Annotated in this window: 33 protein-coding genes and 1 pseudogene; 16 read left to right on the forward strand and 18 right to left on the reverse strand. The window is 73.7% G+C overall.

Annotated elements, in window-relative coordinates; all coding sequences use genetic code 11:
• Window positions 1-158: 158 nt before the first annotated feature.
• Entirely contained in the window at window positions 159-1,571 is a 1,413-nt protein-coding gene (locus HCN08_RS00005) for a hypothetical protein (RefSeq protein ID WP_167980702.1), read from the reverse strand.
• 108 nt (window positions 1,572-1,679) lie between these two features.
• Between HCN08_RS00005 and mtnA the strand changes: the two genes are divergently transcribed.
• The 7 genes from mtnA to HCN08_RS00040 all read left to right on the forward strand — a co-directional run bounded on the left by mtnA (window position 1,680) and on the right by HCN08_RS00040 (window position 10,057).
• Window positions 1,680-2,744, forward strand: coding sequence for an S-methyl-5-thioribose-1-phosphate isomerase (gene mtnA / locus HCN08_RS00010; RefSeq protein ID WP_167980703.1), 1,065 nt, complete (start codon window positions 1,680-1,682; stop codon window positions 2,742-2,744).
• Window positions 2,745-2,891: 147 nt separating this feature from the next.
• Entirely contained in the window at window positions 2,892-3,581 is a 690-nt protein-coding gene (mtrA, locus tag HCN08_RS00015) for an MtrAB system response regulator MtrA (protein ID WP_106966605.1), read from the forward strand.
• A 1-nt stretch (window position 3,582) separates the two neighbouring features.
• On the forward strand, window positions 3,583-5,529 hold the full coding sequence (mtrB, locus tag HCN08_RS00020) for an MtrAB system histidine kinase MtrB (protein ID WP_167980704.1): 1,947 nt from the start codon (window positions 3,583-3,585) through the stop codon (window positions 5,527-5,529).
• A complete protein-coding gene (locus HCN08_RS00025; protein WP_240969649.1) occupies window positions 5,529-7,373 on the forward strand; it encodes an LpqB family beta-propeller domain-containing protein in 1,845 nt (614 codons plus the stop codon). The genes mtrB and HCN08_RS00025 overlap by 1 nt, the downstream gene beginning before the upstream one ends.
• Window positions 7,374-7,503: 130 nt before the next feature.
• A complete protein-coding gene (locus tag HCN08_RS00030; RefSeq protein ID WP_167980705.1) occupies window positions 7,504-8,181 on the forward strand; it encodes a ComF family protein in 678 nt (225 codons plus the stop codon).
• Between the two features lie 305 nt (window positions 8,182-8,486).
• On the forward strand, window positions 8,487-9,173 hold the full coding sequence (gene hpf / locus HCN08_RS00035) for a ribosome hibernation-promoting factor, HPF/YfiA family (RefSeq protein ID WP_322974142.1): 687 nt from the start codon (window positions 8,487-8,489) through the stop codon (window positions 9,171-9,173).
• Between the two features lie 155 nt (window positions 9,174-9,328).
• The gene (locus HCN08_RS00040; RefSeq protein ID WP_167980706.1) at window positions 9,329-10,057 is read left to right on the forward strand and encodes a response regulator; all 729 of its coding nucleotides are present in this window, start codon (window positions 9,329-9,331) and stop codon (window positions 10,055-10,057) included.
• Between the two features lie 55 nt (window positions 10,058-10,112).
• On the opposite strand, the gene HCN08_RS00045 is transcribed toward HCN08_RS00040, so the two are convergent.
• Entirely contained in the window at window positions 10,113-11,300 is a 1,188-nt protein-coding gene (locus tag HCN08_RS00045; RefSeq protein ID WP_206318172.1) for a winged helix-turn-helix domain-containing protein, read from the reverse strand.
• Window positions 11,301-11,380: 80 nt separating this feature from the next.
• Window positions 11,381-11,983: a GNAT family N-acetyltransferase gene (locus tag HCN08_RS00050; protein WP_167980708.1), complete on the reverse strand. Its 603-nt coding sequence runs from the start codon at window positions 11,981-11,983 to the stop codon at window positions 11,381-11,383.
• A gap of 223 nt (window positions 11,984-12,206) precedes the next feature.
• Between HCN08_RS00050 and secA the strand changes: the two genes are divergently transcribed.
• The gene (secA, locus tag HCN08_RS00055; protein ID WP_167980709.1) at window positions 12,207-15,011 is read left to right on the forward strand and encodes a preprotein translocase subunit SecA; all 2,805 of its coding nucleotides are present in this window, start codon (window positions 12,207-12,209) and stop codon (window positions 15,009-15,011) included.
• Window positions 15,012-15,094: 83 nt separating this feature from the next.
• Here secA and HCN08_RS00060 read toward each other — a convergent pair whose 3' ends face one another.
• The gene (locus tag HCN08_RS00060; RefSeq protein ID WP_167980710.1) at window positions 15,095-15,661 is read right to left on the reverse strand and encodes an Rv3235 family protein; all 567 of its coding nucleotides are present in this window, start codon (window positions 15,659-15,661) and stop codon (window positions 15,095-15,097) included.
• Window positions 15,662-15,801: 140 nt separating this feature from the next.
• Here HCN08_RS00060 and HCN08_RS00065 point away from each other — a divergent pair, with 140 nt between their 5' ends.
• From HCN08_RS00065 to HCN08_RS00075, 3 genes are all read left to right on the forward strand, one after another.
• Window positions 15,802-16,308 (forward strand): DUF6912 family protein, encoded by a 507-nt coding sequence (locus HCN08_RS00065; RefSeq protein ID WP_167980711.1) that lies wholly within the window; start codon window positions 15,802-15,804, stop codon window positions 16,306-16,308.
• 123 nt (window positions 16,309-16,431) lie between these two features.
• Complete coding sequence (locus HCN08_RS00070) at window positions 16,432-17,085, forward strand: HAD family hydrolase (protein WP_167980712.1); 654 nt, start codon at window positions 16,432-16,434, stop codon at window positions 17,083-17,085.
• A 297-nt stretch (window positions 17,086-17,382) separates the two neighbouring features.
• A complete protein-coding gene (locus tag HCN08_RS00075; protein WP_167980713.1) occupies window positions 17,383-22,347 on the forward strand; it encodes an NAD-glutamate dehydrogenase in 4,965 nt (1,654 codons plus the stop codon).
• A 70-nt stretch (window positions 22,348-22,417) separates the two neighbouring features.
• On the opposite strand, the gene HCN08_RS00080 is transcribed toward HCN08_RS00075, so the two are convergent.
• From HCN08_RS00080 to HCN08_RS00110, 7 genes are all read right to left on the reverse strand, one after another.
• Window positions 22,418-24,013, reverse strand: a complete 1,596-nt coding sequence (locus tag HCN08_RS00080) for a hypothetical protein (protein WP_206318173.1) — start codon at window positions 24,011-24,013, stop codon at window positions 22,418-22,420.
• 20 nt (window positions 24,014-24,033) lie between these two features.
• Window positions 24,034-25,575: a DUF6020 family protein gene (locus tag HCN08_RS00085; protein WP_167980714.1), complete on the reverse strand. Its 1,542-nt coding sequence runs from the start codon at window positions 25,573-25,575 to the stop codon at window positions 24,034-24,036.
• Between the two features lie 52 nt (window positions 25,576-25,627).
• Entirely contained in the window at window positions 25,628-26,326 is a 699-nt protein-coding gene (locus HCN08_RS00090; RefSeq protein ID WP_167980715.1) for a class I SAM-dependent methyltransferase, read from the reverse strand.
• On the reverse strand, window positions 26,307-27,296 hold the full coding sequence (locus HCN08_RS00095; protein WP_167980716.1) for a glycosyltransferase family 2 protein: 990 nt from the start codon (window positions 27,294-27,296) through the stop codon (window positions 26,307-26,309). Before HCN08_RS00095 ends, HCN08_RS00090 begins: the two co-directional genes overlap by 20 nt.
• Complete coding sequence (locus tag HCN08_RS00100) at window positions 27,293-28,093, reverse strand: glycosyltransferase family 2 protein (RefSeq protein ID WP_167980717.1); 801 nt, start codon at window positions 28,091-28,093, stop codon at window positions 27,293-27,295. The genes HCN08_RS00095 and HCN08_RS00100 overlap by 4 nt, the downstream gene beginning before the upstream one ends.
• Window positions 28,090-28,593, reverse strand: a complete 504-nt coding sequence (locus HCN08_RS00105) for a DUF2304 family protein (RefSeq protein ID WP_167980718.1) — start codon at window positions 28,591-28,593, stop codon at window positions 28,090-28,092. The genes HCN08_RS00100 and HCN08_RS00105 overlap by 4 nt, the downstream gene beginning before the upstream one ends.
• Window positions 28,594-28,675: 82 nt before the next feature.
• Window positions 28,676-32,308 (reverse strand): bifunctional glycosyltransferase/CDP-glycerol:glycerophosphate glycerophosphotransferase, encoded by a 3,633-nt coding sequence (locus tag HCN08_RS00110; protein ID WP_167980719.1) that lies wholly within the window; start codon window positions 32,306-32,308, stop codon window positions 28,676-28,678.
• Window positions 32,309-32,496: 188 nt separating this feature from the next.
• On the opposite strand from HCN08_RS00110, the gene HCN08_RS00115 reads away from it, so the two are divergent.
• Window positions 32,497-34,731, forward strand: coding sequence for a bifunctional glycosyltransferase/CDP-glycerol:glycerophosphate glycerophosphotransferase (locus HCN08_RS00115; protein ID WP_167980720.1), 2,235 nt, complete (start codon window positions 32,497-32,499; stop codon window positions 34,729-34,731).
• Between the two features lie 155 nt (window positions 34,732-34,886).
• Here the strand turns inward: HCN08_RS00115 and HCN08_RS00120 are convergent, their stop codons facing one another.
• From HCN08_RS00120 to HCN08_RS00145, 6 genes are all read right to left on the reverse strand, one after another.
• The gene (locus HCN08_RS00120) at window positions 34,887-37,100 is read right to left on the reverse strand and encodes a bifunctional glycosyltransferase/CDP-glycerol:glycerophosphate glycerophosphotransferase (protein WP_167980721.1); all 2,214 of its coding nucleotides are present in this window, start codon (window positions 37,098-37,100) and stop codon (window positions 34,887-34,889) included.
• A 110-nt stretch (window positions 37,101-37,210) separates the two neighbouring features.
• Window positions 37,211-38,173: a class I SAM-dependent methyltransferase gene (locus HCN08_RS00125; protein WP_167980722.1), complete on the reverse strand. Its 963-nt coding sequence runs from the start codon at window positions 38,171-38,173 to the stop codon at window positions 37,211-37,213.
• Between the two features lie 144 nt (window positions 38,174-38,317).
• Window positions 38,318-39,244 (reverse strand): carbohydrate ABC transporter permease, encoded by a 927-nt coding sequence (locus tag HCN08_RS00130; RefSeq protein ID WP_167980723.1) that lies wholly within the window; start codon window positions 39,242-39,244, stop codon window positions 38,318-38,320.
• Window positions 39,241-40,629 carry a carbohydrate ABC transporter permease gene (locus HCN08_RS00135; protein WP_407648609.1) on the reverse strand — a complete coding sequence of 463 codons (1,389 nt, stop codon included), beginning with the start codon at window positions 40,627-40,629 and terminating at the stop codon, window positions 39,241-39,243. Before HCN08_RS00135 ends, HCN08_RS00130 begins: the two co-directional genes overlap by 4 nt.
• A 2-nt stretch (window positions 40,630-40,631) precedes the next feature.
• Window positions 40,632-42,071, reverse strand: coding sequence for an ABC transporter substrate-binding protein (locus tag HCN08_RS00140; protein WP_167980724.1), 1,440 nt, complete (start codon window positions 42,069-42,071; stop codon window positions 40,632-40,634).
• 203 nt (window positions 42,072-42,274) lie between these two features.
• Window positions 42,275-45,544 (reverse strand): FtsK/SpoIIIE domain-containing protein, encoded by a 3,270-nt coding sequence (locus HCN08_RS00145; RefSeq protein ID WP_167980725.1) that lies wholly within the window; start codon window positions 45,542-45,544, stop codon window positions 42,275-42,277.
• 962 nt (window positions 45,545-46,506) lie between these two features.
• Here HCN08_RS00145 and HCN08_RS00150 point away from each other — a divergent pair.
• The 4 genes and pseudogenes from HCN08_RS00150 (at window position 46,507) to HCN08_RS00165 (ending at window position 53,054) form a co-directional block, all read left to right on the forward strand.
• Window positions 46,507-48,441, forward strand: coding sequence for a serine/threonine-protein kinase (locus tag HCN08_RS00150; RefSeq protein WP_167980726.1), 1,935 nt, complete (start codon window positions 46,507-46,509; stop codon window positions 48,439-48,441).
• A gap of 221 nt (window positions 48,442-48,662) precedes the next feature.
• Window positions 48,663-49,997 (forward strand): annotated as a pseudogene (locus HCN08_RS34930) (serine/threonine-protein kinase); the annotation flags it as partial.
• Window positions 49,998-51,013: 1,016 nt separating this feature from the next.
• Window positions 51,014-52,132 (forward strand): peptide chain release factor 2, encoded by a 1,119-nt coding sequence (gene prfB, locus HCN08_RS00160; protein ID WP_167980728.1) that lies wholly within the window; start codon window positions 51,014-51,016, stop codon window positions 52,130-52,132.
• A gap of 253 nt (window positions 52,133-52,385) precedes the next feature.
• Window positions 52,386-53,054, forward strand: coding sequence for a hypothetical protein (locus tag HCN08_RS00165; protein WP_167980730.1), 669 nt, complete (start codon window positions 52,386-52,388; stop codon window positions 53,052-53,054).
• Window positions 53,055-53,146: 92 nt separating this feature from the next.
• On the opposite strand, the gene HCN08_RS00170 is transcribed toward HCN08_RS00165, so the two are convergent.
• Window positions 53,147-57,226: a hypothetical protein gene (locus tag HCN08_RS00170; protein WP_322974144.1), complete on the reverse strand. Its 4,080-nt coding sequence runs from the start codon at window positions 57,224-57,226 to the stop codon at window positions 53,147-53,149.
• Window positions 57,227-57,671 lie beyond the last annotated feature (445 nt).

The following is a 57,671-nucleotide window of genomic DNA, read 5'->3' on the forward strand; positions in this document are numbered from 1 at the left end:
AAATATTGGGAGCCCTGGCTCCGGGAGAAATCTCGGAGCCAGGGCTCTTTTGCGTTGCCCGGCTCACCTTCTCCCGCACGCTTCCCCGTCTCCTGCACATCCCACCCGGGCGTACAGGAGACGGGGAAAGGGGAAAAGGGAGCGGGAGAAGGCCGCCCTCAGCGGATGTCGGCCGGGGTGGCCGTCGTGTATCCGGGGACCTTCGCCGCGCGGGCGAGGTCCAGGTCGAGGGCTTCGCGGCGGATACGCTGGTCGATGTACAGCAGGGAGACGGCGCCCGCGCTGACCGGCAGGGTCAGGGTGGAGGCGATGACGGCGCCGATGCCCGAAATGATGACCGTGGGCCAGTCGGCATGGGTTCCGGAGAAGAGCCCGCCGCCTCCGTTGCCGACGCCGTCGGCGATCGCCGAGAACGGCAGCTCGATGACGACGGACGCGAAAGCAGTGACGAGCAGGGCGAGCAGCTGCACGCCGAGGACGCGCCACCACGAGCCCATGACGAGCTTCGTCGAGCGCTTCACCGCCTCCTTGACGCCCTGCTTCTCGAGCATCAGGGCCGGCGCCGCCAGGCTCCAGAGGTTCCACTGCCATACGGCCACGACCGTCCCCACCAGCACGCCGAGGGAGGCGAGCGAGGCGCCGGCGGACTCGCCGCCGGCCAGGGCGATCAGCACACCGGGGAGCGCGGGGACCGCGACGATCGCGAGCAGCCCGAACGGGAGCAGCACCGCGAGTCCGCCGAGGCGGGCCAGCCGGGGGCGGACGTCGCGCCAGGCGTCCCGCAGCGGGGCGGGGCGGCCGAGGACGGCGCGGCTGATGAGCACGGTCAGCAGGCCGGAGGCGAGGACGATGCCGATCAGGCTGGTGACGAGCACGAGCAGGGACGCCGCGGCGCTGCTGCCGAGCGCGTGGAGGATGTCGCTCACGCTCGGGTCGGACTCGCGGTTGAGGTCGTCGATGCCGGAGTCGTCGATGAGGAATCCGCTGACGATCGCGTTGACGGTCTCGGTGACCAGCGCGACGCCGAACGACAGCGCCACAGCGGTGCGCCAGTGCAGCCGCAGGGTGGCGAAGGCGCCGCTGAGGATCTGCCCGACGTCCAGGGGACGCAGCGGGACGACGCCGGGCTGCGGTGCGGACGGACCGGGGCCGTAACCGGGCGCCGGCGCGCCGTACGGGGCGCTCGGGCCCCAGCGCGGGCCGCCGCCCTGCTGCGGGGGCGGCGGCGGGGCCCACTGCCGGCCCCAGCCGCCGGCGGGCGGGTGCGGGGCCTGGGGGGCCTGGTCCGGTTCCGCCGTCGTCGGCGCGGTCGGCGCGGCCGGCTGCTCCGGGGTGGGCGCGGCGGGCGGGGACGCCTGGTGCCATGGCCCGGGCGGGGGCTGCCGCTGCGACCACGCACCGCCGGGCGGCGGCGTGGGGCTGCTGCCCGCGTCGCTGCCCGCGTTGTCGCCGGAGGCGGTGGCGGAGGCGTCGGTGTCCGCCGCGGGGGGCGTGCTGTCGGGGCTGTCGCCGCTGCCCGGTTCCGGGGAGCCGGAGGATCCGGGCGTTGCCCAGCCCGGAGTGTTGGTCATCGGAGGCTGCCCTTTCGTATGTCCTGTGTGCTGCGTGTGCTCTGCTGCTACTCGCGCCATCGTGTCACGGGCTGCCGCTGGTCGGGCGGGGCAGGGCAGACTGGACGGATGGATGATCACCTCGTGCAAACCGGTCAGGCCGCCGTTCCCGCGCTGCGGTGGGAGGAGCCGCCGGACGGCCCGGTCCTGGTGCTCCTCGACCAGACGCGGCTGCCGCGGGAGGAGGTCGAGCTGGCCTGTACGGACGTTCCGGCGCTGGTCGCGGCGATACGCTCGCTCGCCGTGCGCGGGGCTCCGCTGCTGGGGCTGGCGGGCGCGTACGGCGTCGCCCTGGCGGCTGCGCGGGGCTACGACGTGGAGGACGCGGCGGATCTGCTGGCACACGCGCGCCCCACGGCGGTGAATCTGGGCTACGGGGTGCGGCGGGCGCTGGCCGCCTACCGTGCCGCGGAGCCGGGCGGTGCCGCGGCTGCGGCGCTTGCCGAGGCACGGGCCCTGCACGCCGAGGACGCGGCGGCGAGCGCGGCCATGGCGCGGCACGGCGTGCAGCTGCTCGCGGAGCTGGCGCCCGGCGGCAGCTACCGTCTCCTGACGCACTGCAACACCGGCGCCCTGGTGTCCGGCGGCAACGGGACGGCGCTGGGCGTGGCGTTCGCGCTGCATGGCTCCGGGCAGCTGCGGCGGCTGTGGGTGGACGAGACGCGTCCGCTGCTCCAGGGCTCGCGCCTGACGGCGTACGAGGCGGCGCGCGCGGGGATGCCGTACACGCTGCTCGCGGACAACGCGGCGGGGTCGCTCTTCGCGGCGGGGAAGGTGGACGCGGTGCTGGTCGGGGCGGACCGGATCGCCGCGGACGGTTCGACGGCGAACAAGGTGGGGAGTTACCCGCTGGCGGTGCTCGCCCGCTATCACCATGTGCCGTTCGTGGTGGTGGCGCCGTCGACGACGGTCGATCCGGCGACGCCGGACGGGGCCGGGATCGAGGTGGAGCAGCGCCCGGGGAGCGAGGTGACGGATCTGGCGCCGTCACCACTGGGCGCTCGGGCCTATAATCCGGCTTTCGATGTCACACCGCCCGAACTGATCACCGCGATCGTCACCGAGTACGGCGTGGCGTCACCCGTGACGGCCGACAGTCTCGCGTCGGTGTGTGTACAGCAGTCCACTCGGTGACGCTCCGCGCATCGTTGATCGCGGAGCGGGCCGTTCGTTATCCACAGGCTGCAATGGGGGGCAGCGCAACCAGGTACGAACCGGGGACAATGGTCGCATACCGTGACCTTGGTCACCAAAGGTCACCAATATCGATATGCAAATGGGATGATGGTCGGTATGAAGGGACGTGTCCTGGTCGTCGACGACGACACCGCGCTGTCAGAGATGCTCGGCATCGTGCTGCGTGGAGAGGGTTTCGAGCCGTCGTTCTGTGCTGACGGCGACAAGGCGCTGGCTGCTTTCCGGGAGGCCAAGCCGGATCTCGTGCTGCTCGACCTGATGCTGCCGGGTCGGGACGGCATCGACGTGTGCCGGCAGATCCGGGCGGAGTCCGGTGTCCCGATCGTGATGCTCACGGCCAAGAGCGACACCGTGGACGTGGTGGTCGGGCTGGAGTCCGGTGCCGATGACTACGTCATCAAGCCGTTCAAGCCCAAGGAGCTGGTGGCGCGGGTCAGGGCCCGGCTGCGCAGGGCCGAGGAGCCGACGCCGGAGCAGCTGACGATCGGCGATCTGGTGATCGACGTGGCGGGCCACTCCGTCAAGCGCGACGGGCAGCCGATCGCGCTCACGCCGCTGGAGTTCGACCTGCTGGTCGCGCTCGCCCGCAAGCCCTGGCAGGTCTTCACCCGTGAGGTGCTGCTGGAGCAGGTGTGGGGTTACCGCCACGCGGCGGACACCCGCCTGGTGAACGTGCATGTGCAGCGGCTGCGCTCCAAGGTCGAGCAGGACCCGGAGCGCCCGGAGATCGTCGTGACCGTCCGCGGTGTCGGTTACAAGGCGGGGCCGGGCTGAGATGTTCGCGTCGTACGAGCGCGGGCGGCTGGAGAGCCGGCTCGGGGACCCGTTGCGGGGCCTCGTGCCGGTCATCCGGTCGTGCGTGCGCTGGGCACGGCGGCCCCTGCAGCCGGCGTCCCGGCTGTGGCGGCGCAATCTCCAGCTCCGGGTGGTCGCCTTCACGCTGCTGATGTCGGTCGGCGTGGTCCTGCTGCTCGGCTTCGTCGTGATCGGCCAGGTGCGCAACGGGCTGCTGGACGCCAAGGAGAAGGCGTCGGAGAAGCAGGCCGGCAGCGGGTTCTCCATCGCCCAGCAGATGGCGGTCCAGTCCGGGCAGGCGCAGGGGAGCCAGGACGGGCCGGACGCCACGCAGCCGACCCAGTCGGGCGGCTGGCTGACCGATCTGGTCAACCAGCTCAGCAGCGGCGGCAAGGACGTCTTCTGGGTCTTCACGCTCAGCCCCGGAGCCGAGTCGTCGAGCACGCTCGGCAGCGGCGACGACAATCCGCACGGGCCCCGCACGTCGGCCCACGGGGAGCCCGCGACGACCATCTCCAAGGCGCTCAGCGACGCCCTGGAGACGCATGTCGGCGCCCTCAAGCAGTACACCAAGCTCCACACCGACAACGCCCCGCCGCGTGACGCGCTCGCGGTCGGCAAGCGGCTGACGGACCCGAACGGCAATGCGTACCAGCTCTACTACGTCTTCCCCTTCGACCAGGAGGAGAAGACTCTCGGACTGGTCAAGGGCACTTTGGCGACGGCCGGGATATTCGTGGTGGTGCTGCTCGGCGCCATCGCGTGGCTGGTGACGCGCCAGGTGGTCACGCCGGTGCGGATGGCGGCCGGGATCGCCGAGCGGCTCGCGTCGGGCCGGCTCCAGGAGCGTATGCAGGTCACCGGCGAGGACGACATCGCGCGGCTCGGTGAGTCGTTCAACAAGATGGCGCAGAGTCTGCAGGTCAAGATCCAGCAGTTGGAGGACCTGTCGCGGATGCAGCGGCGTTTCGTCTCCGACGTGTCGCACGAGCTGCGCACGCCGCTGACGACGGTGCGGATGGCGGCGGACGTCATCCATGACGCGCGCGAGGACTTCGACCCGGTGACGGCCCGGTCGGCCGAGCTGCTGCAGAACCAGCTGGACCGCTTCGAGTCGCTGCTGTCGGACCTGCTGGAGATCAGCAGGTTCGACGCGGGCGCGGCGGAGCTGGCGGCCGAGCCGATAGACCTGCGCGACGTCGTACGGCGGGTGGTGGACGCCGCGGAGCCGCTGGCCGAGCGCAAGGGCAGCAATGTGCTGATCCGCGGCGACGCCCAGCCGGTGATCGCCGAGGCCGATCCGCGCCGGGTCGAGCGGGTGCTGCGCAATCTGGTGGTCAACGCGATCGAGCACGGCGACGGCCGTGACGTGGTGGTGCACCTGGCGACGGCGGACGGCGCGGTCGCGGTCGCGGTGCGCGACTACGGCGTCGGGCTCAAGCCCGGCGAGGCGACCCGGGTGTTCAACCGGTTCTGGCGCGCCGACCCGGCGCGGGCGCGCACCACGGGCGGCACCGGCCTCGGCCTGTCGATCGCGGTGGAGGACGCCCGGCTGCACGGCGGCTGGCTCCAGGCATGGGGTGAGCCGGGTGGCGGCTCGCAGTTCCGTATGACGCTGCCGCGGACCGCCGGCGAGAGCCTGCGCGGGTCACCGATCCCGCTGGAGCCGGAGGACTCGCGCCGCAACCGCGCCCGCGCCGCGTCCGGGGCCAAGGGGGCGCGCGGGTCGGGGACCGTGCCCGTACCGCGGGCAGGGGCTGCCGGTGACGGGCACAGCAGGGACGCGGGGCCGCGCCGGCCGCCGCTGATACCGCCGATGCCCAGTGCCGCGCCGGCCCGGCCGCCGACGGCCGATCCGGCCGCGCTGCCGGGCAGCGGGTCGCGGGTGGTCGAGCGCAAGGAAGCCGTGCGGGAGGAAGACGTCTGATGGCAGGCATGGGGGGCCGGACGGGCCGGAAGGGCCGGATGGTCAGGGGCGGGACGCTGGGCGCGTGCGCCGTGCTGCTGCTGGCCGGCTGCGCCTCGATGCCCAGCTCCGGGGAGGTCCGCAAGGTCGACAACGGCCAGCAGGCGGACGGCGACACGCAGGTGCAGGTCTTCGGCATCCCCCCGCACCCGGGCGACAGCCCCTCGGAGATCGTCAACGGCTTCCTGGAGGCCACCACCAGCGGTGAGGCCAACTTCGCCACCGCCAAGAAGTACCTGGCGACCGGCCTGCAGAAGAGCTGGGACCCGCTGGCCGGCATCACCGTGCTCTCCGGCGGCCCGACGAGCAAGGCGGATCTCGACCTCGATCCCAAGGCGGTCCGCACCCAGGTCGCGCTGTCGGGAGCCAAGGCGGCGTCGGTGGACGCCCGGCATGCCTACACTCCCGCGCCCGGCAGTTTCGACATCAACATCGGCCTGGTCAAGCAGGGCACCGAGTGGCGGATCTCCGACCTGCCGCCCGGACTGATCCTGACCGCGGCGGACTTCCGGCGCATATACCACTCGGTGAACATGTACTACTTCGCCCGGGCCGGTGCGGACGAGCGCCGCTCGGGCGCCCGGCAGGAGGCACTGGTCGCCGACCCGGTGTACCTGCGCCAGCAGCAGCCGGACGCGCTGGCCAGCGCGTTGCAGGCGCTGTTGGAGGGGCCGTCGGCATGGCTGGCGCCGGTGGTCACGTCGGCCGCGCCTCCCGGAATCGGTCTTGCCGGGAGTGCCGCGTCGGCCGTGACCATGGAGGACTCGCAGCATGTGCGGGTGCAGCTGAACAAGAGCGCGGACGCGCTCACCGGCGACCGCTGCCGGCGGCTGGCGGCGCAGGTCTTCGCCACCGCCCAGAGCCAGGCGTCGGCCAAGCTACTGGCGGTGAACCTGGTGCGGGCCGACGGGTCGCCTGCCTGCGCGCTGAACGCCGACGACGCGCAGGAGTACACGAGCGGCGGCCTTTCCGGCTCCTCAGCCGGGGAGTACTACATCGGCTCCGACCAGCACCAGCTGATGCAGCTCACGCCGGGCGGCACCACGGCCCATCCGGTGCCCGGGCCGTTCGGCGCGGCCAAGGCCGACCTGAGGTCGGTGGCCGTGCGGCGCGACGGAGGGATGGCCGCCGGCGTGAAGACCGACGGGCGGCAGCTGGTCGTGGCCCCGTTGTCCGGTGCCGGGACGGCGGAGGCGGCGCCGCTCACCAGCGCTGCGCAGGACCCCAAGAATGGCCTGAGCGCGCCGAGTTGGGACGGCTTCGGCGATCTGTGGGTCGCCGACCGCAATCCGGCGGTCTCCCGGCTGTACGTGCTGCCGGACGGCACCGGGCAGCCCGCCCAGGTGACCGTGCCCGAGCTGGACGGGCGGATCGAGTCGCTGCGGGTGTCCTCCGACGGGGTGCGGATCGCGCTGGTGGTGGCCGAGGGCGGCATCGACCGGCTCAAGCTGGGCTTGATCGACCGGGCCGGAACCGCCGCGCGGCCGGAGTTCGCCGTGCACGGCCTGCGCGACCTGACGCCGGCGGGCGAGAGCGTCGGCTCGGTGTCGTGGGCGGGCGCGAGCCGGCTGGTGGTGCTCGGCAGCGACCAGGGCGGCGGCGGGCAGCAGATCCAGTACGTCAACACCGACGGCTCCGCGGCCCCCGCGCTGGAGAGCATCGGCGAGGCGGTGTCGGTGGCGGCCTCCGAGGACCCGACGAACCCGCTGCTGGCCTCCTACAACGGCAGCGTCTACTGGCTGCCGGACGACTCGAACTGGAAGAAGGTCACTCCGAAGGGCGACAGCCCCGTCTACCCCGGCTGACCGCCCCCGCCAGGGCCCCGGGCCGACCGCGGGCCGCCCCGGACCTGCGGCCTCGCCACCGCTGCGGGGTTATCCACAGCCTCGAACGAGTGACTGGCAGCGCCCCGCCCGCGACCGCCACAGTGGAGGCATGCGGGGTTGGTGGCAGGAGATCACCGGGCTGGTGCTGCCGGTGGACTGCGCGGGCTGCGGCCTGCCCCGGACGGAGCTGTGCGCGCGGTGCCGGGGGCTGCTGGGCGGGCCGGCCTCGGCGCGGCGGGTGCGCCCGGCGACCGAGCCGCCCGGACTGCCACCGGTCTACGCCGCCGGGCGGTATGGGGACGAGGTGCGGGCCGTGCTCCTGGCGCACAAGGAGCGGGGCGCGCTGGGGCTGGCCCGGCCGCTGGGAATGGCCCTTGCCGGGGCTGTGACGGCGCTGGGCGGCGCCGGGAGCCTGCTGCTGGTGCCAGTGCCCTCGGCGCGGCGGGCAGTGGCCCGGCGGGGCCATGACGCGACCGCGCGGATGGCCCGTGCCGCGGCGGCGGCGCTGCGCGGGCAGGGCGTCGCGGCCCGGTCGGCGGCCGTGCTGCGGCACCGGCGGCTGGTCGCCGACCAGTCGCGGCTCGACGCGCCGGGCAGGCTCGCGAACCTGTCGGGCGCGGTGGAGGCGGTGGGCGGCGCGGCGGCGCTGCTCGCGGCGGCGCCGGTGGTGCTGGTGGACGACCTGATGACCACCGGGACGTCACTGAGCGTGGCCGCACATGCGGTCAGGGCGGCGGGAGGGAGGGTGAAAGGGGCGGCGGTGGTGGCGGGACCCGAGGCCCGCTGAATCCACCCCGACGAGTGTCCTCGCAGGTGACAGCGGTGGGCATTCACCCGAATGGAGGTATCAAGTCGCTGAGGATGCCGACTTCTGCACTCCGGGACTATGTTCGGGGTAGAGGGAAGACAGCGCCACGGGTGATGATCTTCCTCGTGGGGCAGGAGGAGGTGAAAGCCGCAGCTTCGCGGTCCCCGGTCGGCCGGGGAGGCGGAGCGGCAGCCTACGCAGTGCCGGACGGGACTGGTCCCGGGCCGGTTTGGCGAAAGGGACCGCGGCCGAGGTGTCGGCGCGGTCCGGGAACGGAGTTCTGCGTGGACATCGTCGTCAAGGGCCGCAAGACCGAGGTGCCCGAGCGGTTCCGGAAGCACGTGGCCGAGAAGCTTGACAAGATCCAGAAGCTCGACGGCAAGGTGATCAGCCTCGACGTCGAGGTGTCCAAGGAGCTCAACCCGCGGCAGGCGGATCGTTCCGACCGAGTGGAGATCACGCTCAACTCCCGGGGGCCGGTGGTGCGCGCGGAAGCCGCCGCGGCCGACCCGTATGCCGCGCTGGACGTGGCGGTGACGAAGCTGGAGGCGCGGCTGCGCAAGGCCGCGAGCAAGCGCCACACGCGCCGCGGAGCGGGCCGGATCCCCGCCGCGGAGGTGCCCGACGTGGTGTCGGGAGCAGCGCACCTCAACGGGGACGGTGAGCTGGTGGGCGGTCCGTCCGAGCCGGAGGGGGTGCCGACCAAGCGGGTGGGCACGCTCGAAGTGCGCGGCGACGGGCCCCTGGTGGTCCGGGAGAAGACCCACGCCGCGGCCCCGATGGCGCTGGACCAGGCGCTGTACGAGATGGAGCTCGTCGGGCACGACTTCTACCTGTTCGTCGACATCGACACCAAGCAGCCGAGCGTGGTCTACCGCAGGCACGGCTACGACTACGGCGTCATCCATCTCAACTCCGACGCGGCGGTGGCGCAGGCCCCGGCGGGCGCCGGCGGCGGACTGCACCGCTGACGCGGCTGCCTGACGCGCCGTGACGCCGTGACGCGGCGGCAAGACGGTAAGGCCGGCGCGGCGGTGCCCCCGGGTTCGTCCCGGGGGCACCGCCGCGCCGGGACGTGCAATGCTGGACCAGCAGTGGCGAACTGCGGTCTGAGGGGGAGGATCAGATGCCGGACTTCGCGCACCGGGCCGCCGGCGAGGGCGACCGCGACCCCGGTGACGGACCGGAGCCCGACGAGCCGATCCGGGTGCTGGTGGTCGACGACCACGCGTTGTTCCGCCGCGGGCTGGAGATCGTGCTCGCGCAGGAGGAGGACATCCAGGTCGTCGGCGAGGCCGGGGACGGCGCGGAGGCGGTGGAGAAGGCCGCCGACCTGCTGCCCGACATCGTGCTGATGGATGTGCGGATGCCGCGCCGCGGCGGCATCGAGGCATGCACCTCGATCAAGGAGGTGGCCCCCAGCGCCAAGATCATCATGCTGACGATAAGCGACGAGGAAGCCGACCTCTACGAGGCGATCAAGGCCGGCGCGACCGGCTACCTGCTCAAGGAGATCTCCACCGACGAGGTCGCCACCGCGATCCGCGCGGTCGCCGACGGGCAGTCGCAGATCAGCCCGTCGATGGCGTCCAAGCTGCTCACCGAGTTCAAGTCGATGATCCAGCGCACCGACGAGCGGCGGCTGCTGCCGGCCCCCAGGCTCACCGACCGGGAGCTGGAGGTGCTCAAGCTGGTGGCGACCGGGCTGAACAACCGCGACATCGCCAAGGAGCTCTTCATCAGCGAGAACACCGTGAAGAACCATGTGCGCAACATCCTGGAGAAGCTGCAGCTGCACTCCCGGATGGAGGCCGTGGTCTACGCGATGCGGGAGAAGATCCTGGAGATCCGCTGACCCGTGCGCGCAGGGCCCGCCCCGGACCGGGCGGGCCCGTACGGCGGCCGGCCGGTCAGCGGCGGTCGTGGGTGAGCTTGACGGCGCCGACCAGCGCCTCGCGCAGCGTCTCCGGCACCACCCGCTCCACCCGGGCCTCGACGCAGCCCACCCAGCCCGCCGCCTCGGCGAGGGCGTCGGCCGCGGGCTGCACCGCCTTCGGCCCGTCCAGCGTCACCTGCCGGGCGATCAGCGTCCTGCCCTCCCGCGCCGGGTCGACCCGGCCCACCAACCGCCCGCCGGCCAGCAGCGGCATCGCGAAGTAGCCGTGCACCCGCTTGGCCTTGGGGGTGTACGCCTCCAGCCGGTGGGTGAAGCCGAAGATCCGCTCGGTGCGCGGCCGGTCCCACACCAGCGAGTCGAACGGCGACAGCAGGGTCGTACGGTGCCGGCCGCGCACCGGGGCGGCCAGCGCCGCCGGATCGGCCCACGCGGGCTTGCCCCAGCCCTCGACCTCGACCGGCACCAGGCCCGTGTCGTCGATGACCGCGGCGACCTCCTCGCCCTTGAGTCGGTGGTAGTCCGCGAGGTCCGCCCGGGTCGCCACCCCCATCGCGGCCCCGGCCTGCGCGACGAGCCGCCGGATGCACTCGGTGTCGTCGAGGTCGTCGTGCAGCAGCTCGCCGGGGACGGCGCGCTCGGCCAGGTTGTAGACCCGCTTCCAGCCGCGCCGGGTGGTGCACACGACCTCGCCGGTGTCCAGCAGCCACTCCACGGCGATCTTCGTCTCCGACCAGTCCCACCACGGGCCGCCGTTCTTCGCGCCGCCCAGCTCCGTGGACGTCAGCGGCCCGTCCGCCTTCAGCCGGTCCAGGACCGCGGCGCACGACCGCTCGGCGTCGGCCAGCACGTGCCAGCGGTGGCCGCGCGCCCGCCGCGCCCGGCGGCGGAAGGCGAAGTGCGGCCACTCCTCGACGGGCAGGATGCACGCGGCGTGCGACCAGTACTCGAAGGAGTGGCCGTCCGACCAGTACGCCTGCTCCACCGCCTGCCGGCCGACCGCGCCGAGCCGCGCGTAAGGGATCAGCTCGTGCGAGCGGGCGAGCACCGAGATGGTGTCCAGCTGCACCGCGCCCAGCGCGCGCAGCACTCCGCGGACGCCGGCCCGCCGGTCGGGGGCGCCGACGAACCCCTGGGCGCGCAGCGCGATCCTGCGGGCCTCGTCGGCGGAGAGGGAGAGCTGGGGCGGTGGCAGCACTGTCATGGCGGCAAGGCTAGAACCCGCCACTGACAATCACCCCTGACCTGCGCGGACTCCACCGTCCACCGGGCCGTACGACCCGCTCAGGCCGCCGCCCGCGCGGGGTCGTACGGCAGATAGGGGGCGGCCTGCCCGAGGCCGAGGTCGCCGGGCAGCAGCGAGCCGGACCAGGCGTCGCGGCGCGTGCCGTTGTGCACGACCTTGGCGCGTACCGTCCCCTCCATCACGAAGCCGATCTTCCGCGCGACCGCCCGCGACCCCTCGTTGCCGGCCTCGGCGTACCACTCCAGCCGCTCCACGCCGAGCTGCTCGAAGGCCCAGCGGCACACCGCGAGGCCCGCCTCGGCGGTGTAGCCCCTGCCGCGCTGCTCCTTGACCGTCCAGTAGCCCAGCTCCGCCTGCCGCGTCGGCGCGGCCAGCTGCCCGAGCCGGACCAGTCCCATGGAGCTGACGAGCGCGCCGCCGTCGCGGGTGAAGACGCCGAAGTTGTACAGGCTGTCCTCGCGCCACCCCTGCGGGGAGATCCGCTCCACGAACTCCACTGCGTGCTCGCGTGTGTACGGAGCGGGTACGCTGGTCCAGCGCGGGATCTCCGGGTCCTGGCACGCGGCATGGACGGCGTCCACGTCGCGGGGTGCCAGCGGGCGCAGCAGCAGTCGCTCGGTCGTCAGCGTCACGGGCTCCATGGAGTGGCGCACCTTTCCACGAGGGGAAATTCCGGGGTCGAAGGACCTCCGGCCGAGTATCGCGGGCCTCAGGAGCCCCGGAAAACCGTTTTGCCGCCGCCGGGCCTCCCGGCCCGCTGGTCTCCTCGCTTACGATGGCCGTTGCAGCAGGGCCCGGCAGACAAACCCCGCTGTGCCGCGCGCGGCAACCGCGCCAGGCCCGACCGGCAAGGAGCCAGCCTACGTGTCCGTCATCACCAAGATCATGCGTGCAGGCGAAGGCAAGATCCTGCGCAAGCTGCACCGCATCGCGGACCAGGTCAATTCCATCGAAGAGGACTTCGAGAACCTTTCCGATGCCGAGCTGCGGGCGCTCACCGACGAGTACAAAGAGCGGTACGAGAACGGCGAGAGCCTGGACGACCTGCTTCCCGAGGCGTTCGCGACCGTACGCGAAGCGGCCCGGCGCGTTCTGGGCCAGCGGCACTACGACGTGCAGTTGATGGGTGGCGCCGCCCTGCACCTGGGGTACGTCGCCGAGATGCGCACCGGCGAGGGCAAGACGCTGGTCGGCACCCTGCCCGCGTACCTGAACGCGCTGTCCGGCAAGGGCGTGCACCTGATCACCGTCAACGACTACCTCGCCGAGCGCGACTCGGAGTGGATGGGCCGGGTGCACCGCTTCCTCGGCCTGGAGGTCGGCTGCATCCTGGCCAACCAGTCGCCCGCCGAGCGCCGGGTGCAGTACGCCTGCGACATCACCTACGGCACCAACAACGAGTTCGGCTTCGACTACCTCCGGGACAACATGGCCTGGTCGAAGGACGAACTGGTCCAGCGCGGCCACAACTTCGCCATCGTCGACGAGGTCGACTCGATCCTGGTGGACGAGGCCCGTACCCCGCTGATCATCTCCGGCCCCGCCGACCAGGCCACCAAGTGGTACAGCGACTTCGCGCGCCTGGTGCGCCGGCTGGACCGCGGCGAGGCCGGCGGCATCGGCAAGGAGGAGACCGGCGACTACGACGTCGACGAGAAGAAGCGCACCGTCGCCATCCACGAGTCGGGTGTCGCCAAGGTCGAGGACTGGCTGGGCATCGACAACCTCTACGAGTCGGTCAACACCCCGCTCGTCGGTTATCTGAACAACGCCATCAAGGCCAAGGAGCTCTACAAGAACGACAAGGACTACGTCGTCATCGACGGCGAGGTCATGATCGTCGACGAGCACACCGGCCGTATCCTCGCCGGCCGCCGCTACAACGAGGGCATGCACCAGGCCATCGAGGCGAAGGAGGGCGTCGACATCAAGGACGAGAACCAGACGCTCGCCACGATCACCCTGCAGAACTTCTTCCGGCTGTACGACAAGCTGTCCGGCATGACCGGTACGGCCATGACCGAGGCCGCCGAGTTCCACCAGATCTACAAGCTCGGCGTGGTGCCGATCCCGACGCACCGCGCGGTGGCCCGGCTGGACCGCCCGGACCTGATCTACCGCACCGAGGAAGCGAAGTTCGCGGCCGTCGTCGAGGACATCGTGGAGAAGCACGAGAAGGGCCAGCCGGTGCTGGTCGGCACCGTGTCGGTGGAGAAGTCGGAGTACCTGTCGGCGCAGCTGTCCAAGCGCGGTGTGCCGCACGAGGTGCTCAACGCCAAGCAGCACGACCGTGAGGCGTCGATCGTCGCGCAGGCCGGCCGCAAGGGCGCGGTCACCGTCGCCACCAACATGGCCGGCCGCGGCACCGACATCAAGCTCGGCGGCAACCCCGACGACCTCGCCGAGGCCGAGCTGCGGCAGCGCGGCCTGGACCCGGTCGAGCACGTCGAGGAGTGGGCCGCGGCCCTCCCGGCGGCCCTGGAGCGCGCCGAGGAGGCCGTCAAGGCCGAGCACGAAGAGGTCAAGGACCTCGGCGGGCTGTACGTGCTGGGCACCGAGCGGCACGAGTCGCGGCGGATCGACAACCAGCTGCGCGGCCGTTCCGGCCGGCAGGGCGACCCGGGCGAGTCCCGGTTCTACCTCTCGCTCGGCGACGACCTGATGCGGCTGTTCAAGGCGCAGATGGTCGAGCGCGTGATGTCCATGGCCAATGTGCCCGACGACGTGCCGATCGAGAACAAGATGGTCACCCGCGCGATCGCGTCGGCCCAGTCGCAGGTCGAGCAGCAGAACTTCGAGATCCGCAAGAACGTCCTGAAGTACGACGAGGTCCTCAACCGGCAGCGCGAGGTCATCTACGGCGAGCGCCGCCGCGTCCTGGAGGGCGAGGACCTGCACGAGCAGGTGCAGCACTTCATGGACGACACGATCGACGCCTACATCGACGCCGAGACGCGCGAGGGCTTCGCCGAGGACTGGGACCTGGACCGGCTCTGGGGCGCGTTCAAGCAGCTCTACCCGGTGAAGGTCACCGTCGACGAGCTGGAGGAGGAGGCCGGCGACCGCGCCGGGCTCACCGCCGAGTTCATCGCGGAGGCCGTCAAGGAGGACATCCACGAGCAGTACGCCGAGCGGGAGAAGCAGCTCGGCGAGGAGATCATGCGCGAGCTGGAGCGGCGCGTGGTCCTGTCGGTGCTGGACCGCAAGTGGCGCGAGCACCTGTACGAGATGGACTACCTCCAGGAGGGCATCGGCCTGCGGGCCATGGCGCAGCGCGACCCGCTGGTGGAGTACCAGCGCGAGGGCTTCGACATGTTCACCGCCATGATGGACGGCATCAAGGAGGAGTCCGTCGGCTACCTGTTCAACCTGGAGGTCCAGGTCGAGCAGCAGGTCGAGGAGGTCCCGGTGGCCGCCGAGGCCGAGGTCGAGGACGCGGTGCCGTCGCTGGTCAAGGAGCGCCCGGAGATCCGCGCCAAGGGCCTGGACGCCCCCAAGCGGGCCGACCGGCTGCACTTCTCCGCGCCGTCGGTGGACGGCGAGGGCGGGGTCGTCGAGGGCGAGTTCGCGGGCGCCCCGGCCGACGCCGCGCCGGCCGCGGCCGAGGACGGCTCGACGCGCGCCGAGCGGCGCAAGGCCGCCAAGGGCGGGCGGCGCCGCAAGAAGTAGGCAGCGCCGCCGCCGGTGCGCGGCGGCAGGGCACACCGGCCGGGGGCCGGACCGCGCGGCAGCGGTCCGGCCCCCCGGCCGCGTCATGCGGCCTCCACGGCCGTGCAGTGCCAGCGCTCGGGCCCGTAGCCGGAGGTGGCGTGCGGCCCGCCGGCCTCCAGCCGGAAGGCCAGCGCCCGGAAGACGTCGTGGTCCAGGCACACCACCGCGCACACCTCCAGCGCCCCGGCGGACGCCCGGAAGGGGTAGACGCGGTAGACGAAAGGGGTACGGCCCCGGTTGCCGCGCGGGCGCCAGTCCGACCGCCGGGTGTGCAGCTCCCACAGCTGCTGGTACGCCTCGTCCCTGACCTTGCCCGCGAGCGTCGTCAGCGGCTGCCGCCCGGTCAGGACGTCCAGCAGGCGGCCGGCGAACCAGGCGTGCGCCGACTGCGGTCGCGGCGCCCCTGACGGTACGCGCCCGGCCGGTGGGCGGCCCGCGGGCCTGCGGCCGTCCCGGCGGGTGGGCGGTGCGGCTCCGGCGCCTCCGGCGGGGCGGCGCTGCGGTACGGCGGCGGGCTTCCTGGTCGGGGTGGGCCTACGTGCGGGTGCGGGTGTGGGCCCGGGCGCGGGGTCGGGGGTGGACGCGGCGGGCTGGTGCGGTGGCTGCACGGCGGTGGCTCCCAAGATCGTTACCGGCTGGTAGTCCGGTTCTAGGGGCCGCCAGTGTGGCGAGGCAAACCCGGCAGGGGCTGTTCGAATACGCCGCGGAATTCACCTGTGAGGATGGTTGCGCACGTATGCTTCACGCCATGCGCGTCTATATTCCGACGACTCTCACTGGACTGGCCGAGGCGTACAAGGCGGGTGACGTGGGGCCGGCGCCGATCGACGCCTACGCCGTGACGCCGAGCCTGCGCGAGTGGTACGTCTCGGACGACATAGAGGAACTGGAGTACGCGGCGCTGACCAGGGCCGCCCAGGCGTCCTTGCGGCTGTTGGCCGTGCACCCGGACGTGCCGCGCCGGCGGGCCGTCATCGCGGTGGACGTGCCCGACAACGCCGTGCGCTTTGACCCCGACCGCGGGCTGGACCCGGCGGCGCTCGGCGAGGTGCGGCTCTCCCGGCCGGTGCCGCTGTCGGACGCCGCGGCCGTCCACCTCGACGCGGACGACGCCGAGCCCGACGTGGCCGCGGCGGCGGACGCCCTGGGGGCGGCGGACGCCGGGGACGACGACGCGCAGTTCACCGTGGACGGCGCCGAGGACCATGAACTGCTCTGGTACGCCACCCAGGAGATCCCCAACCTGATCGGGTGACAGGTCGGTCCTTCGTTCGGCCTCTCATTCGTATGTGCGTATCCGTCCGATCATCCGACCGCGGTCAAAGTTATCCACAGGTCGCGAGACGGGGTCGCGGTTCACGCGAGTACGGTTTTTCCCATGAGCACGCATCTCGTGTGGGACTGGAACGGAACCCTCTTCCACGACATCGACGCGGTGATCGAGGCCACCAACGCCTCCTTCGCCGAACTCGGACTGCCCCCGATCACCCTCGACCGCTACCGCGAGCTGTACTGCGTGCCCGTGCCCAGGTTCTACGAGCGGCTCATCGGCCGGCTGCCCTCGGACGCGGAGTGGGAGGTCATGGATGCCTCCTTCCACCGCCACTACTGGACGCTGGCCGAGACCTGCGGGCTCGCCGAGGGCGCCGCCGAGCTGCTGGCCGCCCGGCGCGCGGCCGGGCTCACCCAGTCGCTGTGCTCGCTCGCGCCGCACGCGCAGCTGCTGCCGATCGTCGCCTCGCACGGCATCAGCGACCACTTCCTGCGGGTCGACGGCCGCACCGGCTCCTCCACCGCGGGCAAGTCCGAGCAGATGCTGCACCACCTGCGCGCGCTCGGCGCCCTCGACCCCCGCCGGGTCGTGGTGATCGGCGACGCGCTGGACGACGCGGCAGCCGCCGCCCACGTCGGCGCCCACGCCGTGCTCTACACCGGGGGATCGCACAGCAAGGCGGCCCTGGAGACCGCGGGGGTGCCGGTGGTCGACAGCCTCGCCGAAGCGGTCGAGCAAGCTGAGCGAATAGCGGCCTGACGGCAGGGCAGGCGGATCACCGCTGGTCGCGGCGGTGTCCGGGCCGGTTTCTGTCCACAGGGGCCAAAGACCGAGGGCGCATTTGTACGAAGGCGTCGCCTGACAGGGGCCCCGGACAGGGCGATAGCCTGGACGGCGTGATCTTTGATGATCCGTTTCCCCGGGGCCGGTCCGTGCCGATCGGCACACCGGACCCGGCATCCGGCATAGCGTCGTCCCGTAGCGGAAACCCCGCGTCGCGGTACGTCGTGCCATCCACCGACGTCACGCAATGGCGCGCGACAGGAGTCAGAAGAGATGCAGACCAAGCTGGACGAAACCAAGGCTGAGCGGCTGGAACAGGCGGCGCGGGTCGGTGAGCACAGCCAGAAGGGGAGACTGCCGGGTCAGGGTCTCGACGCTGAGGCCACGACCGCGTTCCTCCAGCGCTACTACCTGCACAGTGCACCCGAGGACGTGGTCGACCGCGATCCGGACGACATCTTCGGTGCGGCGCTGTCCCACTACCGCCTCGCCGAGGTACGCCCGCAGGGCACCGCGAACGTGCGGGTGCACACCCCGACGGTCGAGGAGAGCGGCTGGCAGTGCAGCCACACCGTCGTGGAGGTCGTCACCGACGACATGCCCTTCCTCGTCGACTCGGTGACCAACGCCCTGACGCAGGCCAACCGGGCGATCCACGTCGTGGTCCACCCGCAGTTCACCGTCCGCCGGGACCTGACGGGCAAGCTGCTGGAGGTCCTGACCGGCGACCCGCAGGCCGACGGCAAGGACCTGCCGCACGACGCGCTGGTGGAGTCCTGGATCCATGTCGAGATCGACCGGGAGACCGACCGGGCCGATCTGAAGGAGATCACCGCCGATCTGCGCCGGGTGCTGTCCGACGTACGGGAGTCCGTCGAGGACTGGGCCAAGATGCGGCAGGCCGCGCAGTCCATCGCCGACGAGCTGGCCGCGAGCCCGCCGCCGCTGCCCGAGCAGGAGATCGGCGAGGCGCTGGAGCTGCTGCGCTGGCTCGACGGCGACCACTTCACCTACCTCGGCTACCGCGAGTACGAGCTCATCACCGAGACCACCGAGGACGGCGGGACCGAGGACGTGCTGGCCGCCGTCCCCGGCACGGGCCTGGGCATCCTGCGCTCCGACCCGCAGCACCCGCAGGCCGACAGCACCCACCCCGGTCACCCCGGCCACCCCAACTCCCCGGCGTTCAGCCGGCTGCCGGCCGACGCGCGGGCCAAGGCCAGGGAGCACAAGCTGCTCATCCTGACCAAGGCCAACAGCCGCTCCACGGTGCACCGGCCGTCGTATCTGGACTACGTCGGGGTGAAGAAGTTCGACGCGGACGGCAATGTGACCGGTGAGCGGCGCTTCCTCGGGCTGTTCTCGTCGGCCGCCTACACCGAGTCGGTACGCCGGGTCCCGGTGGTGCGCCGCAAGGTCGAGGAGGTGCTGGCCGGCGCCGGCTTCTCCGCCGAGTCCCACGACGGGCGCGACCTGCTGCAGATCCTGGAGACCTACCCGCGCGACGAGCTGTTCCAGACCCCCGCCGACGAGCTGCGGTCCATCGCCACCAGCGTGCTCTACCTCCAAGAGCGCCGCAAACTGCGGCTGTTCCTGCGGCAGGACGAGTACGGACGCTACTTCTCCGCGCTGGTCTACCTGCCGCGGGACCGCTACACCACCGCCGTGCGGCTGCGGCTGACCAACATCCTCCAGGAGGAACTGGGCGGGCGCAGCGTCGACTTCACCGCCTGGAACACCGAGTCGGTGCTCTCCCGGCTGCACTTCGTGATCCGGATCGACCCCGGCGACTCGCTGCGGGAGCTGACCGACGCCGATGTCGAGCGCATCGAGAGCCGGCTGTCGGAGGCCACCCGGTCCTGGGCCGACGGGTTCGCCGAGGCGCTGACCGCCGAGTGCGGCGAGGAGCGCGCCGCCGAGCTGCTGCGCCGCTACGGGCACGCCTTCCCCGACGGCTACCGCGCCGACTTCCCGCCCCGGGTCGCCGTCGCCGACCTCCAGCACTTCGAGCACCTGGGGGAGGACGACTTCACCCTCAGCCTCTACGAGCCGGTGGGCGCCGCGCCCGAGGAGCGGCGGTTCAAGATCTACCGCACGGGCGCGCCGGTGTCGCTGTCGGCGGTGCTGCCGGTGCTCCAGCGGCTCGGCGTCGAGGTGGTCGACGAGCGCCCCTACGAGCTGCGCCGCTCCGACGACGCGCGGGTGTGGGTCTACGACTTCGGGCTGCGCCTGGACCCGGCGCTGGGAGACCTGGGCGACGACGCGCGGGAGCGTTTCCAGGAGGCGTTCGCCGCGACGTGGACCGACCGCGCGGAGAACGACGGCTTCAACTCCCTGGTGCTGCGGGCCGGCCTGGACTGGCGGCAGGCGATGGTGCTGCGCGCCTACGCCAAGTACCTGCGGCAGGCCGGCTCGACCTTCAGCCAGGACTACATGGAGGACACCCTCCGCACCAACGTCCACACCACCCGGCTGCTGGTCAACCTCTTCCAGGCCCGGCTCTCGCCCGACCACCAGCGGGCCGGCAGCGAGCTGACCGACGGCATCCTGGAGGAGCTGGACGGCGCGCTGGACCAGGTCGCCAGCCTCGACGAGGACCGCATCCTGCGGTCCTTCCTCAGCCTGATCAAGGCGACGCTGCGCACCAACTACTTCCAGCGCTCCGACGACGGGCAGCCGCACCGCTACCTGTCGATGAAGTTCGACCCGCAGGCGATCCCCGAACTGCCGGCGCCGCGGCCGGCGTACGAGATCTGGGTGTACTCCCCGCGGGTGGAGGGCGTGCACCTGCGGTTCGGCAAGGTCGCCCGCGGCGGCCTGCGCTGGTCCGACCGCCGGGAGGACTTCCGCACCGAGGTGCTGGGCCTGGTCAAGGCGCAGATGGTGAAGAACACGGTGATCGTGCCGGTCGGCGCCAAGGGCGGCTTCGTCGGCAAGCGGCTGCCCGACCCGGCCGCGGACCGGGACGCATGGCTCGCCGAGGGCATCGCCTGCTACAAGACCTTCATCTCCGGGCTGCTGGACATCACCGACAACCTGGTGGGCGGGGACGTCGTGCCGCCGGCCGACGTGGTGCGGCACGACGGTGACGACACCTACCTGGTGGTCGCCGCGGACAAGGGCACCGCGTCGTTCTCCGACATCGCCAACGAGGTCGCCGTCTCCTACGGCTTCTGGCTCGGTGACGCCTTTGCCTCCGGCGGCTCGGTCGGCTACGACCACAAGAAGATGGCCATCACGTCCTCCGGGGCGTGGGAGTCGGTCAAGCGGCACTTCCGCGATATGGGCCACAACACCCAGGAAGAGGACTTCACGGTCGTCGGCATCGGCGACATGTCCGGTGACGTGTTCGGCAACGGCATGCTGCTGTCCGAGCACATCCGGCTGGTCGCCGCCTTCGACCACCGGCACATCTTCCTGGACCCCGCGCCGGACGCCGCGACCTCCTACGCCGAGCGGCGCCGGCTGTTCGAGCTGCCGCGCAGCAGCTGGGCCGACTACAACAGCTCGCTGATCTCGCACGGCGGCGGGATCTACCCGCGCTCGGCGAAGTCGATCCCGGTCAGCGCGCAGGTGCGGGCGGCCCTGGGCATCGGCCCGGGCCCGGCGAAGGTCACCCCCGCCGAGATGATGAAGGCGATCCTCCAGGCCCCGGTGGACCTGCTGTGGAACGGCGGCATCGGCACCTACGTCAAGGCGTCCACGGAGTCGCAGTCGGACGTCGGGGACAAGGCCAACGACGCGATCCGCATCGACGGCGCGCAGTTGCGGGTCAAGGTCGTCGGCGAGGGCGGCAACCTGGGCTTCACGCAGCTGGGCCGGATCGAGTTCGCCCGCTCCGGCGGACCGGAGGGCACCGGCGGCCGGATCAACACCGACGCGATCGACAACAGCGCCGGCGTGGACGCCTCCGACCACGAGGTCAACATCAAGATCCTGCTCAACAGCGTGGTGGCCGACGGCGACCTGACGGTCAAGCAGCGCAACGCGCTGCTCGCCGAGATGACCCACGAGGTCGGCGACCTGGTGCTGCGCAACAACTACGCGCAGAATGTGGCGCTCGGCAACAGCATGGCGCAGGCCGCCAGCCTGCTGCCGGCCCACCAGCGGTTCATCCGCCGGCTGGTGCGGGACGGCCACCTGGACCGGGCGCTGGAGTTCCTGCCCACCGACCGGCAGATCCGCGAGCGGCTGAGCGCCGGGCAGGGCCTGAGCCAGCCGGAGATGGCGGTGATCCTCGCCTACGCCAAGATCACCACCGCCGAGGAGCTGATCAGGACCGGGCTGCCCGACGACCCCTATCTGCGCGGGCTGCTGCACGCGTACTTCCCCGTGCCGCTGCGCGAGCGGTTCGCGGCGCAGATCGACGCCCACGCGCTGCACCGCGAGATCATCACCACGCTGCTGGTCAACGACACGATCAACACCGCCGGCACGACGTTCCTGCACCGCTTCCGGGAGGAGATCGGCGCGACGACCGAGGAGATCGTGCGGGCGCACACCGCGGCACGGTCGATCTTCGGGCTCAGCGCGATCTGGGACGATGTCGAGGCGCTGGACAACACGGTGGCCGCCGACCTGCAGACCAGGATCCGGCTGCACTCGCGGCGGCTGGTCGAGCGCGCGACCCGCTGGCTGCTCAACAACCGGCTGCAGCCGCTGCAGATCGCCGAGACCATCGACGACTTCAGCGACGGGGTCGCCGCGGTGTGGTCGCAGCTGCCGAAACTGCTGCGCGGGGCGGACCTGGAGTGGTTCGAGTCGCTGCACGACGAGCTGACGGCGGGCGGGGTGCCGCAGGAGCTGGCCACCCGGGTCGCCGGCTTCTCGTCGGCCTTCCCGACGCTGGACATCGTGGAGGTCGCCCACCGCAGCGGCAAGGAGCCGCTGGACGTCGCGGAGGTCTACTTCGACCTCGCCGACCGGCTGGGCATCACCCGGCTGCTGGACCGGATCATCCTGCTGCCGCGGTCCGACCGCTGGCAGTCGATGGCCCGGGCGGCGATCCGCGAGGACCTGTTCGCGGCGCACGCGGCACTGACCGCCGACGTGCTCGCCGCCGGCGGCGACCTGGCGACACCCGAGCAGCGCTACCACGCCTGGGAGGAGCAGAATTCCGGCCTGGTCGGCCGGGCCCGCACGACGCTGGAGGAGATCCAGGGCGCCGAGGAGTTCGACCTGGCGAGCCTGTCGGTGGCGATGCGGACCTTCCGCACGCTGCTGCGCACGCACCGCTAGTCCGCTCGGCCGGCAAGGGGCGGCGGCGGTGCGGACGCGCCGCCGCCCCACCCGAGGGCCGGCCCCGAGGTCAGCGCGAGGGCAGGCGGAAGAGGCGTTCGCCGGTGGTGGGGGAGGTGGTGATCAGGACCGTGCCGGTGGGGGCGCGGGTTGCCGGGGGGAGGAGGAGCCAGGTCGCGCCGTAGTGGTGGGCCAGGGCGGTGCGGGTGGTGTCGGGGGTGCCGCGGGTGAAGTACGTCGTGAGGTCGGACCAGCGGCGGGCCCGGTCGGCCGCGGGCGTGGAGGGGTCGGGCCAGGTCGGGGCGACGAGGAAGAGGCCGTACGCGGGCAGGACGTGCTGCGGTACGGAGGCGCCGGTCAGGACGACCGCGCCGGGCGGGACGCGGTCGGCGACCCAGCGGTAGTCCGGCCAGCGCGCGGGGTGCGGGGTCACGGCGGGCAGCAGCCGCTGCGGCACCACCGCGCCGGCCTGCGCGACCAGCGCGAAGGCCAGCGCCACCGCCGAGAGCCCCGCGAGCGCCCGGCGCAGCCGGGTCCACGGCGGCGCCGAGGCCAGCTCCACGGCGAGGGCGAACTGGAGCGGCACGAGCAGCAGTCCCAGGACCCGGCCGTAGGTGTAGTGGCCGCTCAGCCAGCCGTAGCCGGCGATCAGGCAGTACGCGGCGAACATCCGGGCCAGCGGGTCCCGGGCGTGGGCGCGCAGGCGCCGGGCGAGCGCCGGGGCGCCGACGAGCGCGAGGCCGTACCACTGCCACGGGTGGGCGTAGAGCCGCCGGTGCACATGGTCCACCGTGGTGTCGCCGGCCAGCGAGAAGACGTCGAAGTACGGCCACACCGCAGCGACCGCGACCCCCGTCGCGCAGGCCAGGCCCCAGCGCAGCAGCACCGCGCGGGACCGGCCCGGCTGCCGTCCGAGGACGGTGGCCGCGATGCCGACGGCCGCGCCCAGCGCGGTGATGGGGTGGACGAGCAGCAGCACGCCGGCCGCCGCGCCGAGCCCCGCGTACTGCGCCGGCGGGCCGCCACGCCGGGCGAGCCGGTCGGTCCACGCCCACAGCAGGAAGGTCAGGCCCACCGCGAAGGTGCTCGGGTAGGACGCGCCGCGGGTCAGCGACCACAGCCCGCAAAAGCCGCTCCACTCCTTGCTCCGCACCCCCCACAGCAGCGTGAACGCCGCGAGCGCGTACACCGGCGCGAGCCGGCGGGCGCTCAGCGTCCTGGCGTAGACCCCGACCCCGGCGACCAGCACCGCCAGGTTCAGCGGGCCGGCCCACCGCACCATCTGCCACCCGGCGGCGCCGGTCAGCCGGGCCAGCAGGCCGAGCGCGACGACGTACGGCGAGTAGTACGGCGAGCCGGTGCCGGGCTCGTTCAGCAGCGGGTTCGCCGGGTGCAGCGGGCTGTCGCGGATCCGCTGGACGGCCGAGGCGTGCTGCCCGAAGTCCGACATGATCGGCGTGTGCCACGCCACGACCGCGACCAGCAGCCAGAACCCGCCGCCCACGACGGCGTACGGCGCAGGCCGCCACGCAGGCCGCCACGACCGCCGCCACGCCGGGCCCCGCCGGGAAGCGCCGCCGGCCTCCCGGGGCGGGCGCGGAGCCGTGGCGGCGTCGTGCACCGCCCCGCGCGGCCCGACCACCGTGCCGCGCACCTCACTGGCCATGTCCTGCCCCCGCGCCCGCGTCACGCCGCCGCCTGCGACCGCCGCGAGGCCGCCCCGCGGCGCGCCGGCCGGCGGTCGGCCGGCTCACCCGGCGGCCGGTCGGCGGGGTGCGCGGCGGACAGCAGCGGCACCGCCAGGAAGCCCAGCAGCACCGGCGCCGCCATGTAGCGGAACAGCCCGGCCGGCGTCGCGACCAGCACCGCCACCTGGAGCCCCGCCGTCGTCGCGGCCAGCGCCAGCGCCGCCCGCAGCGGCCGGCGCCGCATCACCCGGGCCACGATCAGATACGTGGCGTAGCTCCACAGCGAGCCCGTCCACAGCAGCCAGGTCAGCTCCGGCGCCCGCGCCGCGGTGTACGCCCACACGCCCGCCTTGTGCAGCGTCGGGGACGGCGCGGCGGTCCGCAGCGCGGGCAGCCACCTGCTGTGGGCCATGGGGTGGCCGGGCAGGGCATAGCCGAAGCGGTCGGCGGGGATGACCGGCGGCTGCACGTAGATGTCGGTCGTGGTGTGCGGCAGCGCCCAGCCGATCCGCGCCCGGCACAGATGGGCCGACAGCATCAGGTCGGGCCGGCTCTTGAGCACGTCCTTCCACACGCCCAGCAGCCTGCCGTTGAGCCGTTCGGCGGCCGGCCGGTCGAACGGCGGGGCCATCAGCGGGTCCACCCAGGCGCAGTTCGCGCCGCCCCCGGACCAGTGGGACAGCGGCGCGACCCGCGCCATCACCGCGAGGTCCGAGGCGCGGAAGGACTGCGGCGCCCGGTGGTAGGCCACCGCGATGTCGGCGTAGTTGAAGGCGTAGTACGAGCTGGTGCGCGGCTTGGCGATGCCGAGCGCCGGGTAGACCGCGAAGTTCAGGCCGAGCGCCAGCACCGTCGGCAGCAGCGTCACCGCGGCGATCCGGCGCCAGTACCGCCGCGGCAGCGCGACCAGCAGCACCAGCCCGGCGACGATCACCGCGGGGTAGGCGTTGTTGCGGAAGAGCGACAGGCCGGTCGTTCCGGCGGCCAGCAGCCACCAGTGCACGGCCGCCCGCTGCCGCAGCACCAGGTGCACACACGCCCCGAAGGCCAGCACGGCGGCGATGGCGTACGCGCTGTCCTTCCACACGAAGACCGCGAAGGTCCCGGTGGACGGCACCACCACGACCGCGAGCGGCGCCAGCGCCGCCCACCGGCCGCGTACGCCCAGCGCGCGCAGCCCGTGGCAGACATAGCCCAGGCAGGCCGCCAGCGCCACCGTCTGCAGGAACGTCAGCGCCCCGAGCCCGCCGGTGAGCTGGAGCGACAGCCACACCAGCACGTCGTAGACGACCGAGTGGTCGCTGCGCCAGTGACCGGTCGTCACCTGCCAGACGTAGGTGACGGTGTCGAAGCTCATCAGCCCCGGGTAGAAGGCCAGCCACCACCCGAACAGCACCAGCTGGCACACCAGCGCGACCGCGACCGGCAGCCGGGTGTGCGGCGGCAGCCGGTCCGCGGCGCGCAGCAGCGCGGCGACCGGCGGCGAGGAGCGCAGTGAGCGGGCGCGCTCGCCCGCCCCCAGGGGTACGTTCGCGGTCACCGGACTCCCCGGACTCCCGCACCCCGCCGCCCCCGCACCCCGCCGGCCGCCCTCACGCGAGCCCCCCGGCAAGACCCCCGGGAAGACGCCCGGCAAGACCCCCGGCCGGCACGGTCGCGACGAGCACGAACTCGTTGTGCGTGAAGAGCCGCCCGGCCGACCGCGGCAGCGGGAAGGAGTACGTGCGCCGCACCTCAAGACCGGCCGCCCGCGCCTCCCGCACCAGATCGGCGAAGCCCACGAACCGCACATGCGTGGCGTCGCTGGCGAAGCCCGCCTCCTGCGGCGTGATCAGCACCGCCTGCCCGCCCGGCCGGACGTAGGGAAGATACGTGGCCAGCAGCCGCGCACCCGTCGCGGCGTCCAGGTGCTCCAGGACGTGCGCGCACAGCAGGCTGTCGAAGTGGCCGTGCGCGAGGCCGGCGGCGGTGAATTCGTGCGGGGTGTACGCGGTCAGGCCGCGCTCGCGCGCCGCCGCCACGGAGTGCTCGTTGTGGTCGACGCCGACGCTGCCCTGCGCGCGGTGCCGCAGGTGCCGGCCGACCCCGCAGCCGATGTCCAGCGTCCGGCCCAGCCGCAGCCGGCGCAGGTTCCACCGGTAGGGCGCCTGGGTCGGCAGCAGCCGGCGGGACAGCAGCCGGGTGGTGTAGTCGCGGGTCCTGGTGTCGCCGGGGGAGGCGGGCCCCGCCGCGGCCTCACCGGTCGAGGTGCCGGCCGGGGCGGATGAGGTGTCAGGTGTGGTGCCGGACATCGGTCCCTTTCACGGGTGGTTCGGGTCGTACGGTCGCCGGGACGGCCCCGGCCCCCGGCGCGGGCAGCGGCACCCGGCGCGGGGCGAAGGCGTGCCGCAGCAGGGCCGCCGCGGCGGGGCGGGAGGACGCGGCGGCGGGCAGCAGCGTCAGGGCGTGCAGCCGCGACGACCAGTGCCGGCGGGCGGCGCGGGCGGCCCGCGGCCAGCCGTGCGCGGCAAGCCGGCCGGCGGTGGACAGGAAGAAGCCGCGCGCCTCGTCGAACCGGGCGCCGGTCGCGGCCTGCGCGGCCGACGCGCTCACCGCGTGCCGCCGGTAGCGGAAGCAGACCTCCGGGTCGGTCGCCAGCCGCCCGCCCTCCAGCAGCAGCTCGACCACGACCGCCAGGTCCTGGATCACGCCGAGGTCGGCGCGGAAGGGATGCCGGCGCAGCGCCTCGGTGCGCCAGCACACCGAGGGGAAATACAGCCAGTTGCCGCGCAGCAGCCCCGCCGCCAGCTCCTCGCCGCCCAGCAGCGTCGCGGCGGTGCGGACCCGGGCCGGCGCGTACAGCCACCGCTTCGCGGTGTCGGTGAGCGTCGTGCACGGCCGCCCCTCGGCGTCGACGACCTGCACGCCCGGCTGCACCATGACCGCGCCCGGCGAGCGGCGCAGCGCCCGCCGCACGGTGTGCAGATAGCCGGGCAGCATCAGGTCGTCGCAGCCCATCAGCACCATGTGCGGCGCCCGGGCCAGCTCCACGCAGCGGTTGAAGTTGCCGGTCACGCCGAGGTTGTGCGGGTTGCGCAGATAGCCGACCCGCGGGTCGCCGAGCCCGGCGAACCACTCCGGCACACCCGGCTCGCGCCCGTCGTCCACGACGGTCAGCCGCCAGTCGTCGCCGTCCTGCGCCTGGACGCTGCGCACGGCCGCCTGGAGCAGGGCGGCGTCGCCGTAGTAGGGGATCATCACGTCGAAGCGGACACCGCTCATCCGGCGCCCCCGGTGGTCTGCGGCATCCGCGGCAGCTCGGAGCGGGCCGGCGCCGGCACCCGGCGGGTGAGCGCCAGCAGCAGCACCAGGGCGGTGCGGGCGAGGTAGAGCAGCGCGCGGGCCGCGGACTGGCTGGGCGCCCCGGTGGCGCGCGGGCGCATCGCCACCGGCACCTGGCACACGTGGTAGCCGCGGCGCAGCGCGCCGACCATGCTCTCGACGGTGTCGCCCAGATACTCCGCCGGGTACCAGCGGGCGAAGAAGGCGATCATGTCGCCGTTGCAGGCGCGGAAGCCCGAGGTGGAGTCGGTGAGCCTGGTGCCGGCGAGCTTGGACAGCACGAGCGAGAGCAGCCGCATCGTCCAGCGCCGGGGCCCGCGCACCCGGTAGTCGCCGACGCCCGCGAAGCGCGCCCCCACCACGAGGTCGGCGCCGTCGAGGGCGGCCAGCAGCGCGGGCACGAAGCCGGGGTCGTGCTGGCCGTCGGCGTCGACCTGCACGGCGGCGTCGTAGCCGTGGTCGAGGGCGTAGCGGTAGCCGGTGCGCATGGCGCCGCCGACACCGAGGTTGTACGGCAGCCGGGCCACCCGGGCGCCGGCGGCCTTGGCGGTCTCGGCGGTCAGGTCGGTGGAGCCGTCGTCGACGACCAGGATGTCCGCCCACGGCACCGTCGTGCGCAGCTCCTTCAGGACCGGGGCGAGGCCGTCCGCCTCGTTCCAGGCCGGCACGATGACCAGCACCCGGCGCCCCGCGGGCCAGGGCCCGGCGCCCGCGTCGATTCCCGTGCCCGACCTCATCCGGAACGCTCCGGACGGCTCACCGGGGCTGGAGCTGGAGCAGGAGCAGGCGCGGGACCAGGAGCCGGCGCCGGGGCGGGCGCGGGCGCAGGGCCAGCACCAGCACCGGGACCAGGCCCGGGCCCTGGACCCTCAGCGGGCGGCGGAGCCGGAGCGGCCGGCCCGCTCACCGCGTCCAGCTCCGTCCTGAGCAGCGCGATCTGCTCCGCCAGCGTCCTGGTCTCCTCCTCCAGCCGGCTGGACTCCCAGCTCAGGTGCAGGCACACCAGGAGCAGCAGCACGATCCCGGCGAACAGCACCAGGCTCACGCCCGACTTGATGCCGACGCTGCCGGCGACCGAGTCCAGCCCCTGCGGGAACATCCCGAGCGGCACCACCGCCGAGCCCACCGCCAGCCACAGCGCGGCGTACTTCTCCTTCAGCTGGTGGCGGCGCAGCAGCTCCAGGATGCAGGCCAGCAGGACCAGTCCGGTGAGCGAGGTGATCACGGACAGCTGCACGGTGATGGCCTCCAGGGATGCCGAGGGTGCCAGGAGCGCCGGACTTGCCGGGAGCGCCCGGGGTTGCGTCCGTTCCGCCTCATCAGATCCGCGGCCCGCGCAGAATCAGATCCGCCACGCGGGAGGCGGCACCGCCGTCGTCCAGATGGCAGAAGGCGGCGCGGAAGGCGTCGTACGCGGCCCCGTACGGCCCGACGGCCGCCGCCGGGTCGCGCAGCGCGGCGATCAGCTCACCGGTGTCCGCGAGCAGCGGGCCGGGCGCCTGCGCCTCGAAGTCGAAGGTGAAGCCGCGCAGCGTGTCGCGCACGTGCCGCAGGTCCGGCGTCTGGAGCAGGATCGGCCGGCCGGTCACGGCGAAGTCCGCGAGCAGCGAGGAGTAGTCGGTGACCAGCACGTCCGCGGCGAGCAGCAGTTCGGCGAGGTCGCCGTGGCCGGACACGTCCCGTACGAAGCCGGTCGCGGGCACGGTGTCGGCGACCCGGGGGTGGGCGCGCAGCAGCAGGACGTGCGTGGCGGCGAGTTCGGCCTCCAGGGCGGCGAGGTCGGCGGTCAGGTGCAGCCGCTGGTGGCCGGCGTCGTACGCCTCGTCGTCGCGCACCGTCGGGGCGTAGAGGACGACGGTGCGGCCGGGCGGCAGGCCGAGCCGGGCGCGTACCTCGTCGGCGATCTTGGCGCGGTCCTCGCCGCTGAGCAGGTCGGTACGGGGCAGGCCGGTCTCGGCGGTCTCGCCGTGGAAGTCCAGGGCCCGGCGCAGCACCGGGGTGCTCTGCGCGTCGGGGGACAGCAGCAGCGTCCACTGCTCGCCGCGGCGCGGCTGCGGCCACATGTGGGTGAGGTCGGCGCACAGGGTGCCCGCGAGGTCCAGGCCGAAGCGCTTGACCGGGGTGCCGTGCCAGGTCTGCACGACGTGCTGGCCGTCGCGGCGGCGGAAGAAGGCCGGCAGATGGGAGTTGGTGACCACGCATCGGCTGCGGGCCAGCGCCTCGTACCAGGCGTGGCTGCCGGTCACCACGGCCCGCGCGGACGCCGGCACCGGGACCGTACGGTCGGCGACGGCCCATACGTGCTCCATCGCGACGCCGCGGCGCACCAGTTCGTCGTGCACCGCGCGCGGGGAGTCGTCGCAGCGGCGGCCGTCGAAGCTGCTGTAGAGCACGGTCTCGGTCAGCCGGCGGCGCAGCAGCACCGGGTAGCGCCGCTCGCGCAGCATCCGCTGCCGGTACGGGCCCCGGTCCGCGGCGGGCACGGCGGAGCCGGCGGCGAGGAAGAGGTGGTCGTGGAAGCGGCGGTCCAGCGTGACCGGCCGCGCGCCCTCCGCCTCCGGCAGGGTGAGCGGCAGCTCCGGCATGGCGCGCGGGGCGATCCGCACCGGGGTGCTGGGCGCGCCGGAGCCGGTCTCCAGGTGCAGATACCAGCGCCCGGCGTGCGGCAGCGCCCCGACGTCCACGGACGCCGAGAACCGGTCGGTGCCGCCGCCCGGCTCCCGCTCGACCCCGGCGCCCGTCCAGGCGCTGTACGTGCCGTGCCGCAGCAGCAGCCGCAGCGGCTCGGCGGCTCCCCGCGGCAGCTCACCGGCGACCAGCAGCCGCCCGTCCGGCGTGAGCGCCACCTTGTCCGCGACGGCCTGCGGCACCCGGTCCCGCACCACCAGGTTCCCGGCGGCGGTCCCCTCCACGCTCAACTCCCGCGCCCCGCCGCCCGGAGCGGCGCCCCCCGCCGCCTCACCCCCGGCCTGCGCGCCCGGCCCCTGCTCACCCGCCGCGGACCCGGCCGCCTGCGCGCCCTCCCGCCCCCGCGTGTCGTCCGGCAGGGGGTAGCGGCCCGGCGGCAGGTCGCGGTCCAGGCTCACCCGGGCGGTGCCGGAGTCCGGGAAGACGACCTCGGCGGTCCAGGTCGCCGTCGTCTCCGGGGCGACCTCCTTCGGCAGCCCCGTCAGCGGCGGCCGGGCGGCGGCCAGTTCGGCGAGCGGCACCACGGCCGCCAGCGGCGTCCAGCCGCCCGCCGCCTCGCCCGCCTCCAGCGGCGCCTCCAGCACCGCGCCCGTCGCCGCCTGCGTCAGCCGCAGCGCGACCGGCAGCGTACGGTCGCGTACGTCCAGCTCCAGGCGCAGCCGCCGGTCGCCGTCCGGGCGGTGGGCGGTCAGCCGGCGGGTCACGGGCTCGACGGACAGGTACAGCCGGCCGTCGTTGTACCAGGGCACCAGGCGGATGTCGTCGGCCAGCGGGAAGGGCACGGGGGAGGAGCCCGCGCCGGTCTCGGCGGCCCGCAGCGCCGCCGGGCGCACCCCGGCCGACCCCGTGAGGACCACCCCGAGCCGCCATTGCGCCGGCTTCCACTGCCCGTCGGCGCGCAGCCGCGCCGGGTCCACGGTGATCTCGAAGCCGGACCAGTCGTAGCAGTGCCGCTCCTGCGGCAGCTCGTCGGTGACCTCCGGCATCCGCACCGCCCGCACCGGCAGCACCAGCCGGCGCCGCCCGCAGGTCGCGACCGCCGTGGTCAGCTGCGAACGCCGGCTCCTGACGTCGGCGTTGCGCACATACGCGTAGCCGGTGAGGACCAGCTTGCCGTCCCGCCACCGCAGGTCCCGCACCCGGGCCACCACCGGCAGGTCGCCGCGGCCGACCGCGGTCGCGGCCCGCGACAGCGGCACCGGCGTGCCGTCAGGACGCACCACCGCGGCCCGCCTGAGCAGCGGCGGCCCGGTCAGGTCGAACACGGTCCGCCCGCCGTGCCGCTCGTGCGCCAGCACGTCCAGCAGGTCGTCCAGCCGGCCCTCCCGGATGAGCTCCCAGCGCAGCCGCAGCTCGACCGGCAGCGTCGGGTAGAGCGTCGGGTCCACCCGGCTGAGGAAGTCGCCGGCGCGGTCCATGAAGACCCGCCGGTAGTCGGGGCCGGCCATCGGCAGCGCCTCGATGAAATACAGCAGGTCGTCGGTGAGGACGGAGCGGTCGTAGTCCCGCTTGTGCCGGGCGAAGCGCGCCTGCGCCGGGTCGGCGAGGAAGCGCGAGACGCCGTCCACGGCCGCGATGCGGTCGGTGACGCCCTTGACGTCGGTGCGCCGCCGGGTGATCGAGCCCTCCCGGATCCGCCAGTAGTAGACGTGCTCGTGCAGGACGTCCACCGCGTCCGCCAGGAAGTGCGCGGGGATCGTCACCGGCGTGTCCTCGTACAGCACGCCCTCGGGGAAGGCCAGCTCGTGCTTGTCCCAGAAGTCGCGGCGGAAGACCTTGTTCCAGGCCACCCGGTCCGACAGCAGGGCGAGGTCGCGGGTGATGTGGGTGCGGCTGACGGTCTTCGTCATGTCGCGGTGCTGCCACGCCTGGCTGCGGCCCGCGGTGGTCAGCCGGTAGACGTTGCCGGTCGCGAAGTCCGAGCCGGAGCGGTCCAGCAGGCCGGTGAGCTGCTCGTACGCGCGCGGCGGCAGCACGTCGTCGCTGTCGGCGAAGGCCAGGTACGCCGTCGCCGGGTCGGCGTGCCGCGCGCCGGTGTTGCGGGCGTGGCCGAGGCCGCCGTTGTCCTGCCCGACCAGCCGGAAGCGGGGGTCCCGCGCGGCGAACGCCCGCGCGATGTCCGCACTGGCGTCCGTGGACCCGTCGTCGACCATCACCACGTCGAGGGCGTCCAGCGTCTGCGCGGCGATCGACCGCAGGCACTCCTCCAGATACTGCTCGACGTTGTGGACGGGGACGACCACGGTCAGGCGGGGCGGCGTCATGGGTCGGCAACGCTCCTTTCTCGGCGGCGGCGGCAGACCATGCCGTGTGTCCAACTCCGCCCGCCGGGAGCGGTCACCGAAGGTAGGCCGAACGAGCGACACGGCCGCGCAAATCGACACACGGTGCCCGGCTGATTACCCTCGGACGTTATCCCGTTCCGGTTACCGCCGATCTGTCCAGGATGGTCATGCCACGTTTCAGCGTCGTCGTCCCCGCCCACCGCGTGCAGGGCTTCCTGCGCCCCTGCCTGGAGTCCGTCCTCGGACAGTCCTTCGGCGACCTTGAGGTGATCGCGGTCGACGACGCCTCACCCGACGCGACCGGCGCGGTCGTCGCCGACCTCGCCGCCGCGGACCCGCGCGTCGTCCCGGTGCGCATGGACCGCAACGCCGGGACCGGACCCGCGCGGGACGCCGGCGCCGCCACCGCCACCGGCGACTACCTGCTCTTCCTCGACGCCGACGACCTCATGGCGCCCGGCGCGCTCGCCGCGATCGACGCGAGGCTCACCCGCACCGGCGACCCCGACGTGCTGCTGTTCGACCACGAGCGCTTCACCGTGTGGGAGAACGTCCTGGAAAGCGGCGACGCCGGCATCCTGGCCGCGGTCGGCCCGGACGTCTTCACCGCCGCGGACCGGCCGGACTGCCTGGGCCTCTTCCCCGCCGTGTGGAACCGCGCGGTGCGCCGCGACCACTGGGCCGCGCGCGGCCTGGCCTTCGGCGACGCCCCCTACGCCGACCTCGCCCTGGCCACCCGGGAGCTGACGGGCGCGCAGCGCATCGCGTGCCTGGACCGGGTGTGTGTGCGGTGGCGCAAACGCCGCTCCGGGAGCCTGAGCACCACGCCCGGGCCGCACCACCTGGCCGTCCTGGACGCCTACGAGGAGCTGTTCGCCGAGGTCACCGAGCCGGCCCAGCGGGCGGCGCTGTACGGGCAGATGGCCGCGGTGCTCATGGCCGTGGGCGAGGACCGGCTCACGGCGGGCGGCGAGGCCGCCTTCGTCCGCCGGGCCGGCAAGCTGCTCACCGCGCACCGCCCGGCCGGCTGGTCGGCGCCCGAGGCGAAGGAGGCGCTGTGGGTACGGGCCGCGGGCACCGGCTCCTACCCGCGCTACCGCGCCGCGATGGGCCTGCGGGCACTCGCCGCGGGCGCCGTCAAGCGGCTGCGGGCGCAGCGGCACGGGCTGGCCCGCGCGGTCTACCAGCGCTACTACCGGATGCGGCTGCGCCGGCCGGTCGACCCCCACCTGGTGGTCTACGCGGCCTACTGGAACCGCGGCGTCGCGTGCAACCCCGCGGCGATCTACCGCAAGGCGCAGGAGATCGCCCCGCACCTGCACGGCGTGTGGGTCGTCGGCAGGCGCGACCGGGAGGCGCTGCCGCCCGGCGTGGACCACGTCGTGGTCAACACCCGCCGCTACTGGGACGTGCTGGCCCGCGCCCGCTACCTGGTCAACAACGCGAACTTCACCGGGAACGTCGTCAAGCGCCCCGAGCAGACGTACGTCCAGACGCACCACGGCACGCCGCTCAAGCACATGGGCATGGACCTGCGGGCCCGGCCCGCGGTCGGCAAGGGCATGAGCTTCGGACGGCTGCTGGACCACGCCGACCAGTGGGACTACTCGCTGGTCGCCAACCAGCACTCCGCGGAGGTCTTCGACCGGGTCTACCCCAGCGGCTACGCCACGCTCCCCTCGGGCTACCCGCGCAACGACGTCTTCTACACCGCGGGGCCGGACGAGGTCCGGCGGGCCCGGCAGGCGCTCGGGCTCGCCGACGGCACGACGGCGATCCTCTACGCGCCGACGCACCGCGACTACCAGCGCGAGTTCGTGCTGCCGCTGGACCTGGAACGGCTCGCGCGGGAGCTCGGCCCGGGGTACACCCTGCTCGTGCGGGCGCACTACTTCTACGGCGCGAGCCCCGAACTGGAGGCGCTGCACGCGGCCGGGGCGGTCGTGGACGTCTCCGGCCACCCGAGCGTGGAGGAGCTGTGCCTGGCCTCGGACGCGCTCGTCACGGACTTCTCGTCGCTGATGTTCGACTACGCCAACCTCGACCGGCCGATCCTGGTCCACGCGGCGGACTGGGCGGCGTACTCCGCCGCGCGGGGCGTCTACTTCGACCTGCTGTCCGGCCGGCCGGGCGAGACACCGGGCGTCGTCGCGCACGACGAGTCCGCGCTGGCCCGGGCGTTCCACTCCGGGGAGTGGGCGGACGAGCCCGCGAATGCCCTGCGGGCCGCGTTCAGGTTGCGCTTCTGCTCCTACGACGACGGCCTGGCGGCCGAGCGCGTCGTGCGCCGCGTCTTCCTGTCGGAGGACCAGCTCCTGCCCTACCGCCCCCTGCCGGACCGTCACCCGGCGCCCGCGCCGGCCTCGTCGGACCCGTCCCCCGCGACGGTCCCGGCGCCCTGACCCCCCAGGCTGCCCCTGTCCCTCATCGCGGGACCTTCCCCGGTGGTGGGTTGCGCGCGCCGTTCCCCGCGCCCCTGAAAAACGCACCCGGCGCGGTTGATGCCCGCGCCTACGGCGCAGGGCGACCACCAGGGGCAGCCCGCAGGGTCGGGGGCTCAGTGGGGTTGGCGGTCCGCTGCGGGGGTGAGGGGAGCCGGGGTGGGGAGAGGCGCGGGGAGGCCGGCCTCCTCGGAGAGAAAGACCCTGCGGACGACGCGTTCGGCGGCGTGGCCGTCGTCGTAGGGGCAGAAGCGGTGGCGGAAGGCGGCCCGCAGGGCGGTGGCGCGGGGGCTCGACCAGGAGCCGGTCGCGAAGATGTCGGTGAGCTCCTCCTGCGTGCGGGCCACCGGGCCCGGCGGTGCGGCGGTGACGTCGAAGTAGACGCCGCGGGTCGCGCGGTAGGTCTCCCAGTCGGGGACGTACAGGACGATCGGCCGGTCGAGGCCCGCGTAGTCGAACATCAGCGACGAGTAGTCGGTGATGAGCCCGTCGGAGGCCAGGCACACCTCCTCCGCCGAGGGGTGCGCGGAGACGTCGATGATGCGCGGGTGCCCGGCGGCGCCGATCGTGCCGGGCGGGTGGAAGTAGTGCGCCCGCAGCAGCAGCGTGACGCCGGGGCCCAGCTCCTCGGCGAGCCGGGGCAGGTCCAGGGCGGGGCGGAAGCCCGGGTCGTAGTCGCGGTGCGTGGGGGCGTAGAGGAGCGCCGTGGAGGTGCGGGGGATGCCGAGCGCGTCACGCAGGGCGAGGACCTCCTGCGGGCCGGCCCGGTGGAAGACGTCGGTGCGCGGCTGGCCGTATTCGAGGCAGGTGAAGGCCGCGGGGTAGGCGCGCTCCCACACCAGGCTGGAGTGCCGGCTCGCCGAGACGCTGTAGTCCCAGCGGTCGACGTGCCGCAGCAGCCGCTCGAAGTCCGTGCCGTGCGCGGCGGCGGGGTGCTGGAGCAGGTCGATGCCCATGTGCTTGAGCGGCGTGCCGTGGTGGGTCTGCACATTCACCTGCCCGGGCCGCTTGGCGTACCGGTGGTGGAAGTTGACATTGCTGACCAGGTACGACGCCCGCGCCATCGCCTTCCAGCAGGCCGCCGAGCCCGGCTCCAGCCGGCGCACGCCGGCCGGCAGCGTGTGCGCGTACTCCTGCGTCGTGATCCACGCGGTGCGCATGTGCGGGGCCAGCCGGCGCAGCGTCGCCTCGATCGCGGCGGGGTTGCAGGCGTAACCGCGGTTCCAGTAGGCGGAGAAGACCGCGAGGTCCGGGTCGAGCGGGCGGCGCCGCTGGAAGAGGTAGTACGCGTGCAGCGCCGCCGTGCGCAGCCGCCCCCGCGCGCTGCGGGCCCGGCGCAGCACCCGCAGCCGCAGCCGGTGCAGCCCGCCGAGGGCCTGGAAGGTGCGCCGGGCGCCCAGCGCGATGAGCAGGTAGCGCACCCCGCTGCGCCGGCCGGGCGCGAGCGGGAAGTCCGCCGGCCGCAGCTTGCGGTACTGCGCCCGGCAGCGGCGGAAGAACTCCGGGCGCGAGGAGCGCGGCAGCCGGTCGGGCAGCGTGAAGATCGTCGAGAGGTGGTCCAGCATCCGCCGGAAGAGCACCGTGCGCCACCGCTCCAGCTCGGGGTGCGCGTCCAGGAAGGCGAACAGCAGGTCGTACTGCCGGAAGATCTCGAAGTGCCGGCGGCTGGTGGTGCGCAGGATGCCGCGTCTGCGCCGCTGCCGGTAGTGCACGCACACCTGGTCCAGCAGCGCGATGGTCTGCGCGGTCATCAGCGCCGGGTACGTCCAGGGGGTGTCCTCGTAGTAGCCGGCCGGGAAGGCCAGCCCGGTGCGGGCGAGGAAGTCGCGGCGGTAGGCCTTGTTCCAGGCGACCATGATCAGCCGCAGCAGCTCGGGCCGGTCGGCGAGCGGGAAGACCTGCGGGTCGCGCTGCGCCAGCAGCGCCGCGAACTGGTTGCGCTCGGCGCGGCCGTTCCAGTACGTGCGGTCGTAGTCGAAGATCAGCAGGTCGGGGCGGCCGGTGGCGTCGATGCGGGCGGCGATGGAGCGCAGCGCGTCCGGCGCGTACGTGTCGTCGCTGTCGAGGAAGAGCACGTACTCGCCGGTGGCGCGGGCGAGCCCGGCGTTGCGCGCGGGACCGAGCCCGGCGTTCTCGGTCAGGTGCAGCACGCTCACCCGCGGGTCGCGGGCCGCGTACGCGTCGGCGATCTCCCCGCTGCCGTCCGGCGAGCAGTCGTCCACCACGATGACCTCGACGTCGCCGAAGGACTGGTCGAGGACGGAGTCCAGGCACGCGTGCAGATACGCCTGCACGCCGTAGACGGGCACGATGACGCTGAAGCGGGGCACAGCAGCACATCCAGGTTCGCGGGGGGGGGTACGGGACGGCACGACCACATCCGCGGTGAAATGCGGTGTGTGATGGTGTATATCCTGCGAACGCGCGGCTGCCCCGCTGGTTACGCCTGGTGGCGCAGCGCCGTACGAAGCCTTACGAAGCCTTTGGACACGAACGGCGGCAGCACGTTCAGCGCGAACCGCCGCAGCGGCGAGCGGCGCCGTACGGCGGCCGGCGCGGGCGGCGCCTGCGCCGGTACGGGCGGCTGCTCGGGCACGGCCTCGGGCGCCGGCTCCTCGGGAAGGTGCCGGGAGACCGGGTGCGGCGGCGTGGTGACCGCGCCCTTCGGCTTGATCCGCACCAGCTGCCCGCCGGCCACCGCCTCCACGCCGTGCCACAGGTCCTCGCGCCCGGCCAGGAACTCCAGCAGCGCCTCGCGCACCGGCCCCGGATCACCCCATGTCCCGTACAGCTTGGTGCCGGTCACGCACACCGGGTTGAGGCCGCCGGTGGCCACCGCCGCCCACACCGCGGCGGCCACCCCCGGGCAGTGCTCGGAGCGGTAGTCGTCGAGCGCCACGATGCCGTGCGGGTGCAGCAGCGCCCGGGCGCTGTCGATGTCGCCGCGCACATGCTCGTACAGATGCGAGCCGTCGATGTGCGCGAAGCGGACGCTGGAGGCCGCGACCCGGTCCGGCACCAGCGAGGACAGCCCCTGCACGACGGCCGGCAGCTCGTCGTGGAAGGACAGGTAATTTGCCTCGAACGAGCGACGGGTGAGCGTCGAATAGGAGTAGCGCATCTCCGCGGAGTTCGCGTCGTCCTGCGCCGGCGAATCGAACAGGTCGCATACGGTGAAGGTCTCGCCCGGCCGCAGGTACCCGCCCGCGAAGATGGCGCTCTTGCCCATGTACGCGCCGATCTCCAGCAGGTCGCCCGGCTCGGTCAGCTCCTGCTGGCGGCCCAGGAACCAGTCGAAGAGCACCTGGTCGACGGGGAAGAACCAGCCCTTGACGTCGTCCAGGCAGGTGGGCGCGGGAAGCCGCTCGCCGGCCGGATCGGCGGCGGTGGGGGAGAGCGTCATACGGGGATCCGTTCGAACGGGTGGGAGCCGCCCGCAAGGGGCGGCTCCCGGCTGCGGGGGCGTCAGTGTAGACGCCCCCGCAGGCCGTTCCGTCCTCCTACGTCACCGTGCCGTCACCCGGGGCGACCGGCCCGGCGCACCGGATCACTTGACCGCGCCGGCCATCACACCGGACACGAACTGCCGCTGGAAGGCGAAGAAGACCACCAGCGGGACGATCATCGACACGAACGCGCCCGGCGCGAGGATGTCGATGTTGTTGCCGAACTGCCGCACCTGCTGCTGCAGCGCCACCGTGATGGGCTGCGAACCGCTGTCGGCGAAGATCAGCGCCACCAGCATGTCGTTCCACACCCACAGGAACTGGAAGATCCCCAGCGACGCGATCGCCGGGCCGCCCAGCGGCAGCACCACCCGGGCGAACAGCCGCAGCTCCCCGGCGCCGTCCAGCCGCGCCGCCTCCAGCAGCTCGCGCGGGATCTCCGCGAAGAAGTTGCGCAGCAGGAAGATCGCGAACGGCAGCCCGAAGGCGGTGTGGAAGAGCACCACCCCGGAGATGTCACCGAAGATCCCGATGTCGCCGAAGAGCTTGGCCACCGGGATGAGCGCCACCTGCACCGGCACCACCAGCATCGCCACCACCGCGATGAACCACCAGTCGCGGCCAGGGAAGTCCATCCACGCGAACGCGTAGCCGGCCAGCGCCCCGATCACCACGACCAGCAGCGTGGCCGGCACGGTGATCAGCGCGGTGTTCACCAGCGAGTCGGTGATGGCGTGGTTGTCCAGCAGCGAGCGGTAGTTCGTCACCGTCAGCTGCGAGGGCGAGGTGAAGACCTTCCACCAGCCGCTCGCCGAGATGTCCGCCGGGGTACGCAGGCTCGACAGCAGCAGGCCCACCGTCGGCAGCAGCCAGAACAGGCCCACCACCAGCAGCACGACCCGCACCACACCGCCGCCGGCCAGCTCCGCGAGCCGCGCCCCCAGCCGCCGCCGGGGCCGCACGGCCACCGGCCGCTCCTCGCCCCGCACCGGCTCCACCGCGGACCCCGCGGTCGCGTCCGCGCTCATCGCCGTCCCTCCTTGCGCAGCCGCCGGATGTTGAAGACCATCACCGGCAGCACCAGCAGCAGCAGGATCACGCCGATCGCACTGCCCACGCCCTGGTCGTCACCGCCGCCGAACGAGGACAGATACAGCTGGAGCGCCAGCACATTGGCGTCCTGCTGCGTGTTGCCCGGCGCGATGATGTAGACGAGGTCGAAGATCTTCAGCACGTTGATCATCAGCGTGACGGTCACCACCACCAGCACCGGCGCCAGCAGCGGCACCGTGATCCGGCGGAAGACCTGCCACTCGTTGGCGCCGTCCACCCGCGCCTGCTCCATCAGCTCCCGCGGCACGCCCGCCAGGCCCGCCGCGATGAGCACCATCGCGAAGCCCGCCCACATCCACACGTACGACACGATGATCGACGGGGTGACCAGCGTCGGGCCCAGCCAGTTGATGCCCTCGTACTTCCCGGAGAAGTTCGAGCCCGGCAGTCGCAGCTGGGCACCCACCGCCTTCGCGGGCAGGCTGTACGTGCCGTCCTTGCCGGACTTCGCCGACGCGACGACCTTGCCGTCCTTGACCGCCTGGACCTTCACCCCCGACAGCGCCTTCTCACCCGGGTCGATGACCCCGGGCTTGCCGGTGCCGCCGGGCCGGAAGTCCAGCCACACCGTGCCGGTGACCTTGCCCGGCTCGGGCGCCGCCGGCTTGGCGTCGGCCGCGCCCTTGGGCACCTTGTTCGCCGGGATGCCCACCAGCGGCAGATCGGCCGCAGTGCCGCTCGCCGCCGCGGACGCGGAGGTGAACGAGCCGCCGGCGGTCGGTTTCAGGTCGCTGTTGGGGCGGGGTCTTGCGCCCGGGTAGGCCGCGTTGTCGGTGAAGGTGTCGTGCACCGCCACCACCACCGCGTTCGCCACGCCCTGCGACGGGTCCTGCTCGTACACCAGCCGGAAGATGATCCCCGCGGCCAGCATCGAGATCGCCATCGGCATGAAGACGACCAGCTTGAACGCCGTGCCCCAGCGCACCCGCTCGGTCAGCACCGCGAACACCAGGCCGAGCGCGGTCGCCACCGCGGGTGCGACCACCACCCAGATGACGTTGTTGCGGACCGCGGTGAGGATGCCGTGGTCGGAGAAGACCGTGCCGAAGTTCTTCAGCCCGACGAAGCCGCTGCCGTCCGCGTCGTACAGGCTCCGCTTGACCGTGTAGATGATCGGGTACGCCACCAGCGCGCCCAGCAGGATCAGCGCGGGCAGCAGGAACAGCGCCGCCACCCAGGGGCGGGTGGCGGTGATGCCGCGCCGCGGCCGGGGCCTGCCGGAACCCGGCGGGGACGGGACCGCGGCGCTGCCGCCGCCGCCCGCCCCCGCGGTGGCGTCCGCCACCGATGCCGGGGCCACCCTCAGCCTCCGTAGGCCTTGGCGGCGTCCGCCTCCAGCTTGGCCTGCGCGCCCGCGACGTCGGAGGGCTTGGCGAGGAAGTCCTGCAGGTCCTTCCACTCGCCCTCGCCCTTCGTCCCGCCGAACGCGGCCGGAGCCTGGTCCGACATGTCGAAGCGGAAGTCGTCGCCCGCCCCGATCAGCGACTGGGCGATGCTGCGCTGCACGTCGTCGGGGTAGGCCGCGAAGTCCAGGCTCTTGTTCGGCGAGAGGTAACCGCCGCCCTGCGCCCAGATCTTGGCCGCGTCCGTCGACGCGATGAACGTCAGCAGCGCCTGCGCCGCCGGGGTGTCCTTCAGCGCCACCGCCACGTCACCGCCGCTGACCACCGGCGCCTTGCCGGAGCCGACCGCCGGGAACGCGAACTCCTTGGCGTCCGTGCCGACCTTCGCCTTGGTGTTCGCCGAGATGAAGGCCGAGACGAAGTCCGCCTCGTAGACCATGGCCGCGGCCGGCGGGTTGCCGGTGAAGGTCTGCGTCACCGACTTGGGGAAGTCGGTGCCGAGCGCGCCCTTCGTGCCGCCCGCGATCAGGTCGGTCTTGCTGAACAGCTGGCCGAGCGTGGTGAGCGCGTCCTTCACGGACGGGTCCGTCCACTTGATCTTGTGCGCGGCGAGCTGGTCGTACTTCTCCGGACCGGCCTGCGAGAGGTAGATGTTCTCGAACCAGTCGGTGAGCGTCCAGCCGTCCGCGCCGCCGATCGACACCGGGGCCGTACCGGAGTCGAAGACGGTCTCGGCCGTCTTCAGGAAGTCGTCCCAGGTCTTCGGCTCCGTCGCGCCCGCGTTGCTGAACGCGGCGGTGTTGTACCAGATCATGGACTTGTTGGACACCTTGGCGTAAATGCCGTACTGCTTGCCCTTCCAGGCGCCCAGGTCCTGCCAGCCCTTGGAGAAGTTCTTCTGCAACTCCGCCTGCGCGGCCGGGCCCAGGGGCTTGATCCAGCCCTTGTCGGCGAACTGGTGCAGCACGCCGTTCTGCGCCAGGAACGCGACGTCCGGCGGGGCGCCGCCCTGGATCTTGGTGCCGAGGAAGGTCGACTGGCTGTCGCCGGTCGGCACGAAGGTGCTCTTCGCGCCGGTCCGCTTGTCGAACTCGTCCAGCACCTTCTGGAAGTTCTTCTGCTCGGGCCCGGTCCAGACCGCGGCCACTTCGAGCTTCTGGCCGTGCAGATCGGGCAGTTGCAGATTCTCCCCGCCGCCGGCGGCACTGCCGGACGCCGATGCGGTGGGGCTGGAGGTCTTCTTGTCCTTGCCGTTGTCGTCGCTTCCGCCGCCCCCGCAGGCGGAAGCGCTCAGCACGAGCGCGGATGCCGCTGCCGCGGCGAGTGCTATGCGCGTAGCCCGGCGGTGCGACGCGCCACCGGCGGTTGCTGTGAACGGCTTGCCCTTTAACCTGTGCATCTCGCATCCCCTCAGTCCCGTGGCGTCCTGTCCTACGCCCGGTGAACTTCCCCCGGCAAGGGCGAGAACCGTCCATACGGCCCGATGTGATAACTCCGTGATCTTGGCTCAAACCTTGCCCTTGTCCTGAGGGGTTTTTCAGGGGGCGGACAGGGGTTGCCGTCGCGATCATGAGGGGTGGGCGGGGGCTGCGCCGGACACCGCTAGGACGGCAGCGGGGTGGCCTCCGCCGCGCGCTGCAGGGCGCTCGCCAGCAGGGCCAGGTCCGTCGGGCCGTTGCCGAGTTCGCGGACCTGGCGGCGGGCCGGCGGGTCGCCCATCCGGTCCCACTCCAGGGCCACCACGGTCGGGCGGAGCGTCGCGGTACGGGGGATGCGTCCGCTGACCCGGCCCGCCTGGAAGGCCGTCACCGCGCCGCCGGGGCGCCGCAGATAGCCCCGCCCGGGGACCGCCTCGTCCAGCCCCGCCGGGTCCTCGACATGGACCAGGAGCGCCGCGGACTCCGGATCCGGCATGCGCAGCGCTATCCGCAGCGGGGAGCGCTCGTCGGCCTCCGTGCCGGCCGTCCGCTCGGGCCGGCCCGTCGCCGCGACCAGGTGCACGCCGAGCCGTTCGCCCTCCCGCGCCACCGCCTCCACCGCCCGTACGACGCTGCCGGCGGCGGGCCGGCCGGGCGCGCCGAGGGCGGGGGCGACCAGTGCGTCGAGGTCGTCCACGAGGACGACGAGCCGCGCCATGCCTGACGCCTCCACGCCGCCGGTTTCTCCACCGGGGCCTGACCCGAGCCGTGCGCCCGAACCCGCGCCCTGCGTTGGGCCTGCGCCCATCCCTGCGCCCTGACCCGATGCCGGACCCGTGCCCTGGCCCGGAGCCGGCCTTCCGCCCGGAGCTGCGCCCTGCGTTGGGCCCGGGCCCGGGGCGGGCGTTGTGGTTGCGGCGCGTTGGTGGGGCACGGTCGCCGCGACCAGGTGGTCGGCGTGCCATGCCGCGAACGTGCGGCCCGCCAGCACCGCGTCACGCCGCTTCAGCTCGGCGCCGAGGGCCTGCGCGAAGTCCCGCATACGTACCGGGTCGGAGGCCACCAGATGCTCCGTCACATGCGGGAGGTCCGCGCAGGCCGCGAGCCCTTCGCCGCGGCCCTGGCCCGCCCCGTCCACCAGGATCAGCGCGAGCCGGCCGGGCCGCTCACCCGCGGCGAGCGCCGCCGCCACCGAGCGCAGCAGCTCCGTCTTGCCCGCGCCCGGCGCCCCGCCCACCAGCAGATGGGGGCCCTCCGCGACGAGGTCCACCGCGACCCGGCCGCCCGCGCCGGCCCCGGCGCCCAGCACCGCGGTCGCGGCCGGCGCCGCCGGATGCGCGGCGGCCCAGCGCGCGGCGATCTTCGCCGGCGTGGCCAGCGCCAGGTCCAGCTCGTCCAGCAGCCGTACCGACACCGGCAGCGCGTGCCGCAGCCCGGCGCCCGGCGCCTCCGCGTCGGCCTCCCGCAGCGGCGCGAGCGCCCGGGCGAAATGCTCGGCCCAGGCCGCCGACACCGCGTCCAGCACGATCTCGTCACCGCCACCGTTGCCGCCCGCCGGGGCCGGCGGCGCGCCCGCGGGCTCGACCCGCAGCGTCGTCGCCACGTCCCCCGACAGCCGGGCGACGACCCCGGTCTCCACCGCCGGCCGCTCGCCCGGCTCGGCCAGGCACAGCACATGCACGCCGGCCGCCGGCCCCGCCGCGGCGATCCGGGCCACGCTCTCGCGCAGCCCGGGCGAGCCCGGGTCACCGTCCACGACCAGCAGCGCGTACGGGCCGCCGGGCACCGGCCCGTCCTCGATCCGGCGGACCAGCTCCGCGGTACGGGCCTGCGCCTGCTCGCGGTCGAAGGCCAGCAGCAGCCGGCAGTCCTGGCCGTGCGCGGGCCGGACGTGCGGCAGCCAGTTCAGCCACGACCACTCCTCGGCCCGCTGGTCGGCGGGCCGGGCCCGGTCGGCACTGAGCAGCACCACCTCCAGGGCGCCCGGCGAGTGCAGCGCGCACAGCTGCGCCAGCACCGCGCGGGCCAGCCCCGCGAGCCGGGGCCGCGGCCCGGCCAGCGTCAGGGCGGCGGTGCGCGGGTCGCGCAGGTCCACCGTGAAGGGCACGCCGACCGGCCGCCGGGCGCCCTGCTCGGCGGGCGGTTCTGCGGTGCCGAGCCGTACCGTCAGCGCGTCCGGGTGCCCGGGCCCGCGCTCCCACAGCCGCCGCCCCGGGCCCAGCGCCGTGAGCAGCACCGCGGCCGGATCCGGCCACCGCTCCCGCAGCGCCTCCGCCTCGGCCCCGGCGTACGCCTCCTCGCCCTCGGCCCGCCCGGGGCCCGCGAGCCGCCGCCTGGCCCAGGCGCCTATCGACCCGACGACCCCGCCGCGCCCGCCCGCGCCGGCGCCGGGACGGCGGGCCTGGCCCGTGTCGCGCCGCTCGCCGGGGCGGGCCGCCGGGCGGTGGGGCTGCGCGCCGCCCGGGTCGCCCTCGGGGTACGCGCCGGCCGGGCCAGGCCCGGAGTCCGTACCGGGGCGCGGGGTGCGCGCGGCGTCCGGGCGCGTACCGCCGGCGGCGTCCGCGCCTTGGCCGTACGGGGCTTGGCCGTACGGGGCTTGGCCGTACGGCGCCTGCGGGCCCGGGCCCGCAGGCGCCTGCTGCGGCTGCGCGCCGCCCGCGGTCGGGACGCCGGCGTCCCCGGCGTCCCCGGCGCCCGTGCCGTCCGGCTGCGCTGGGGTCTGCGCCTGCGTCTGCGCCGGCCAGGGGGAATCCCGCAGCGACACCCGAAGGTGCCCGTCCGCGTCCGGCTCGGCCGCCAGCGGGGGAGGGGCCGGGGTGCCCGGGGCCTCCAGGCGGAGCGTGGACTCGCCCAGCTGGAGCAGCGCGCCCGCCGGGAAGGGCACCGGCTGCTCGCCGACCGGCCGGCCGGCCAGCAGCGTGCCGTTCGTGGAGCCGAGGTCGGCGACGGTGAGCGTGCCGTCCGCCCCGAAGACCACCTCGCAGTGCAGCCGCGACACATCCGGGTCGTCCAGCGGTACGTCCGCCTCCGCGGACCGGCCGATCACGGCCCGCCCGCCCGGCAGCAGGTGCACCCCGCCCGCGTCGGGCCCGCCGACGACCAGCAGCCGCGGCACATCCGCGGCGGGGCGCCCGTACGGTCCCGCGTCGCCGTACCGCCCGAAGCTGCCGTACGGCCCGTGGTCGTGCGGCTCGGCGGGGGCGTGCAGCGCCAGCACCGCGCCGTCCACGAGCGGCGGCAGCCCCAGCACCGCGGTCGGCGGGACGCGCTCGGGACCGGCGTAGAGGGCCACCGAGGACCCGGCGGAGCGGCCCGGCTGCCCGGAGCCCGCCGCGGAGGCGAGCGCACCGGCGACCGAGCCCAGCACCGTGCCCGCAGGGGCGGTGACGAGCACGTCGGCGCCGCGGGTCGCCCGGCCGCCGCGCGGCCCGAGGACGGTCAGCCGGATCTGCATCTCGTCCGCGGTCCCTTCTGCCCGGGCACGCGGCGGAGATCCCCCCGGCCGCGCACGGGCGCGTTGACACTGACACCTTCGGCCGCGAACCGGAACCGGTGACTCCGGTCGGCAGGCGGGCACGAGCGGCAGGGCCGCCCCCGCGTGCCCCCACCGGACCGTACGGGTGCATCCTCCCACCCGCCACCGACATCCCGCCCCCGGCACCACCCCGCCATGATCTTGCCCGCCCCACGGACCGCACCCCCCCCCGCCCCACCCTCCCCGGGGCACCCGCCCCCGGCGCCTTGACGCACCCCCGGCCGGCCAGCCCTGCGCGCGGCCGGGCGGCCTTGCGCCCGACCTTTCCCCGCCCCTCCCGGGCCTGGCGCACCGGGACCGGCAGTCCTGGGCCCGGCGTCCCCGCACGCGGCCGGGCGGCCCCGCGTCCGAGGCACCTGCACTCGGGAAGGCCACCCGCCCCCCGGAGCCTGACCCGCCTGGCCGGGCGGCCCTGCGCCTTGCGTCCCCGTACGCGGCCGGGCGGCCTTGCGCCCGACCTCCCCCCGCGCCTCACGCACTGCACCTGGCCGGCCAGGCTCGCGCCCGCCGCCCGCTGGACGCCCCGGGATGGCGTAACCGCGAGCTCCCGGTGGCGCGCTCGGGCGTAGCGGCAGCGCTCCGTGGCCGTACTCGTACGCTTTCCGTGCGGTCGCGGACCGCTTCCGGCCCGGCCGCGCCCCCCTCGTACCCCTTTCGCGACCGTTTCCGCGCCGGTGCGCGCCCCGCCCCGCACGCCCGCCCCACCTCGCCCGGGCGCAGCCCGTCGTGCGGGTGCGTACGCAACCGGGTACCGGCGCGGCGCGTCCTACCCGGGAAATCCCGGCGCCGCCGCCCGGCCCACCGGTCGCCGTGCGGCACTACGCTTGGCCGGAATCGGGCACCGCGAGGGCCGGGCCACTACGGAGCAGGGAGCGCATGACGTGCGGCCGGTAGGCAGCAAATACCTCCTGGAGGAGCCGCTCGGGCGCGGCGCCACAGGCACCGTCTGGCGTGCCCGGGTGCGGGACGACGCGGGCGGCGCCGGCGGCGGCGCGGCCGAGGGCGTGCCCGGCGGCGTCGTGGCGGTCGGCGGCACCGTCGCCGTCAAGGTGCTCAAGGAGGAGCTCGCCGGCGACCCGGACGTGGTGATGCGCTTCCTGCGCGAGCGCTCCGTCCTGCTGCGGCTGCGCCACCCGCACATCGTGCGGGTCCGCGACCTGGTCGTCGAGGGCGACCTGCTCGCCCTGGTCATGGACCTCGTCGACGGCCCCGACCTCCAGCGCTACCTGCGCGAGAACGGCCCCTTCTCGCCGGTCGCCGCCTCCCTGCTCACCGCCACCATCGCCGACGCGCTCGCCGCCAGCCACGCCGACGGCGTCGTCCACCGCGACCTGAAGCCCGCGAACGTCCTGCTCGCGACCCTCACCGACGCCGAGGGCAACGAGCAGATGCACCCCATGCTCACCGACTTCGGCATCGCCCGGCTCGCCGACTCACCCGGCGTCACCCGCACCCACGAGTTCGTCGGCACCCCCGCCTACGTGGCCCCCGAATCCGCCCAGGGCCGCCCGCAGACCTCCGCCGTCGACGTCTACGGCGCCGGGATCATGCTGTACGAGCTGGTCACCGGCCGCACCCCCTTCCAGGGCGAGAACGCCATCGAGGTGCTCCAGGCGCACCTGAACCAGCAGCCGCGCCGCCCCGGCAATGTGCCCGAGCCGCTGTGGACGGTCATCGAGCGCTGCCTGCGCAAGGAGCCCGCGCAGCGTCCGAGCGCCGACAGCCTGGCCCGCGCGCTGCGGGTCGTCGCGGCGGGCGTCGGCGTGCACGCCAGCCCGGCCGCCGCGGAGGCCGCGCTCGGGGTGGCCGCGCTGCTCGCGCCGGACGAGACGCCGACGCTGGTGCCGGGGACGGGCGCGGGGGCGGGCGCCGGTGCCGGTTCCGCCGGCGACTCCGACCCGACGCAGGTGCTGCCCTCGGGCCAGGGCGGCGGCGGCCCGCGCTACGACCCGGCCGCCGCGACGAGCGTGCTGCCGGCCGAGGGCGCAGGCCGCCCCGCCGCCGACGGCACCCGCGTCATGCCGCCCATGGGCGACGAGGGCCCGCCGCAGGCGCAGGGCCCGCACCCGTGGGAGTCGCAGCTCAACGCCGCCCGCAACCGCAACGAGCAGACCGAGGCGCACTACCTGCCCCCGGAGATGGACCCGCTCTTCCGCCGCCCGCGCCGCCAGCCGGCCCGCCCGGCACAGGGCCAGGCGTACGGCCAGGGCGCCCCGCAGCAGGGCCAGGGCTACGGCTACCCGCAGCAGGGCGGCGCCCAGGGCTACGGCTACCCCCAGCACCAGCAGCCGCAGCAGCAACCGCCGCAGCACCAGCAGCCCTACTCGCAGCAGCCCCAGGCCCGCCGGCCCGCCCCGCCGCCGCAGTCGTACGAGCCCCGGCAGCAGCCCCAGCCGCAGCGCTACGAGCCGCAGCCGCGCCCGCAGGCCCCCGCGCCCGAGCCGCCCCGCGGCCACGAGCCGCGCCGGCGCAGCGCCAACCCGGTCAAGATCCCGGGCCTGGGCTGCCTCAAGGGCTGCCTGACGGTGATCCTCGTCCTCGTCGTCCTCTTCGTCGTCGTCTGGTACACCACCCCGCTGCCGCACTGGGTCGACAGCACCCGCAACCTGTGGGACGCGACGTCGAGTTGGGCGCATTCGGCCTGGGACAAGATCTCCTCGATCACCGGCGACTCCGGCGGCGGCCAGGGCACCGACAACCCGGGCCTGGGCAACACCCCGGGCATCGACGGCCAGGGCCTGCCCTCCGCCCTGCCGTCCGGCCTCGACCCGGGCGGCCTGAAGGACCTCGGCAAGAACCTCACCGGCAACCACTGACCGCGCACCCGGCAACCACGGACCGCACGCCGGGCGCGGAGCCGCTCGTACGCCCATCCGGCCGACCACTGTGGGGATTTGTCGACTTCCGAAGGGTGATTTCTCGTGCAGAACCCCCACTCACCGGCTTCCCGTATCCCGAACGGCCCCCGACCCGCGTAGCTTTGTCGGCAACGCTTGGTCGCCCACGCGACGGACCGCCGCAGGAGTCGGAGCACGCATTGGCCAGGAAGATCGGCAGCCGCTACACCGCCCACCAGGTGCTCGGGCGGGGATCCGCGGGCACGGTGTGGCTCGGTGACGGCCCCGAGGGACCGGTCGCCATCAAGCTGCTGCGCGAGGACCTGGCCTCCGACCAGGACCTCGTCGGCCGCTTCGTGCAGGAACGCACCGCCCTGCTGTCGCTCGACCACCCGCATATCGTCGGCATCCGCGACCTCGTCGTGGACGGCAGCGACCTCGCCCTGGTCATGGACCTGGTCCGCGGCACCGACCTGCGCTCCCGGCTGGAGCGCGAGCGGCGGCTGGCCCCCGAGGCCGCGGTCGCGATCGCCGCGGACGTCGCCGACGGCCTGGCCGCCGCGCACGCCGCCGGCGTCGTCCACCGCGACGTCAAGCCGGAGAACGTGCTGCTCGACTCCGCCGCCCCGACCGGCCCCGGCGGCGCCCCGCCCGCGCTGCTCACCGACTTCGGCATCGCCCGGCTCGTCGACACCCCGCGCCGCACCCGCGCGACCCGCATCATCGGCACCCCCGACTACCTCGCCCCCGAGATCATCGAGGGCCTGCCGCCGCGCGCCTCCGTCGACATCTACGCGCTGGCCACCGTGCTGTACGAACTCCTCGCCGGCTTCACGCCGTTCGGCGGCGGCCACCCCGGGGCGGTGCTGCGCCGGCACGTGACCGAGGCCGTCACGCCGCTGCCGGGCCTGCCCGCGGAGCTGGACCGCATCCTCAGCGCGTGCCTGGCCAAGGCGCCGGCCTCCCGGCTCACCGCCGCCGAGCTGGGCGCGAACCTGCGCGACCTGCTGCCGCGGCTGGCCGGCCTGCCCGCGCTGGACGTCGCGGGCCCCGGCGAGCACGACGACGAGGGCGGGTACGGCGAGGCGGACCTCGAACCGCCCCTCGCGCCGCCCGCCCCCGCCCCCGCGACCCCGCCCGGCGGCGACCGCAAGCGCGGCGCCGTGCCCCTGGTGCGGGCCGCCGCGCCCGACTCCAGCCGGGACACCCACACCAGCATCAAGCTGCCCACCGCCGAGGAGCTGGCCGGCTTCGGCGCGGCCTCGCGCGGCGCCGGCCGCAGCAGGGCCTCCGCGCCCGGGCGGCCCGCGAGCCCGCGGCACCGCTCCGTCTCCGACGCCATACGGCAGCGCCGCATCCGCTTCGCCGCCGCAGCCGCCGCGGCGCTCGCCGTCGCCGGGCTCGGCGGCTGGGGCATCGCCTCGGCAGGCTCGTCCGGCTCGGGGACCGGCTCCGGCGGCGACTCGCGCGGCGACACCCCGCCCACCACCGACCCGGCCACGACCACGCCCGCCGCCGGCACCCCCGCCGCCCCGACCGCCGCCTCCGCCGACGCGCCGCAGAGCCGCACCGGGCGGCCCGTCGCGCTGCCGCAGTGGTCGGCCTTCCAGGGCGTGCCCGCCGCCGGCGTCCCGCTCACCGGCGGCCCGCGCGCCCTCGTCCTCGACGGCGCCACATACGTCTTCGCCCGGGGCCAGGACAAGAACGTCTGGTACGTGGTGCGCGACGCCTCCGGTTACGGGCGGTGGCACAAGCTCACCGGGATAAACGTCGACGACGACCCGGCGGTGGTCTCCGCGCGGCAGGGCCGTATCGACCTGTTCGCGCTCGGCACGGACGGCCTGCTCTACCGCAGGACGATGACGGCGGCCGGCGGCTCCGCGGGTGCCGGCGGGTCCGGCGGTTCCGCCGGCCACTGGAACGCCTGGTCGCAGGTCGACGAGCGCACCCACTTCGACGCGGCGCCCGCCGCCGCGTCCTCCGAGCCCGGCCGGATCGACCTGGTGGGCCGGGTCGGCGGCGACCTGGTCACCGCCTCGCTGGTCGGCGACCGGTGGAACGCCTGGGCCGTCGTGCCCACCGCGGGCCGGATCACCGCCGCGCCCGCGCTGGTCTCCCGGGCCCGCGGCAGCCTCGACGCCTTCGTCGTCCGCAAGGCCGACGGCGCGGTGCTCCAGCTCCCGTACTCGGGCGGCGCCTGGCGGCCCGCATGCGTCATCGAGGGCCTGGACGCCACGTCCCGCCCCGACGCGGTCGCCGCGGGGGGCCGGCTGTACGCCTTCGCCTCCGGCGGGCAGGCCGCTGCCTCGCAGGACGCCGACTGGTCGGCCGCGCCGCTGCCCGGCACGGACGCGGACCGGGCGCTGGGCGCGGTGGCGGCGTCGCCGCACACGCTGGAGATCTTCACCCGGACCCCGGGCGGCACGCTCAGCAGGGCGACGGCGTCGGTATGAGGCCCCCTGGCCCCCCTTGGTAGGAAGGGCCGCGGTCGGGGCGCCGTCGTCAGGTCCGACGGGCTCGGCAAGTTTCGGCCAGCCGGTAGGCTGGACCCGTGGCAATCGTCGATGTATCCGAAGAACTGAAATCCCTGTCCTCGACCATGGGGTCGATCGAGGCTGTCCTCGACCTGGACCGGATGCGGGCCGACATCGCCGCGCTCGAGGAGCAGGCGGCGGTGCCCACGCTGTGGGACGACCCGGACAGCGCGCAGAAGATCACCAGCCGGCTCTCGCACCTCCAGGCGGAGCTGCGCAAGGTCGAGGCGCTGCGCGGCAGGATCGACGACCTCGCGGTGCTCTTCGAGCTCGCCGACGCCGAGGACGACGCGGACACCCGCGCCGAGGCCGAGGCCGAGCTGGAGGAGGTCCGCAAGGCGCTGGACGAGATGGAGGTCAGGACGCTGCTGTCGGGCGAGTACGACGCCCGCGAGGCCCTGGTCAACATCCGCGCCGAGGCCGGCGGCGTCGACGCGGCCGACTTCGCCGAGCAGCTCCAGCGCATGTACCTGCGGTGGGCCGAGCGGCACGGCTACCCCACCGAGGTCTACGAGACCTCCTTCGCGGAGGAGGCCGGCATCAAGTCGACCACCTTCGTCGTCAAGGCGCCCTACGCGTACGGCACCCTGTCCGTCGAGCAGGGCACGCACCGCATGGTGCGCATCTCGCCCTTCGACAACCAGGGCCGCCGCCAGACGTCGTTCGCGGGCGTCGAAGTGCTGCCGGTCGTGGAGCAGAGCGACCACGTCGAGATCGACGAGTCCGAACTGCGCGTCGACGTCTACCGCGCCTCCGGCCCCGGCGGCCAGGGCGTCAACACCACCGACTCCGCGGTCCGCATCACCCACCTGCCGACCGGCATCGTCGTCTCCTGCCAGAACGAGCGCTCCCAGATCCAGAACAAGGCGAGCGCGATGAACGTCCTCCAGGCCAAGCTCCTCGAACGCCGCCGCCAGGAGGAGCAGGCCCTCCTCGACTCCCTCGGCAAGAGCGAGGGCGGCAACTCCTGGGGCAACCAGATGCGTTCGTACGTCCTCCACCCGTACCAGATGGTCAAGGACCTGCGCACCGAGCACGAGGTCGGCAACCCCCAGGGCGTCCTCGACGGCGACATCGACGGCTTCATCGAGGCGGGCATCCGCTGGCGCAAGTCCCGTGAGAAGACCGCCGCCTGACTCCTTGACACCCGGCGCGTGACGAGGCTCATGTCACAGCCGTGTACAGAAGTGCCGGGCGGATGCGGCTAATTGGGGCATTGCCTGCTTAATGCCCTTGACGCCTCCCCGCAAAGCCGCGAGGGTAATGCGCGGCATGCGCGCGATTGAGGCGTCAGCGCACGGCGGGGCGAACGATCCGACATCCCCCTCCAGTGACACCCTCACTCTGCCTGCGCAGCCCCGAGCGGATATCTACTGGGGGTACTGGAACATGACCAAGCGCAACACGCGAGTGCGTGTCGCCCGTATAGCCGCGGCGGCCGTCATCGTCGGCGGCGCCTCGCTGACCGCGGTGGGCGCGGCCCAGGCCGTCTCGCCGTCGCACTCGCCGGTCGTCGCCTTCGACGAGGGCGACCCGACCACGACCGACCCGGGCTTCCCGGCGGGCGGCGACACGACGCCTCCGACGGACACGTCGTCGCCGTCCGACGAGCCCACGACCGAGTCGCCGTCGCCGTCCGACGAGCCCACGACGGAGTCGCCGTCGCCGTCCGACGAGCCCACGACGGACGCGCCCACGACCCCGCCGGGTTCCGGCACGTCCAACGGCAACGCCAACGGCGGTTCCACCGGCACCCCGAGCACCGGCCCCAGCACGGGCACGAGCACGGGTACGTCCACGGGCACCAGCTCGGGCACCGGCACGGACGGGAACAACAACACCTGCACGCTGACCGGTGAGAGCGTCGACTGCGGGAACAACAACACCGGCACCGACAACACCCAGCCGGTTCCGCAGGGGACGACCACGAGCCAGCTCGCCGAGACCGGCTCCAGCGGCACGACCTTCCTGCTGATCGGCGCCGCGACGCTGATCGCCGGCGGTATCGGCTTCCGCCTGACGCCGCGGCTGGCCGCCGGCCGCCGCGACGCCGCCTGACGGCAGCCGCACCCGCGCAGCACGCCACGCAAAGGGCGGGGCCCGGAACGCCGACCAGCGCTCCGGGCCCCGCCCTTGTCCATGCCCGCCCCTCACTCCTCCGGCGGCACGAGCACCGTCAGGTCGCCGGTGACCGCCGCGGCGAGCGCCGCGTAGCCATCGGGCGTGAGGTTGACGTGATCGCCGGCGTCGAAGTCGAACGGAGCCGCCTGATTGCTGAGCTGTTGCTCGGGCGGGGTCGCGGTGCCGGCGGGATCGTCCACGGCGACCTGGGCGTTCGCGTCGACGTACGTCTGCCCCGGCGGATTGGCCGCGAGGACGCCGCTGATCCACTCGTTGGCCGACTGCCGGTCGGCGTCCACCGCGTCGGTGCAGAGGGAGAACCCCTCGCAGGGGGTCAGCGTCATGACGACCGTCCGGATGCCCCACGCCTGCAACTGGTCCAGCAGGATCTGGTAGGCGCTGGTCAACTCGGCGTCGTCCGTGCCGTTCAGCAGGTCCGTCAGCCCTTCGTCGACGACGACCGTACTGACGCCGGGATTCGCCAGGACGTCCTGGTCCAGCCGGTTCAGCAGGGAACGGCCGCCCCCGTTGCCGGCCGAGACGTCGGTCGCCACCCGGTTGTTGAGGACGTCCGCGGCGACGACCCCGTAGCGGGGCACGTCCTGGGTGGTGGACTGGAGGCTGCGCGCGAGAGCCCCGCCCAGCCGCCACGGCACCCCGGGCGGGCCGTAACCCCCGAGTGCCTTGGTCCCGGTGGTGTTGACCAGGTGGTCGCCGACGGTGACCACGGTGCCCGGCGAACCGGCGGACAGGACGTCCACGTTCGTCAGGATGTCGCTGAAGAACCCGTAGGGCAGACCGGTGTTGACGAAGGCGGTGTTGCCCGTGTCGGCGGTGTGGTCGCCGCTTCCGACCGGGCTGACGTAGAGGTAGGTGTCCGAGGCCCAGGCGTGCTCGGGTATGTAGCGGAGGCTGGTCGCCAGATGGAAGCTGATGGCCACCGGATGCAGGGCGGTGACCGTCGCCGTCAGCGGATCGCTGTACACCTCGCCGTTGCCGGGTATGACCACGCCGGTCGAGCCGCCGAAGGTCAGGTCGACCGGGGTGTCCGCGGTGGCGGCGCCCGAGCCCTGGTGTGCGAAGGTCACATGGTCGATGTGCAGCGGTGTCTGGTTGCCGCGGTTGGACAGCCTGATGCGCACTCCGCTGCCGCCGGTGCTCGGCGTCACCAGCGTCCGGAAGGTCTGGTTGCCGTAGTCCGCGCCGCCGATGTAGTTGTACGCGCCGCTCGAACTCGGCGAGCTCCATGCACCGGTCCAGCTGCCGCCGCCCGGCGCCGTCGTCGTGTCACGCACGGCCATTGCCAGGATGTGCAGGCCGGGGACGAAGGCCTGCAGGCTGCTGTTCAGGTCGGGCAGTGTCACCGAGGCCACCGCGGCGCCGCGGGCGAGCGGGACCGCGAAGGCGTAGATGTTGTGCGCCTTGGCGAACTGCCCCGTGGGGGCGTTGGTGTTCGGGAAGCTGCTCACCGACAGCTGGTAGGGGCCCGAGGCCCAGTCCGGCACCGACAGGTAGTAGGACTGGGGCGCGGTCCCGTCCGCGTAGGTGATCGTCCCCGAGGGCTCGGTGCAGTCGCTGTAGTGGGTGCCGTCGTAGCCGAAGGTGCAGTTGGTCGCGCTGACGGCGGTGCCGTCGGGCACGTAGGGGCTGCTGTGGTCGGCGGGGGCGCGGTCGGCGGCACTGCCGCCGTATGTCGAGGTGGCGAGGAAGAGCAGGGCGTCGCCCTGCTCGCCGCTCATGGTGATGGTCTGGTTCGCCGCGAGGACGTTGTCGGGTGCGCCCGAGCCGAAGTCCGGCAGCGTGAAGGTGGCGCCGTCCACGGTGAGCTTGCCGCCGGGCTGCCAGCCCTGCGCCTCCAGGTCCTGCAAAGAGAAGGAGTAGCCGGCGCCGTCGATGTTCGCCGCGCCCGGGTCGGCGTTGTCCGACACCGCCGTGTTGTCGAAGGCCGCGCTCAGGCTCGGGTACGTCTTCCCCGCGTGGCCCACCGCCGTGAAGTGGTATTCGTGCATGGGCGATTCGTTGCCGGCCGAGTCCAGCGCGTAGGCGAACAGCGTGTGCGTGCCCGGCGCGACGGGGGTCGCGGTGTATGTGGCCGTGTTGTTCGTCGCGGTCTTGGTCTGGCTCGCCGGCGCCCCCGAGGTCGGGGGCGGGGAGTCCAGGCCGAAGACGAACTTCGCCGCGTTGTTCTGGCTCGTGCCGGGGTCGACCTTCGCGGTGAAGGCGCCGGGCGTGCCGGCGGGCGCGCCGGGGGCGCCGTCCGCGTCGATGTCGGGGTAGACGTCGGCCGTCATCGTCGGTTCCACCGGGGCGCGCTGGTCGACGGTGAAGTGGCAGGTCGAGGTGTTGGCCTTGGAATCCTCGCCGTCGCTCACCGACACCTGCCAGTTGACGACGGTGCCGTCGGCGAGGCCCTTGATGTACGCGAGCGGGAAGGAGGCCGGCGCCTGCTGCCCGCTGGAGACGTCCTTGCTCTTCAGGGTCGCCTTGGCACCCGTGCCCACCCAGTAGGTGTACGTCGCCTGGAGCGCGTCCTTGTCCGGGTCGGAGACCAGCGCGCTCAGCGACGGCGGCGTCGTGGCGACGGTCTTGCCCAGGACCGGGTAGGGCGTGGCGGTGGCGCAGCCGTATGTCGAGCCGGTGACCTTGACGGTCGGCGTGCTCGGCGCGTTGGGCACCCGGTTGTACGTGATGCTGACCGATGGGTTCGCGGCGAACCGCTTGAAGTGGTAGCCGTTCGTCTCGTTGGCGTTGATCAGGACGAAGGCGAGTGACGACCAGTGGCCCGCCGCCGCCTTGACGAGGGTCGAGGTCGCCGCGAAGCCGCCGGAGACGTAGCTGCTGCAGGTGGGAGCGAACGACTGGCTGCCGATCTTCGCTCCGGCGGCGGGCTTGGTGTTCCAGCTGAAGGCCTTGCTGACCGCCGACGTCTGGTACATGGTGACCGTGCTGGTGGTGTCGCACTGGGCCGCGTACGTCTCGGTGGTGTTGATCACGGCGCTGACGACATGCGCTCCCCAGATCACCGAGGGCACGGCGAGCTGGTAGTAGGAGCGCTCGATGCCCTTGCAGCCGGAGTAGGTGTTGTCACCGACGCCGGGATCGCCGTACTCGGTGGAGTCGAAGTTGGACGCCGTGGGGCAGCCCTGCTGGACCTCGTTCCAGTGCTGCCGCGCCCCGGACGTCGGATGCGGGTTCCAGGTCGGGTCGATGTAGACCGGGTAGACGGTGTCCTTGCCGGTGAGCAGCTTCCGGTCGGGTGTGAGGGTGAGCTTGCCGGCGGACACGTCCACGCCGAGGGGCGCGGTGTGCGCGCCGGGCTGCGGGCTCGCGGCCGAGGGCAGGACCGCGGAGCGGGCGCGTACGGCCGGTGACACGGTCCGCGCACCGGCCACGCCGGCCGCCTTCGCGGAGTCCCACATGAGGGGCGCCGGCGCGCTGTAGGCGACGTCGCCGCCCGGGGTGACCGCGGCGAGACCCTCGGGCCCGGCGTCCTCGACGGTGACGCCGGTGGCATGGGTGGCGAGGACCAGCGAGCCGAGCGCGGGATCGGCCGCGGCGGTCGCCGACTTGACGACCAGCACCTCGGAGAAGCCGCCCAGCGTCGTGGCGGTGACCTTGAGGTCGATGTCCGGCAGGACGTCCGGGTAGGTGAGCGTGTCGCCCGCGGCGGTCGGCGCGGGCAGCGCGGTGGGCCAGCCGAAGGCCAGCTGCTCCGTGCCCGCGCCCATCGCCGCCAGCGGCACGGAGCCGCCGCCGGACAGGGTGAGCTGGCCGGTCGCCGCGGTGGGGCTGTACGTGCCGTCCGCGTTGTGCACGAGCGTGGCGTCGACCGGCGTCCACGCCCCGTTCTTCCTGACCCGTACCGGCAGCAGGCTGGAGTCGTACGTGGTGGTGCCGGACGGGTTGACCGTCGTCGTGGACGTCTGGGTGGTCAGCGCGTCCACGGTGACCGGCTTGCCCGCGGCGGCGGCCTGCGCCTGTGCGTCCTGCACCGCCTTGCGCTGCGCGGCCGTCAGGCCGTCCGCGTCGTCCCGGGGCGCGAGCGGTGCGCCGGGCGCCGGCGCCGGCTCGTCGGGCTGCGGCGCCGGTGTGGCCTGCGCCCCGGACACGGGGGCCGCCGGGCCGCCGGAGTCGGCGACCGCTGCCCCGCCATTTGCAAGAGCTATACCTGGCGTAATTACGCCGACTATCGTCGCGACCGTGAATGCGGACTTCCATATTCCGCGCGGACGGCCTGTTTTTCGGCAGCGCAAACGTACCCGTCGACGCATTTCCCCACCCCTGAGTCAAATCGAATCGAGATGCAACCCGGAGCAAGGTAGCGGCTGCGTGTTCGATTCAGCAAGTAGTCACGCACAGGTGACCCTCCGTCAGTTGGTGAGGTCAGTTGCCTCCCGTGTGAAGGATGGGGTGACCGTCAAGTCCCGATTGTTGCCCTAAGGGTGGGTTGGTTCATCATGTACCGGACATGAAGGGTATGCGAGGCATCGTTCTACTGTTTTGACCATCCCATGGGATATGCGCGGGTCGATCTTTACTCTTCATTCCCTCGAA

Source organism: Actinacidiphila epipremni (genome assembly GCF_012034175.1).
Classification (GTDB): domain Bacteria; phylum Actinomycetota; class Actinomycetes; order Streptomycetales; family Streptomycetaceae; genus Actinacidiphila; species Actinacidiphila epipremni.

Coding starts and splice junctions, on each gene's coding strand:
- HCN08_RS00005 (WP_167980702.1), bottom strand. CDS start 1,571: ATGACCAACACTCCGGGCTGGGCAACGCCCGGATCCTCCGGCTCCCCG.
- mtnA (WP_167980703.1), top strand. CDS start 1,680: ATGGATGATCACCTCGTGCAAACCGGTCAGGCCGCCGTTCCCGCGCTG.
- mtrA (WP_106966605.1), top strand. CDS start 2,892: ATGATGGTCGGTATGAAGGGACGTGTCCTGGTCGTCGACGACGACACC.
- mtrB (WP_167980704.1), top strand. CDS start 3,583: ATGTTCGCGTCGTACGAGCGCGGGCGGCTGGAGAGCCGGCTCGGGGAC.
- HCN08_RS00025 (WP_240969649.1), top strand. CDS start 5,529: ATGGCAGGCATGGGGGGCCGGACGGGCCGGAAGGGCCGGATGGTCAGG.
- HCN08_RS00030 (WP_167980705.1), top strand. CDS start 7,504: ATGCGGGGTTGGTGGCAGGAGATCACCGGGCTGGTGCTGCCGGTGGAC.
- HCN08_RS00040 (WP_167980706.1), top strand. CDS start 9,329: ATGCCGGACTTCGCGCACCGGGCCGCCGGCGAGGGCGACCGCGACCCC.
- HCN08_RS00045 (WP_206318172.1), bottom strand. CDS start 11,300: ATGACAGTGCTGCCACCGCCCCAGCTCTCCCTCTCCGCCGACGAGGCC.
- HCN08_RS00050 (WP_167980708.1), bottom strand. CDS start 11,983: ATGGAGCCCGTGACGCTGACGACCGAGCGACTGCTGCTGCGCCCGCTG.
- HCN08_RS00065 (WP_167980711.1), top strand. CDS start 15,802: ATGCGCGTCTATATTCCGACGACTCTCACTGGACTGGCCGAGGCGTAC.
- HCN08_RS00070 (WP_167980712.1), top strand. CDS start 16,432: ATGAGCACGCATCTCGTGTGGGACTGGAACGGAACCCTCTTCCACGAC.
- HCN08_RS00075 (WP_167980713.1), top strand. CDS start 17,383: ATGCAGACCAAGCTGGACGAAACCAAGGCTGAGCGGCTGGAACAGGCG.
- HCN08_RS00080 (WP_206318173.1), bottom strand. CDS start 24,013: ATGGCCAGTGAGGTGCGCGGCACGGTGGTCGGGCCGCGCGGGGCGGTG.
- HCN08_RS00090 (WP_167980715.1), bottom strand. CDS start 26,326: ATGTCCGGCACCACACCTGACACCTCATCCGCCCCGGCCGGCACCTCG.
- HCN08_RS00095 (WP_167980716.1), bottom strand. CDS start 27,296: ATGAGCGGTGTCCGCTTCGACGTGATGATCCCCTACTACGGCGACGCC.
- HCN08_RS00100 (WP_167980717.1), bottom strand. CDS start 28,093: ATGAGGTCGGGCACGGGAATCGACGCGGGCGCCGGGCCCTGGCCCGCG.
- HCN08_RS00110 (WP_167980719.1), bottom strand. CDS start 32,308: ATGACGCCGCCCCGCCTGACCGTGGTCGTCCCCGTCCACAACGTCGAG.
- HCN08_RS00115 (WP_167980720.1), top strand. CDS start 32,497: ATGCCACGTTTCAGCGTCGTCGTCCCCGCCCACCGCGTGCAGGGCTTC.
- HCN08_RS00125 (WP_167980722.1), bottom strand. CDS start 38,173: ATGACGCTCTCCCCCACCGCCGCCGATCCGGCCGGCGAGCGGCTTCCC.
- HCN08_RS00130 (WP_167980723.1), bottom strand. CDS start 39,244: ATGAGCGCGGACGCGACCGCGGGGTCCGCGGTGGAGCCGGTGCGGGGC.
- HCN08_RS00140 (WP_167980724.1), bottom strand. CDS start 42,071: ATGCACAGGTTAAAGGGCAAGCCGTTCACAGCAACCGCCGGTGGCGCG.
- HCN08_RS00145 (WP_167980725.1), bottom strand. CDS start 45,544: ATGCAGATCCGGCTGACCGTCCTCGGGCCGCGCGGCGGCCGGGCGACC.
- HCN08_RS00165 (WP_167980730.1), top strand. CDS start 52,386: ATGACCAAGCGCAACACGCGAGTGCGTGTCGCCCGTATAGCCGCGGCG.